This is a genomic window from Massilicoli timonensis (genome assembly GCF_900199515.1).
GTDB lineage: Bacteria > Bacillota_I > Bacilli_A > Erysipelotrichales > Erysipelotrichaceae > Massilicoli > Massilicoli timonensis.
The window spans coordinates 773,783-831,453 of record NZ_LT963434.1 but is presented as its reverse complement, the minus strand read 5'-3'; the positions used below and the strand labels follow the sequence as shown (position 1 = coordinate 831,453).

Below are 57,671 nucleotides of genomic sequence, written 5' to 3'. Positions count from 1 at the left end.
CACACCGCGGCAGAAAGAATTATATGAGCTGGTCTTGGAAATACAGGAAAAGATCATCCATACAGCGAAAGCGGGAATGGAACTGCGCGATCTGCAAAATATGGTCATCCGCCATTATGAAGAGAATCTGCATCGCTTGGGATTAGATCGAAACGGCAAGCAAGTAGCAGACTATTATTGGCATGGCGTTTCTCATCATTTGGGATTAGATACGCATGATATCAGCCTGCGAAATGAGCAGGTGTTAGAACCGGGCATGGTCATTACCGTAGAGCCGGGCATCTATGTGGAAGAAGAAGGCATCGGTATCCGCATCGAAGATGATATTCTGATCACGGAAACCGGGGCGATCGATCTGTCGGAAGGTATCTTGAAAAGCGTGGAAGAGATCGAATCGTTTATGGCAAAGGCGAAGAAAGAAGCATAAGACGTTATGAAGCCATATCGTATTTTACTGTTTGATGCCGACGATACTCTGTTTGATTTTCAGAAGGCGGAAGAGCAGGCATTAGACAAAGCATTGCAGATGCACGGTTTTCCACATGATGAAGCAATCAAACAAGATTATAAAAAGATCAATTCAGAATTGTGGCAAGCGTTTGAAAAGGGACTGATCGACAAAGAGGCGATCAAATCCCAGCGTTTTACCCGCCTGTTTCAACAGTATCAGATCGCCTATGACGGCACTTTATTTAATGAGGAATATTTGCGCTATTTGGGAGAAGGCAGTGATCTTTTGCCGGATGCGCTAGCGGTATGTGCAAGACTGGCTGAAGATTTTGATCTCTATTTGGTTACCAACGGCATTGCCCAGACCCAGCGAAGCCGCTTAGATCGATCTGCCTTGAAGCCTTATATCAAGAAGATGTTTGTATCGGAAGAAAGCGGTTATCAAAAACCGCAGAAGGAGTATTTTACGTATGTGGAAGCGCGTATTCCTGATTTTGCACATGATCAGGTGCTGTTGATCGGCGATTCGCTCGCTTCGGATATGACGGGCGGGATCCATGCCGGCTATGATGTATGCTGGTTTAATCCTCATCATAAGCAAAATAAGGGGCATTTGCCACTCACTTACGAAATTGATGATCTGCGCGCATTATTTGATATTTTATATGGAAGTGAAAAGAGGTAAAAGCATTTATGAAAAGAAAGCACATTCGTATGCTGCTTATGACGGCATTGTTGCTTAGCTGTACGGCGTGCGGTTTTTTCGGCAAGGAAGAAACACCGACAGCGCCTGAAAAAGAAGCAGTGAAGCAGGAAGAAAAAAAGAAACAGGAAACACCTGTAACCGATGCGGCGACGCTGCGCAAGCAACAAATCGAAAAACAGGCGGAAAGAATGATGCGGGAGATGACGACTTATGAGAAGCTGTGTCAGCTGTTGATCGTCAGTCCGGAGAGCTTGACCGGTGTGGGACCGGTAACGGCTGCATCGGATGTCAGCGCACAGGCGTTAGCGAAAATGCCGGTCGGCGGTATTTTATACAGTCGTCAAAATTTCATCAGTCAGGAGCAGGTAAGGACGATGCTGACCAATTTGCAGAGCTATGCGAAGATCCCGCTGATCTTGACTTGTGATGAGGAAGGCGGTCGGGTCAATCGACTGATGGACAGCGTATCGACGACCTATATCGGACCGATGTTAAACTATAAGGATCAAGGCAGCGATGTCGCTTATCAAAATGCGTTTACGATCGCTTCCGATATGAAAGCGCTCGGTTTTAATTTTGATTTGGCACCGGTGGCAGATGTGTGGTCGAATCCGGCCAATACGGTCATCGGTGATCGGGCGTACAGCGATGATTTTCATGAGGCAGGGGTCTTGGTGAAAGCGGCGGTACAAGGGTTTCACGATGGCGGTGTCGGTACGGCATTGAAGCATTTTCCGGGACATGGTGATACTTCGGCTGATACGCATCTGGGTGCGGTTTATGTGTATAAGTCGCTGGATGAACTGCGTGGGAATGAATTATTGCCGTTTCAATCCGGCATAGAAGCCGGCAGTGATATGGTAATGATCGCACATTTGATCTTGCCGGATATTGATGATCAGCCGGCTCCGTTTTCAAGCAAGATCGTTACGGATCTATTGCGTAAGGAACTGCATTTTGAAGGGGTCGTCATTACCGACGGCTTGCAGATGGGGGCAATGAGCGATTATTACAGCAGTGGAGAAATCGCAGTGCGGGCGATATCGGCAGGGGTAGATCTGCTGTTATGTCCGGATAATCCGCAGGAGGCTGTGTCCGCGCTGCAAAATGCGCTGGAACAGGGAGAACTGTCGCAGGCTCGTATTGATGAAAGTGTCAAACGCATCTTGGCAATGAAGATCAATCGCGGAATCATTCCTTTGGAACAATCGTAAAACAGCAGTTCTGTTTTCTGCCTTGCATAAAAAGTGTAAGCAGCAAAATTGATAAGGAAACGGCATCGGTTGCGGTGTCGTTTTTGTCCTTATATACGGGCAGGCACACATCATATTTGATTTAGGGAGAAAAAGATCGTTGATTTGACTGAGGCAAACGTAATTAAAATCAGATAATAAGGAATAAAAAAATCTTGCTTTATGATGAAATGGCATATCTTGATGATAGGCTCCCCTGCATGTATTAGGGAACATTTTAACTTAAATAAACAATGAAAAGTTCCCTAAAAGAGGTTGAAAATTAGGGAATTTTTTGTTATAGTTTATATGAGATTTGTTCCCTAAAAGGAGGTGCTGTTATGGCAGCCGCATATCATGAAATTCAGGAATTACTTAGAACTCGTGCAGATCTTCAAACAAGACTGCGTCTATTGCCTTATGATGGAACACCGGAAATCAAAAAGCAGGGTAGCGGAACCTATCTTTATGTTAGAAAGCGAACCGCGGGAAAATTGACTTCCATCTATGTAGGAACATATACGGAAGAACTTTATAATCTGCTTCTTCGCAATGCCAGAGAAGCCAGAGAGATTAAGAAAGAAATTCGCAACATTGAAAAACAGCTTGCTGCTGTCGGATATGTGGAAGACGGGCTGACTGCCGATATAATCAATAACATTGCCTTTGCCCGCGCCCATATGAAAATAAATATCTATGATCAAGCGGTTTTGGAAGGAATTGCAACTTCTTTCCCACAGACAGAAGAAATCATAGAAAACGGAAAGGTCTTCGGCATGAATGCAACCGATGTCCAAAAGATCTTGAATTTGAAACACGCATGGGAGTTTATTCTCGATCGTGATGTCGTCGCAAGCCATTCTGATTACTATATGCTTAGTTATATTGCAAGGCTTGTCAATGAAGGCTTTTTTGCAGAAGGTGGACGGATCCGCGGGGTTCCGGTCACCATTGGCGGTTCATCCTATATTCCGCCATTGCCTAATGAGATAGATGTTAAAAATAAAATTCGCGAGATTACGGAAGCAAACGATGAAATTATCAATATTGCAATCAACCTGTGTCTATATTGTATGAAAACACAGATCTTTCTAGATGGCAATAAACGCGCATCGGTTATTTTCGCAAATCATTATCTGATTGCGCATGGAGGCGGCTTTTTGGTGATTCCTGAAAAGGAAGTTCCGGAATTTAAGAAACTGCTTGTGAAATACTATGAGGGCGAGGATCGTTCTGCTATTGTCGCTTTTATGAAAGAACGATGCTGGAAAACAATGTAAGACCAACTATAAATAGAATTGGGGAGCATTTGCTGCAAAAGCAGCATCCGCTCCCCAATTTGTGATTGATTCGGTCGAAATCATGATAATGAAACGGCAATCCTGTCGATCAAGATCTGCCGCTTATCGCTATCATGATTCCACTGCTTCTTTATAAATCGTCCGCATTTCTTTTTCAGTGATGATCTCTTGTTCCACCATCGCTTCCAGTACCTGTTTCTGCCGCTTTTTTGCTAGTTCATAACCATCGCTCAACTGATAATTGGCAGGTGCCTGTGGTAATCCCGCAAGCATGGTCGCCTGTGCCTTTGTCAGTTGATCCGGTGTCGTATGGAAATAACCTTCGCAGGCTTCTTTGATTCCATAATAGCCATCACCGAAATAAATGACATTCAGGTACAGCTCCAGTATTTCATCTTTTTCTAACATGCTTTCGATATCATGTACGAAATATAATTCACTGACTTTGCGAAGCAGCTGCTTCTTCTGATTAAAATATAAGTTTTTACATAACTGCTGCGAGATGGTACTGCCACCCATCGCATACTCATGTTCTATTACATTGGTAAAAAAGGCTTCAATGATATTGCTTAAACGAATCCCGCCGTGTTCATAAAAGGCAGGATCTTCGATCGCTAAGATCGCCTCTATGAAAAAGGGATCGATTTCTTCGATTTCTACATAGGAAGGATTTTCTTTTGCTTGTGAGATCACTGCTGCCAAAGGGCGTTCATTGATCAGTTCTTTATATTTTAGATAGCCGCTGATCAGCAAGCCGGCTAAGACGAGAAGCAAGACTGCTGCGACTGAGAGGATCGCTTTTTGGTAGCGTTTCACAAGGATACCTCCTTTTTTTCAGTGAGTGTATTATAACATGAAAAAAGAAAGATGAGAATATGCTCGTTTTCATACTTGCCGATTGCAAAATAAAAAGAGAAAATGAAATCATTGATCCCCGTCAATTCTATCATTTTCTCATCTTGTTTTTATGGCCTGACGATCAGATAAATTGCTTTGCTTTATGATCGTAGTGTTATTCACTGCCATTTATCTTGATCAGGTCATAGGATGAGAAGATCAGTTTCATTCATGATTTAAGTAAACATATTTTACGCTTTGAAAATATGTTGAATCTCCCCCAAAACTGTTTCTCAATGACGCTTTAGCATTGAACTAGAAAATACCTTGTTCAAGTATCCCATTGCTTCCTGCGCATAATTCCGGCGCATCTTGCGATTCGTTATTTGCGTTGAGGAGCAACGGTGAAACAAGAACAGCAGTCAAAAAGAAAGCTGATAACCATTTCCGCATTAGATTCACCTCCCGCTCATAAGTATATGCAATTACACTCGGAGTAGATGAAAAGTGGAAATTCATGTTATTTTCATAAGATATTTTACAATTATTAGGTAAAATTGCATAAAATAGCGGGAGTATGTTCAGCTGTTCATGACTTTTTCGTAAAGTTTATAAAAATATTTTTGTTTATTGCAGCGTATGCAGATCTGAGATAGATGGTCGAAAACGATACTGAAATAAAAGGCATTACATCTGATTTCATTTTGAAAAAAGTAAAATTTTGGTAATAAAACAGATGTAATGTAAGAGTATTCATTATTTATTATTGCTTCATAGAATAAGTAGACTAATTGTAAACATGGGGTTACTTGATCAAGATAGGTTTTAGCACATGTAAGAATATCAAATAGCGCTTGTTTGTTTAATAGTGTTTTGTTATGTTCAAGACATCTGAATAAATAGGGAAGATCATAAATAGATTTGCGTGGATTATACAAGATAGCTTGCTTAAAAGCCGATAGTGCCTCTGCATAATAGCCTAGCTCAACATAGGTAACTGCCATATTGTGATAAGAAGATCCGAGCAAATGATACTGCTTCTGCTTTTCCAACAGTATGATTGATTTATGCAGATACTCTATGGAAGATGTCTTATTAAAATAATGATAAGAGATGCTTAACATGTTATACACTTTTGCCAGATAATACTCAGCGTTCTGTCTTTTCAAAACAGGGAGCAGCGCTTCTAATTTGGCGATTGCTTTCAGATGCTCATTCTTGCGAATCAGAGCCGTACATTTCAGAAGATCCAATACGATGCTGTTCATCTCTAATTGCTGTGCGTCATGCAATAGATTCATATAATGTGTTTGACTGTATGCCACCATACTGAAATAATAACAGCCGATTTCCAACAAGATCGGTTTCAACAGCGGGTCTATATACGCTTTGATGTCGTAGAAAAGATGGATATCGGCAGGATCGACGGATAGATTTTCATGATAATGGGCAATTAACAAATACATCTTCTCCATTTCACGATAGTAGACAGAAGTGCGATACGGCTTCAATGACCGTACTGCCTGATTGGCCAGATCAACAAGCTTTGCTTTCTTTTGTTGTTCCGCTGCCAAAAACATACAGGAATGGAGTTCATTTAACAAAGCAATGAGGGAAGGCAGATAGTAATAGCAGGTATTTAAGTTCTTCAACAGTAAATGATAGATCTCATAGTTGTCGCTCAGTTTCCCATTACATAGATCATGATACTTTTTACCGGTGCAGATCCGCATGCTATGCGCATCTAATAGAAACCGGGATTTGGTATAACGGGGACTTTTCGTCATTTCGAGCAACTGTTGGCGGTGGTATTCAATCAGAAACATAATCATAGGCAGGTGTGCTTCCGCAATCCTGACCGGTGTATTTTGTTTCATATCATAACTTGCCTTCTTAGAAATTACAGTATTGCTGGATGGCTCTTTCTAACCGGAAACGGGATTGATTGGAATTGCGAAGCTGGCATAATTCTTCCATTTCGCTTTGAAACACATCGACGATCAATGCACGATGATAACTGCCCTTTAAGTAGAACGGACAAAGTTTCAATAAATCGTGCTTTAAGCGGGTTGGGTTTTGTTGGGTGAGCTTTGCTTCCATATAATGCAGATAAGGCAACCGCTGCTGTTCATCCGGATGGGAAGCGATGATTTCTTTTGTAATCTGTAATAACTGCGCGTTAGGCAAATGGATCAGTTTCGCAAAATACGCATAATAAGGAAAAACGTAAATCAACTGATCGGGATAATGATGATAGATCCGATCTAATGCGGCGAAAGCCTGTTCATACTGCTGTTCTAAATAATAAGTATAGGCATATAACTGATACACCATGACCTTTTGGCTGGGACGCAGTAAGCGAAGATCGGCACTGATGCTTTGCATGCGGGCAAAAAACGCCGTGTGATCTAATTCCATATCCACCATTGCCTGCAATAAAAGCGTTTCATCATATAGATGGGCATAGCCGTTTTCCGATGCGAAGACCTGTACTTTTCGGCACAGCTGATAAGCAGTCAGCGTATCATAGCGATTAACGAGATAACGCGCATAGATAAGCTGATGGATCGGCTCAACGACCTGTTTGTCAAAGCCTAATACTTGTATGCAAAAATCGGCTTGCTTGAAGTCATAGCGAATATGAAATAAATATTCAAAGAGAACATAATGAAAAAGCAGCATTGCATCGCCTTGGAAAAGAAAGGAGATGTCACACAGCGTATTTATTTCTTTGGTGTAGAAAACATGCGGATCACTGATCTGATAAAGCGTTTCAAACAAAAGCAGATGACCGTGAAAATAAAGATCATCCTCTTTTGAAGCAAGCAAACGCCGGCAGTCCTCCAATTTCTTTCTGAATGCGGTTAAATCCTGATAAAACAAGAGCAGCAGTTTGGAATAGAAGGCTTTGATCTGTTCATCGAGCTGCGCATCATAAACAAGAGAAAATCCGAGTTTATCGGCGAGCCGTACATAATATTCCGATTTGACCGGAACATGGTGCGTCATACGAGAATAAACGCTGCGGGTACAGATCATGTCAGGTTGTCCATCTTGAATGAAATCGGTGATGTTTTGGTGAGGATAGCGTTTTTGGTGATAATAAGCGATCAGCTGTCCGATGGTTGGTTTTATAGATTTTGATAACTTGCTCATAGCAATACCTCTCTTAAATATAGAATCGTTATGTCATAAACGTATGAAAAGTAATCATATTGTATCACAAGAAAACAAAAAAGAAATCCTACAGATAAGAGAAAATAGCGGTTCAGGCGAATAAGTGGGGCAAAGGCAGAAAAAAGAAAGCGGATCGATCACTGAAAAAGATAAATCAGTGTTATAATGATACAGTTGAATAGGAAAGAGAGGCATCGGGTAATGACGGCAGTTACGATTATTTCGGGATTTTTAGGTGCGGGAAAGACGACGCTTATTCGTGAGTTTATGAAAAAGCTGTATGCGAAAGAGCAGATCGTATTGATTGAAAATGAGTTTGGCGAGATCGGAATTGACGCAGCTTTTTTGGAAAATACCGGCATTGCGATCAAGGAGATCAACAGCGGTTGTATTTGTTGTTCGCTGGTCGGTGATTTCAAAACGGCGCTGTTACAGGTATTGGAGCAGTTTCATCCTGATCGTATCATCATTGAGCCAAGCGGTGTGGGAAAGCTTTCCGATGTATTAAAGGCGGTCAAAGAAGCGGATGCGCGCTTAATGATCGATAAAGCACTTTGTGTGGTGGATGTAAAGAAAGGGAAACTGTATGCCAGAAACTTCGGGGAATTTTTTCGCGATCAGATCGAATATGCGGACGGTGTATTATTAAGCAGGACGCAGTACGCATCCGCAGAAGAGATCAGCGAGGCAGTCATGGTCGTGCGTGGAATTTGTGAAGAAACGGCGATCTGTACGACCCCTTGGGAGGAACTGGATCAAAGGGCATGGCAAAATCTGTTTGCCCATTTTAAGCGGAAGCAATATCATCATTTCTCACAGGAAGAAGCACATGCGCATCATCACCATGCACATGATGAAAAGCACCACCATCATCATGCGGATGAGGTGTTTGCTTCTTTTGCCCGGGAAACGATCAAACTTTATACGAAGGAAGAAGTAAAGCATATTGCGCAGGAACTGGCCGAGCAGGAAAGCTATGGAACGCTGCTGCGGGCAAAGGGAATCTTACTTGGTGAGCAAGAAGCCTATCAGTTTGATGTAACGCCGCATGAATATGAAGTGCGATGCGCGACGGCGCAAAAGCAGGGGCGTTATTGTGTGATCGGTGCTAAGCTGAATGAGGATGCTTTGCGCAAGCTGTTTGAGGAAGGATCATGAAAGAGTGTTTGCTGTATGTGTTCAGCGGTTTTTTGGAAAGCGGGAAAACGACGCTGATTCAAGAAACCTTGCTGGATCCGCAGTTTCAAAGTGATGAAAGAAATCTGATCTTGGTATGCGAGGAAGGAACAAAGGGCTATGACGACGCTTTTTTGAAGCAGGTCAATGCGCAGATCGTGATGGTTGATGACGTTTCTCAACTGAATGAGGATTTTTTGGAAGCGTGTGAACAGCATTGTCATCCTGATCGGGTGCTGGTAGAACTGAACGGCATGTGGAGCGTCGATCGCTTTTTGGATCTGGTATTTCCGCTGCGTTGGATCTTGGTACAGATCTTATCAACGGTCGATGCGTCTACCTTCGATCTGTATTTGACCAATATGCGCAAGATCGTATATGAACAGCTGCGGCACAGTGAAACGATCATTTTCAATCGCTGTAACAGGACGACGAATCAGCTTTATTTACGCAATAATATAAAGGCGATGAATCGCGGTGCGCAGATCATCTATGAAAATGAAAACGGTACGATCGAGCCGCTGCATGAAGCGAGTCTGCCTTTTGCCATGGATTCATCTATTACGCTTTCTGATCATGATTATGGCATCTGGTATATGGACGCGCTGGAACATCCGCGCAAATATGAGGGCAAGCAGATCACTTATCAGGCCAAGGTGTATCCATCGCCGAAAGCGCAGGCGAGTGCCTATGTGCTGGGCAGAGAAGCGATGGTGTGCTGCAGTGAAGATACTTCACTGATCGCTTTATGGGTCTTTACAGAGCAAGAACTGCCGGAAGTGGGAACATGGCTACAGATCAGCGGCACGATCAGCGTCGCATATGATGCGGATTACGGGGGAGAAGTATGTATGATCAAAGAAACGGAAAGAAAGGTCATCACCCACTTGGAGGATTATGTTTATTTTACATAAAAGACCGCTTTCAAAGGCATAAAAAAACATAAATTCAGGGAAACAAGCCATTGAATTTGTGTTACAATAATTACGTTATTTTTGAATAACAAGAAAAAAGTAAAAAACGGACAGGGTACATGCGGTTTGCTTTTTCATCGATCGATTTCGATGGACGAAAAAACTTCATGCTGTGCTTTGCCAAAGTGAAGGTCGTAAAAGAATGGTACGCTTTTAGGATCTTCAGGAAGAGAATGAGGATGGAGGACAAGCAGACAAATGAGTGGATTTTTTGGTGTTGCATCAAAGAAAGATTGTGTACTGGATTTGTTTTTCGGGGTCGATTATCATTCGCATCTGGGTACGCGGCGTGCCGGTATGACGGTGCATGGCGAAGAAGGATTTAACCGCGCCATTCACAATATTCAAAATTCGCCGTTCAGAACGAAGTTCGAGAAAGACATTGAGGAGTTTAACGGTAATTTGGGGATCGGCTGTATTTCCGATAATGAAGCGCAGCCGCTATTGGTAAAATCGCATCTTGGTTCTTTTGCGATCACGACGGTCGGCAGGATCAATAACTTAGAGGAACTGCGTGATCTTTGTTTCTCCAAAGGCGCGACGCATTTTCTGGAGACCAGCAGCGGGGTCATCAATCCGACGGAGCTGGTGGCGGCATTAGTCAATCACAAGGACAGCATTGTAGAAGGTCTTACTTATGTGCAGGAAATCGTTAAGGGATCTATGAGCATTCTGCTGATGACGGCAGAAGGCATTTATGCGATGCGTGATCGCTATGGACGTACACCGGTCATCATCGGACAAAAGGACAGCGGTTACTGTATGACATTTGAAAGCAGCGCCTTTTTGAATCTCGGCTATCATCATTATCGTGATCTGGGTCCGGGAGAGATCGTGTATATCACGCCGCAGAAGGTGGAACAGAAAAAAGCGCCGCAGGAGGAAATGAAGATCTGTTCATTTTTATGGGTCTATTATGGCTATCCGACTTCTACCTATGAGGGCATCAATGTCGAATGTATGCGCAATGAATGCGGAAAGCTATTGGCTCGACGCGATATGGAAGCAGGCGTGCATGTCGACAGTGTTGCCGGCGTACCGGATTCCGGGACGGCGCATGCGGTCGGCTATTCTAATGAATCGCATCTGCCTTTTGCCAGGCCCTTTATCAAATATACGCCGACATGGCCGCGTTCTTTCATGCCGGCAAGTCAGAAACAGCGTAATATGATCGCTAAAATGAAGCTGATCCCGGTCAAGGAAATGATCCATGATAAGAAATTATTGCTGATCGATGATTCGATCGTGCGCGGAACACAGTTAGGAGAAACGACCGAGTTTTTATATGACAGCGGGGCAAAGGAAGTGCACGTACGTCCAGCCTGTCCGCCGATCATGTTCGGCTGTAAATACTTAAACTTTTCCCGTTCCAGTTCGGAAATGGATCTCATTACCAGAAGGGTGATCCATCGTTTGGAGCATGATCATGTAACCGATGAGATCTTGAAGGAATATGCCGATCCAAACAGCGAACGCTATGCGAAGATGTGTGAAGAAATCAGAAAGATCTCTAACTTCACGACGCTGCGCTTTCATCGTTTAGATGATATGGTGGAATCGATCGGTTTACCGAAGTGTAAGCTCTGTACGTATTGCTTTGATGGCAAAGAGTAGATAGAATATGGAAAAGGGATGATGTGTCGAACATTTGTTTGCCATCATCTTTTTTATGGAATACGATCATTTGCGAAAGAGAACGGTTTTCTTTTGGAAGCGCTGTGCTATAATGAAATAGACCATAAAAAATAGAAAATGAGATGAGGTAGGGAAAAGATGGAAAAACTGCGGGTAGAGTGGAAAGAACTGTTATCGGTCGTCATCGGTTCGATCTTGTTTGCGGCCGGTATGAATCTGTTTATCGTGCCGATGGGGTATTACAGCGGCGGCCTTTTGGGGGTATCGCAGATCGTGCGTACCATTTTGATGGATATTTTGCATATCCCGATTCCCGCCAATGTGGAAATTGCCGGCATCTTGAATTTTGTTTTGAATATTCCGCTGTTTATGATCGCATATAAGGATATATCAAAACGCTTTTTCTTTAGAACGCTGTTGAGCGTTGTTGTACAAAGCATCACCCTGACGGCGATCTTGATTCCGGCAGTGCCGTTTTTAGAAGATGCGTGGATGACATGTTTAGTAGGCGGCGCGCTTTGCGGGGTCGGCATCGGATTGGTATTGCGCGGCGGGGGATCCGGCGGCGGAGCGGATATACTCGGCGTATTATTGACGCAGAAAATTCCCGGTTTCAGTGTCGGCAAGATGTTTACCGGATTCAATCTGATCGTCTATGCGCTTTGTGCGGTCTTGTTTAATCCGATGGTGGCGCTTTATTCCATTATTTATTCCGTTATCATGTCAACGGCGATGGATAAGATCCATTATCAAAATATCAATATGACGGTCATGATCTTTACGAAAGTAGATGGCATTGATACACTGATCAATCAAACGATGGTGCGCGGTGTTACGAAATGGGATGGTTTTGGTTCTTATACCAATGAGAAAACCCATGTGCTGGTAACGGTCATTTCCAAATATGAGGTCAGCCGCTTAAAGAAGCTGATCCATTCCCTTGATCCGAAGGCATTTGTGATCTTTAATGAAGGAATGAGTGTCAGCGGCAATTTTGAAAAGCGTTTATAAAACAGCTGCATATAGAAAAAAACGATTCGATCAGACATGCGAATCGTTTTTTAGTTTCGTTATTCACTGCTTTGATACAGGCAGATAGATGGAAAAGGCACAAGTGCATGATTTGCGTAAGATCTTGTTACTTTGGCAAATAGGAAAGTGGGATCATCTGCTTGTCTGCATAAAGGAAAAACGGCATTTGCTTTTCATAATGAAAAGCAGAATCGGTAAACAGCTGATAGTAATCATACAGCGTAAAGATCGATAGATCGGTGGATATGCTTTGATATAAAACATAGCAGTCTTTTAAGGAAAGCGTGTGTGCTTCGTCATTGAAGTAGGTGATGATCTGTTCAAACTGATCCTGCTTGGCATTCTTTTTCAGATCGAGCTGATCGGCCATTTCTTCGGTATCGAGCAGCACATGGTGATCGATGGATAAGGAGAAAGCATCGCCGATCGCCTCTTTGATACAGGAAACAGCAGTCTCATTTTCGGCGAAATCTGCCGTATCGGTAATTTGATCGTGGAGGCAGGGAATCGGCATGGCGCTGTTTTTGGGAATGGCTAAAATCTGAAAATCGCTGCCTTGATTGGCAATGACATAATAAGTATCATCGCTGTTTGGAATCAATAAAACAGCGCTGTTATGGTTAGCGGCAACGGGCTGAATGAACGGCAAAAGCAAAATCAACAGTAAGATCATTTTTTTCATAACGACAACCTCTTTTCCTATCAGATAGTGCTAGTATGGTAAAGAGATCGTATGCTTATACCATTTCGATCGAAAAAAAGAAAGGAAAAACAGAACGATAGGATTTCATCTTTGAATCACAGCAGTCAATGCACTGTCGTTATCCATAAGCTGTACTGAAAAAAAGAATAATTGTATAAAAATGAACACAAAAGCAGTAAAATTTAAGTAAAAATTAAATTTTATTAAGGAATATGGGGTTGCAATGTTCAAAATAAGGTCTATAATAGTTAATATTGAACAAAGGAGTTTGCTTATGAAAAAATTATGGGTCGCATTGCTTGGCGTAGCGATCGTACTTTGCGTTTACAGTGTGAAAGCGCAGGGCGGTACGATCATCGTCTATTCTTGTATGGAACAGTTTCGCAATGATCGTATGCAGGCGGAATTAGAAAAACAATTTCCGGATAAAGAAGTGATCGTCATGTATGTGCCGACGGCGAAAGCGGCTGCGAAGATCAGTGTTGAAAAAGAACAGACCGATGCGGATATCATCATTGATATGGAAACGGCATATATGGAGAAGATCAAAGAGCAGTTGGCGCCCTCTGCACAATATTCTAAGTTAGACTATGTAGATGACGCAAAAACAAAGGATGATCGCTATGTGATCTGGAATCGTCAGGCCGGCAGCATCATTGTGAATCACAGCGTGTTAGACAAGTATGATCTGCCAACGCCGCATACTTATGAAGATCTGTTAGATCCCGCTTATCAGGGACTCATCGCAATGCCTGATCCTAAATCCAGCGGCACCGGCTATTTCTTTTTGAAAAATCTGGTCAATGTGTTAGGCGAGGAAGAGGCGTTTGCTTATATCGATCGGCTGGCCGACAATATCAAGCAGTTCAGTGAATCCGGCTCGGGTCCGGTAAAGCTGCTGGTACAGGGAGAGATCGCCATCGGACTGGGACTGACGTTTCAAGGTGTCAGTGAATACAATGAGGGCAATGATCTGGAAATGCTGACGCCGGAATACGGCTCTCCTTATTCCATGACCGGAGCCGCCTTGATCAAAGGCAATGAAAATGATGAAGAAGTACTGGAAGTGTATCAGTATCTGATCAATGAATATCTGGTCATTGACAAGGAATATGACTCTCCGGAACAGATCTTGAAAAAACAAAACAACTATATCGAAAACTATCCGAAAAACATTCGTTATGCCGATATGCAGGGGATAGAGGACTTACAGGAGAAAGAGAGGCTGCTTGCGAAATGGAAGTATTAAAGCAACAAAATGTGAAATTACAGGTGCGTGATCTGAAAAAACAGATGAACGGAAAAGAAATCTTAAAAGGCATTTCCTTTGATGTGTACGACGGAGAGTTTTTGTCGGTGCTGGGGCCGAGCGGATGCGGGAAGACGACACTGTTAAGGATCCTGATCGGCTTGGAAACAAAGGATGCAGGTTCTATCATCAAAGAAGGACGTGAGATCTCGGCGCTTAAACCAAGCGATCGCGGCATGGGCATCGTCTTTCAGAATTATGCGCTGTTTCCCAACATGGATGTTTTAGAAAATGTATCGTATGCGTTAAATGTGCGCTATAAAGACAATAAGAAGGCAAAGCAGATCGCCGCGGAAACACTGGAGGCGATCGGCTTAAAGGATCAGCTGCATAAAAAACCCTCACAGTTGTCCGGCGGTCAGCAGCAGCGTGTGGCGATCGCGCGTACTTTGGCGTTAAATCCGGATATTATCTTGCTGGATGAGCCGATTTCCGCATTGGATGTGTCGATGCGGGAGGTAATGAAGCGGGAACTAAAGGAAATTCAAAAGAAATTCAGATCGACGATGATCTTCATCACGCATGATCAGGAGGAAGCGTTTTTCTTGTCGGACCGCATCATGATCATGAGCGAGGGTAAAATCGAACAGATCGATACGCCGCGGGAAATTTATGATCACCCGGCAAATGACTATGTTCAAGATTTTGTGGTAAATCATTTGGATCAAAAATATGAGTCGTTATTAAAATGTACCGGTAAGAAGAGCGGAGATGAACAGCATGCGCAATAGAAGCTATCACAGTATCCGGGTTTTGATCATCGTATTTCTTTTGATCAGCGTCGTTGCGCCGCTCATTACCCTGTTGTGCAATATTCATGTAGACGATATTCCCAAGATCATAGACGCGCCGCAGTTTTGGCCGATGATCTTCAATTCTTTGTTGGCGAGCGCTTTGGCGACGGCGATTTCAGTTACGCTGGCTTTGGCGCTGGCATGGTGCGTCAATCGCAGTTCGATCAAGATGAAAGGACTTTTTTCCGTCTTGTTTACGCTGCCGATGCTGATTCCCAGTATTTCACATGGGATGGGGCTGGTGCTGTTATTTGGCGACAATGGACTGCTGACGAATTTATTCGGTGTGAATTTGCCGCTGTATGGTTTATTGGGCGTTGTGATCGGTGAAGTGCTGTATAGCTTTCCGGTCGCTTTCCTGTTATTCACCGATACATTCCAGTATGAGGATTATACGATCTATGAGGCGGCGGAGGTGCTTGGTCTCAGCAAGTTCAATCAGTTTGACTGCATTACGCTCGCCAATATGAAACGGCCGCTGCTTTCGGCGATCTTTGCGGTATTTACGCTGGTGTTTACGGATTATGGGGTGCCTTTGGTATTAGGCGGTAAGATGATGACGATTCCGGTCTATATGTATCGTGAGGTCATCGGTCTGCTTGATTTTTCAAAGGGTGCGATCATCGGGATCTTGCTGCTGATTCCGGCTGTCATCGCATTTATTGCCGATCTGCGCAATAAAGACGGCCAGCGCAGCAGTACGATCGTACGCGCTTATGAGATTCATCCAAACAAAGTGCGGGATGGGTTATCCTACCTGCTTTGCATCGTTACGGTGGTGCTGATCTCCCTGCCGATCCTTACTTTTGTTTATCTCAGCGTGGTAAAGCAGTATCCGATCGATCTGTCGTTTTCACTGGTAAATGTGGCAAAGGCATTTGATCTGGGGCTAGGCATGTATTTGATCAATTCCCTTACCATCGCCCTGTTTTCCGCTTTGATCGGTGTGCTGCTCACTTATTTTGCGGCTTATATCACCGCTCGTTCAAAGCGAACCTTTACGACGATGGCGCTGCATTTGATTTCGATCTTATCGTTGGCGATACCGGGAATCGTGCTTGGTCTTTCCTATGTGCTGTTTTTCAAGGGCAGTGTGATCTATGGCACGCTGGCGATCTTGGTGCAGGTCAATCTGGTGCATTTCTTTGCCTCGCCGTATCTGCTTGCCTATAATTCTTTCAGCAATTTCAATGAAAATTTAGAAGATGTGTCGATGACGCTGGGCATTTCCCGCATGAGGATGTTGAGCGATGTCTACATGCCGTGTATGAAAGAAACGCTTTGTGAGATGTTCAGTTATATTTTTGTCAATGCGATGGTAACGATCTCGGCGGTTTCTTTTCTGGCAAACTTTAAGACGATGCCGCTTTCCCTTTTGATCCCGCAGTTTGATTCCCAGTCGCTGATCGAGGCAACCGCCTTTATTTCGGTGGTGATCTTAGCGGTCAATGTATTGATGAAGATCGCGGTGTTCTTTGTCAAGCATAGGATCAAACGCTATGAATAGCGGGACTGCTTTCAAAAATCAATAAATGACTTGTCTATGTGCATAAGTCTGGTAAAATAGGAAATAGCTGATAGTAGAGGATGGAGGTAAACCGGATGGATCAAGATGCACTGGAATTATTGAAAATACGGTTGGCGACACTTTCTGCGATCAAAGGAATGAAAGTAGATGAAGTGCTGAAAAAGGCGGTGGTCGCTGCGCTTGACGATACATTAACACTAGTGGAAATCGCGCGGATCGCACAGGTGCTGGAAGTAGAAGCGGCGTCGCTTTTTGAGAAATAAATGCTGACATGGGAAACAGACTTTTTGAAAAGAGATGTGAAAAGTCTGTTTTTTTCGTGAAATGTATGGATTTTATGACAAGAAGCAGTGCCTTTTTCTATAAAATCAGGTATAATCTCTAATGTGAGGTGGCAAGTATGAAAAAACACAGATTATCGATTAAAGCCAAAAAACGATTGATTGCGGTATTAGGCACGGTCGTGGTGCTGGTGCTCGCAGTCGTGATCGGCGGCAATTTATATATTGATTCGATCTTGAACAAGATGAATCAAAAAGATGCGATTTCTAAAGAGCAGGGCGGCGTATCGGAAGAATCGCTGTCGCTTGAAGAACGCTACAATGTGATCAATATTGCGCTGTTGGGTGCGGATGGTACCGAGAATGACACATCACATCGCACCGATGTCATGAAGATCATATCGCTCGATTTCAACAACGATAAAATTACGATCAGTTCGATCCAGCGCGACAATCTGGTCTATATTCCGGGAATCGACGACTACAATAACTTCAATGAGGCGTATTCCAGCGGCGGTGTAGAATCGGCGCTGCAGACGCTGAATTATAATCTGGATCTGGATATTACGCGCTATGTGCTGTTTGATTTTAATTCCGTACCGAAGATCGTCGATCTTTTGGGCGGCGTTTCTTTGTCGCTCAGTGCGGCGGAAGCGGGACAGATCGGTCTTTCCGGAGGCGGTGTTTATACGCTAAACGGCAAACAGGCGCTGGAATATTCGCGTATTCGTAATCTGGACAGCGATTACGGCAGAATGAACAGACAAAATCAGGTCATCTTGGCGATCGTCGATCAATTCAAAAGCAGAAGTCCTTTTGAACTGCTGGATATCGTCAATCAGGTCATGCCGTACATTGAAACAAATGTCAGCAATTCGGAGATCAAGCGTTTTGCCATGAATCTGCTTTCTTTTGATCTGGGCAATATCACACAGCTGCAGTTTCCGGAAAACGGCTATGAAGACATTGAAGCGACCGTGCCGATCGGCAATACTTCGATTCATTATATCTTAAAAGATTTCCAGGGAAATGTGGCGATGCTGCATGAACATATTTACGGAGTGAAAAACTATCAGGTCAGTGATCGTCTGGACGCATCGATCAAACGGATGCGGGAATTGTATCTGCCTTATTGATGAGCAGTTAAGGAAATGAGGAAGCAAGACGTGAAAGCGGAAATCGGATTTGTCATTTTGCATTATCAGGTACTGCAGGAAACACTGGCTTGTATTGCTTCGATCGAAGCACATATCGATACGGCAAACTATGCGATCATCGTCGTGGACAATGCATCGCCTAATGGAAGCGGCAAGATACTAGCGAAACGCTTTGTAAATAGTGAGCGTGTGCAGGTGATCGTGAATGAAGAAAACTTAGGCTTTTCACAAGGAAACAATGTCGGTTATCGCTGTGCGAAAGCGCTTGGCTGTACGTTTATCTGTTTATGCAACAATGATACCGAATTGATGCAGGATGATTTCTTACAGGTGGTAAAGCAGGAATATGAAGCATCACACTGTGCCGTGATCGGTCCGCAGATTCATTTGCCGGATGGCAGTATTTGTGCTTATCCGAAAAAACTGCTGCGATACAGTGAATTGGATGCGGATCGTCTGCGGGTCAAAAAACTGATCAAACGCAACAAGTGGTTGATAGAATCACTGCATTTATTTCTTTACAAGTATATCGGCAAACTGATTCGCTGGCAGAAGATTCGTCATCGCTATCGTGAAGAACTGCCGATCGAGGGAAGAATGGAAATGGTGCGCTTACATGGGTGCTGGCTGATCTTTACGCCTGTGTATGTGGCGCAGTTTGATGGATTAGAGGTCAGAACGAAGTTTTACGGAGAAGAAGACGTGCTGTTTGTACGGTTGATCCGCCATCATTTATTGAGCGTCTACCAGCCGCGCTTAAAGATCCTGCATAAAGAAGAGGCGGCGACCGGTGCGGCTATGGGAAATAAGGATCGAAAAAAACGGCTGTTTCGCTATGAAACGCACTTACAGACGCTTGCTATGCTGCAGGCGCTGTATGAAGAAGATTTAGAAAGTCTGGACGGCTATATTTAGAAAAGCGTAAAAGGAGGAAGTACAATGCCTGCAATCAGTGTAATTATACCGGTCTATAACGCACATGTTTATTTTGCCGAGGCACTTCCTGCCTTATTGCACCAAACCTTTCAAGATTATGAACTGATCTTTATAAATGACGGTTCAACTGATGACAGTGAAGCGATCTTACAAAAACTGGCGCAGGAGGATGTGCGGGTGCAAGTCCTGTCACAGGAAAACAAAGGACAGGGAGCAGCCCGCAACAAAGGAATCGATAGGGCTAAGGGCGACTTTATCTGCTTTGTGGATATTGATGATGCGGTGTCTGAGAAGATGCTGGAAAGGCTGTATCAGAAAGCGCAACAAGAAGATGCGGACATTGTCTGGTGCAGTGCCAATCTCATCAAAAACGGCGAGAAGGTCGGCTGCTTGGACGATACGACCATTTGGAGCGATGATGATGAAAAAAACTATGTGCTGCATCATGCAAGTCCTTGGCGCAAGCTGATCAAAAGACAGCTGCTTATAGATCATGCGTTATATTTTCCGAAATTGCGCGCCTATGAGGATCTGGCAGTCGTGCCGCATTATGGGCAATATGCGAAGCGGATCGCTTATGTGGAAGAAGCGCTGTATGATTATGTCCTGCATGAAGGATCGACGATGCATCAAAGTACGTATAATGACAAGCTGGAATGTATTTTCCCCTGCATGGAACATTTATATAATGGCTTTGATGAAGCGCATCGCGTGCGTTATCACGATGAGCTGGAATATTTATTTACGGATCATCTGCTTCATGCGGCGTCACTTCGCTTTTTCGCCTTTGCGCAGGGGAAACAAGCACTGGATCGAATCGTAAAGGTGATGCAGACAAGATTTCCCGATTGGCGAAAAAACGTATATGTGAAGCAGAAAAATTGGAAATATCGGCTGATCTGTACGCTGTTTTATCAAAAACGGTATCGGCTGTTAAAATGGCTTTTGCGATAGCGAGGAAACTGAAATGAAAAAAAAGGTGTTGTTTGTCGTAGATGAAAGGCAGATGGGCGGGGTATCGGCAGTATTAGAGGATCTGCTTCATCTGCTGGATCATGAAAAATTTGATGTGGATGTGCTGGTGCTCCACGATCGCGGCGATCGCTTACAAAACCTGCCGGCAAATGTGCGGGTCTTTTTCGGGACGCCTTTTTTTCGGGCGATCGACTGTTCGCTGAAAGGCGCACTGCATAATGGCGATCTAGGTTTGCTTGTTCATAAGCTGCGCTTGATCTTTTTGATGAAAACCGGACGGATCGCGAAAAAGATCATGAAAGAGCGCCGGAAATTATTGAACAGCAGCTATGATGTGGAAGTGGCGTTTAAGGATGGCTTCTGTGCATTGTTCAGCGGTTATGGCGATACGCCGATCAAACTGCACTGGCTGCACAGTTCCTATCGCTATGATGATCCGACTGCGCACTATACATCGCTGTTTGAAACAGTGCTGCCGCGCTTTACTAAGATCGTTGCGGTCTCTCATCAGGTCGAACGGCAGTTTCAGGAAATTTATCATTTAGAAAATAAGACGGTTGTCATCGCACCGCCGATCGATGTAACGAAGATCAAACAGGAAATGGCAGAAGAGCCGTCCTGTGAGCTGACAAATACTTGTTTGCAGATGGCGGCAGTGGGACGGCTTCATCCCTTGAAGGGCTTTGATCGCTTATTAGATGTCATTGCCCTAATGAAAAGGGAAGGGTTGATGGAACAGGTACAGGTACATATTTTCGGTGATGGGGAAGAACGGGAGCAGTTGCGGCAGCAGTGCAAGGCCTTGGGACTGGAACAGGAAGTCATATGGGAAGGGGCTTGCGTGAATGTAGCGGCGAATTTGAAATGTTTTGATCTGCTGCTTATGCCTTCTTATGCGGAATCGTTTGGATTGGTCATGCTGGAAGCATTTTTATGCGGCGTGCCGGTATTGGCAACGCGTACTGCGGGCAGTGAGATGTTAATGACAGATGATCGATACGGCTGTCTTTGTGAGAATAGCAGGGAAGGATTTGCGAATGGGCTTCGCAGGATCTTGCGGCAACCTGCACTTTTAACAAAATGGAAAGCCGGCTTAAAAAACTATCAATATGATTATGCGGCGATCATGAAGCAGATCGAGAGCCTGTTGAATGGAGAATGTGTATGATAAAAGTCAGTGTAATCGTACCGGTTTACAATGTGGAAGCCTATTTGGAGACATGCCTGGAAGCTTTGGTAAAACAGAGCTTGAAGGAGATGGAGATCATTGTGGTAAATGACGGCACGCAGGATGATTCACAAAAGATCATTGATCGTTATGCAAAGCAGTATCCGGATCGGATCAAAGCCTATCAAAAGGAAAACGGCGGGCTGAGTTCTGCCAGGAATTATGGGATCGAACGGGCACAGGGTGCATATCTGGCGTTTGCGGACAGTGATGATACGGTTTCTGAAACGATGTATGCGTCAATGTATCAGAAAGCGGTGGAAGGAAATTTTGACTTGGTCGTCTGTGATTTTTATGAGATCCGTAGTGGCAAAGCGATCGCTTGTTCCTGCCACGTCGAGCAGGATCTGTATGGAAAAAAAGCGATTCAAGCGCATATGATCTCGTTTTATCCTTCCGCATGGAATAAGCTTTATAGGCGTGCGTTGTTTGAAAACCTGCGTTTCAAAGAAGGCATTTGGTTTGAGGATGTGGAGCTTGGCTATCGCATGCTGCCGTATGTAAACAGCATCGGTGTGGTGCATCAGCCATTTTATCGGTATTTGATCCGGACAAACTCCATTAGCAATAGCGTCGATCCGCGCATTTATCACTGCATTGATAATTGGAACGGCATCTTGGCATTTTATAAAGAAAAGCATTTGTATGAAAGTTATCGGGAAGAACTGGAATACTGTTATGTGCGATATTTGTTTGCGACATTTATCAAGGCGGCTGCGAAATATGACCGAAGTGAATATCGAAAAGCGGTCGTGCGGGCAATCGATGAGGTGAACCGTCATTTTCCGGATTATCGAAGCAACCGCTATTTGCAAGAACATTCGGCGAAAAACTGGTATTTGAAGCGGTTTAACCGCGCGGTGGCGTGGCTGGCGTATGGTTTTTTGGCGAAGGAAGCGAGGTGAGCGAAGTGAGAGTATCGGTTGCGATGTGTACCTATAATGGGGAACGATTTATCGAGAAGCAGATAAAAAGCATTTTAGAGCAGAGCAAAGCGGTAGATGAGATCATCATTTGTGATGACGGCTCAAAGGATCAAACGCTGGCGATTGCGGAAAAATTGCTGGCGGAAAGCACGGTTGCTTATCGGATCGAAAGAAATGAAGAAGCATTAGGGGTCGTGCGGAATTTTCAAAAGGCCTATCAGCTGTGCGGCGGTGATTTGATTTTCAGCTGTGATCAGGATGATATATGGAGAAGTGATAAGGTAGCGGTGATGGTCGATTATTTCGAGAAATATCCCCGTGTTAGTTTAATTGCGAGCAATGCAGTATTGATTGATGAGCATGATCAAGCGATGAATTTGACTTTGAGGGAAGGCTTGCTGTTTGATGCCGAGAAAGAGGAGTTTCATTTGTTTCCGCAGCTATTGAAGCGTTATTGCATTACCGGCGCGACGATGGCAATGAGAAAACGATTTTTTGAGGAGTGCTTTCATGTCAGTGATCTTTGGTTACACGATGGTTTATTGGCGATGATGGCCGGTGCAGCGGATTCTTTATTATATTTAGATGAAAAATTAACGTACTATCGTTTACATGGCAATAATGTGTGCGGAATTGGAGATACTACATTGCTGCGTGATGGTACGCCTGCGCAATTAAAGCAAGCGTTTAGCCGCAATACAAAAAAGACGATCCTGCATTCGCCGTTTTATTATCAGGATCATGCGTATGAGCATTATCAAAGATATTATGAAGTCTATGAATTTTTGAAAAAGCATGAGAGCAAGGATGAAAATCTGAAACGATTAACCGAGTGTTTGGATTTTTGGCGCTATCGCAATCAGCTGCCATCGCTTTCCTGGCGAGAATTTCTAAAGAAAAGAAAACAGATGAAGCAAAACAGAGCCTATGAAAACTATATGGATGATCCGTGTTTTTACCGTGGAGATCTCTATTTTTGGTTCATTTATCATATCTTTTCTCGTTATAATCATCATCATGATATAAAATCATGCTGAAAATTATGACAAAATAAATGGATTTTGTTATAATCAATATATTGTAGAGATAGGTGATAACATGCAGACGAAAGAAAATGCGATCGAAGTCAGACACTTATACAAGAAGTTTAAGGTCGTGTATGACAAGCCACAGACATTAAAAGAACAAATCATATCTTTCCATAGAAAGAAGGCGGAATACCGCAGCGTTTTGGAAGATATTTGCATTAATATAAAAAAAGGTGAAACCGTTGCTTTGATCGGTACGAATGGAAGCGGAAAATCAACGCTTTTGAAACTGATGACAAAGATTCTTTATCCCAATGCGGGAGAATTGAAAACTTATGGAAAACTGACTTCCCTGCTGGAATTGGGAGCAGGCTTTCATCCGGATTTTTCGGGAAGAGAGAATATTTATTTTAATGCTTCGATCTTCGGTTTGACCCGGAAGGAAATCGATGCGCGGATACAAGACATCATTGATTTTTCCGAGTTAGGCGATTTTATTGATAATCCGGTACGTACGTATTCTTCGGGCATGTATATGCGCTTAGCTTTTTCGGTTGCCATCAATGTCGATGCGGAAATTTTATTGATTGATGAAATATTAGGCGTCGGCGATCAGTATTTTCAAGATAAATGTTTCAGAAAATTAGAAGAACTGCGCGATGGCGATAAAACCGTGGTGATCGTTTCTCACAGCTTAGATACATTGAGAGAGCTGTGTAATCGGGCAATTTGGATCTATAAGGGAAAAGTCCAAATGGATGGAGAACCCAATGAAGTAATTGACGCTTATTTGCAGCAGGTCATCTTAGACCATAAAGCGGACAGTAAAAATCAAGTGATCGAGAAAAAAGACAAATATGTGGGGCATATGGTAATCGATTTCCCGCAAAACGGAGCAGTGCTTTCACATAATGAAAAACTGAAATTACAGGGTTGGGAATTAAGCGATTGTCTGCATGCAAGGCTGGAAGTCATGATAGACCGTCAGGAAATCACTGCAATCGATCGCATAGAGCGAGCGGATCTGCTTATCATTTATGAAAATCAATTTGGGGGTTACGCGACCAATCCGACCCCCGGGTTCCATGCTGAAATAGACGTTGCCGATCTTGTGAACGGCACGCATCATATTAGTGTAAAGGTATATGATGAAAACGAACAGTTGCTGTGTATGGAAGAAAGAAAATTTGAACTGATATAAGAGGTGGTTTTATGAGCTTGATAAAAGAACTCTATGCTTATCGGGAGTTGTTGAAATCAAATATCAAAAAGGAAATCAGAGGGAAATACAAAGGCTCCTTTTTAGGCGTACTGTGGTCTTTTATCAATCCTTTGCTTTCCGTATTGGTATATGCGATCGTCTTTCCCTATTTAATGCGCAGCACGGTGGATAACTATTTGGTATATTTGATTACCGGAGTAATTCCGTGGACCTTCTTCACTACGGTAATGAGCCAGGGCATGGCTTCGATCAAAGTGAATGCCGGTATTATCAAGAAGGTGTATTTTCCAAGAGAAATCCTGCCTTTGTCAGTGGTTTCTGCCGGTATCATCAACTTTTTCATCTCTTGTGTCATCATTTTGGTTTTCTGCGCTATTTTCGCAGTTGGCTTTTCTTGGCATTTGCTGCTGCTGCCGATTGCAGCACTGCTGCAGTTTCTGATTTGTTTAGGATTGACATTAGCGTTTAGCGCCATCAATATTTACATAAAGGATATGGAGTATATCATCAATTTTGTGATCAATATGCTGTTTTACGGTACCCCGATCTTGTATGAGCTGAGCGGTTTTTCAACACAGGTGCCGGCTTTTCTGCTTTGGTTGGTAAAAATCAATCCGTTTACGCATCTGATGCAGATTTATCGTGATATTTTTATGTACCACCAATTGACCGATATCTGGAGCTGGGCTTATGTCGCATTGATTGCGCTTGTTTGTCTGGTATTGGGACTGTTCATCTTCAAGAAATTAGAAAAGGGATTTGCTGAGGAGGTTTAGTATGGGCAAGAAAACTAACACTGTTTCAGTAAAGAAAAAATACATTTCGGGCGTGCAAAATCCGAAATTGGGAATCATCTACGAATCTGGGGACGCCTCTCCAGATTTTCGAGTATATGCCGATGGAAAACCCCATTCTTATCACATTAAGAAATTGGTAAAAGAATTGCAGTATTTACTGGAGATCGATTTTGATAAGCAGATCAAATCGGTGGAAGTAAAGATCGTGGAAGAAGAACGGGAAATCTCGCTTTTGCGCTATCGCAATTATTTCCTGAAAAGGATCGTTTTCAAAATAATCGGCATCATTCGACAAAAACTGGAAAGTGTGATGATCTTCTTTTCGGTGAGCGGACGATTTTTGAAATTATTCTGGAAAGAGCATCATCTGTTAGTGCCGCCGCGTTTATGGAAGAAATATCGCTATGATTTTATGATGAGTTATCGAAACGGCGCCAATCAATTGTTTTATGATCCGTTTGTGCCGAATGAATATCGAAAATGGCTGTTAAAAAACGAACAGGCAGAAGTGCTGAAAGAGTGGTCTTATCAGCCTTTGATCTCTGTGCTGATACCGGTCTATAATGTTTCAGGGGAGTTGCTTTCCGCATGTATTGACTCAATCCTTGCGCAAAGTTATCCGCATTTTGAAATCTGTATTGCAGATGATCATTCCACCAATCAGGAAACGCTTGCCACCTTAAAGGCTTATGAGCGGAAAGATGATCGTATTAAGGTCGTATATCGAGAAGAAAATGGGCATATTTCAAGAGCGACGAACAGCGCTTTGGCAATCGCGCAGGGGGAATTTGTCGCGCTGGTGGATAATGACGACATGTTGAGTGAAAATGCTTTATATGAGAATGTAAAAGCGCTGAATCGAAATCGAAATCTTGATTTCATTTACAGTGATGAAGATAAATTGGATATGCAGGGAAAACGGCAGGATCCCCATTTCAAAGCGGATTATTCGCCGGACACACTGTTGAGCATGAATTATATATGTCATTTGGCGGTCATCAGAAAAACGCTTATTGAAAAAATAGGCGGTTTCAGCGTCGGTTTAGAGGGGGCGCAGGATTATGATCTGTTTTTGCGCATAAGCGAGGTCACGGATCAAATCTATCATATTCCTAAGATCTTATATCATTGGCGAATGATCGAAAGTTCCACGTCGATGTCTTTGGACAACAAGGATTATGCGGCAGATAAAGGAAAAACGGCAATCGAGCGGGCATTGCAGCGAAGAGGCATTGACGCAAAGGTGGAGATCGATCCGATCAGTCATTATTACCGTGTTGCCTATGAAAGTGAAAAACCGCTTGTCAGTATCATTATTCCGACACGGGACTATGCCGATATTACGGAAAGATGTTTGTGGTCGATCTTTCATAAGACGACTTATCCGAATTATGAAGTACTGCTGGTAAACAACAACAGTGAAAAAGAAGAAACTTTTGCCATGTTTGAGAAATATCGGACGACGTATCGAAATTTCAAAGTGATCGACGCCAATATGGAATTTAATTATTCGAAGATCAACAATTTGGCGGTCAAAGAGGCAAAAGGCGAAGTCATCGTACTGCTGAATAATGATACGGAAGTCTTAACGGATCATTGGTTAGAGACCATGGTCGGCTATGCCATGCAAAAGCATATCGGCGCAGTCGGAGCGAAACTGCTTTATCCGGATATGACGGTACAGCATGCCGGCGTGATCATCGGACTGGGCGGCGTTGCATCACATGCGTATATCGGTGCAAAGCAAGAGGATCCAGGCATTTATGGAAGACTGCGTGTTCCGTACAATTATTCGGCTGTCACTGCCGCATGTCTGGCGGTTCGTAAAGAGTTGTTTGAACAGGTAAACGGTTTGGAAGAAACATTGACGGTTGCCTATAACGATATTGATTTTAATTTGAAACTGCTGGAAGCGGGCTATTTTAACGTATTGGTGCCGCAGGTAGAACTGATTCATCATGAATCGAAATCTAGAGGTATGGATACTAACAGCGAAAAATACAAGCGGTTTGTGAAAGAGCAGAATTATATGTATGAGAAGTGGGAGAGCGTCATTAAAAACGATCGTTTTTACAATCCGAATTATAGTTATAAACTTTGGTTCGTATTAGATAAGTAAAGGAAAACGCATCTGTCTTTGGTAAGGAGTGATTGAAATGAATTGGGGAATGTCTTTGATTTATCTGCCGATGATGTTTTTCATTTATTACAATGCAGGTAAAATCATCTTAAAATCGGCAAAATATAAAAACATCACGGTGATCAAGTCAATAATCAGCGGGTTTATTGCCGTCTATTTTATCAATTTTATAGTTGCTCTTCCCATTCAATTATTGCGTTTGAGTTGGAATATCTACTTTTACGGTATTTCTTCGGCGTATTTGCTGTTGATAGTCCTTATTGTAAAAATAAACGGTATAAAACCGAGTTTTGATTTCGACAGGGACAATTTGCTTTCTTTTGTTAAGCGCCATTTAAGAAAATACTGGTTATTGTATGCGCTGGTAATTGTTTTTTCAATATTATCAATGGCAAATCAGCAGCCGTATTATTCTATGAACTATGATGACCCTTACTATATCGGAAAGATCGTTCATTTGATACAATCACCGGCGGTGTTGAATGAAAACTACTTCAACGGCGCGCTTACGACCGAAACGGTAGGTTTGGAAAGATTATTGAATACATATGAATTAGGATATGGATATTTTGCGACTTTATTTCATATCTCTGTTCCCTTTTTTTGCAGAGCTACTATGGTGATACATAATTACATTTTAGTATTGCTTGTGTATTATGCTTTAGCAGAGGTATTTGCGGGGAAGGAAACGGCTTTGTCTCAATATGTGTTATTGCCGTTTGTTGTCTTTATTATTCCGTTTGGTTATCTGAATGTAGAATCATTTATACATATGTATGATGGCTGGCAGTTTCAGACAGCAATATTTTATGGTGGTTCTGTTGTGAGAGTGACAGCAATTCCTACGATTTTATTATTTGCCAAAGACTTATTGGAAAAAATAGATTTCAGAAAAATTATATTCATGGGAATGATTTATCTGGTTATGTTATCATTTTCATCTATTTTTATACAAATAGGAATACTTATGTTTCTTATTTTGATATTTATAAAAATCTGGATCGTATATCGGGAAACATCTATAAGAAGCAGAAAAATATCGGCTGCTTTATCGGGGGGGCTATTGCTGGGACTTGTTTTATCTGTGAGCCTTATAGACAAAAATGCGTTGCCTAGCATTGCCGAAGGAGAATCGTTTTTCATTGCATATATCAATGACGGAGCTTTTTTCGCATATGGCTTTATCATTCTGTTAGCTACATTTCCTTTATGTAAAGACAGTATAGGAAGATATCTGATACTTGCGGTTACGCTATTTTATCTGTTTTTGCGACTGAATATTTTTGAACAATTACTTGCGATTACTTCCTTTGATCTGTTTTTTGTAACGCTCAGAACGATTGCTTCGGTTGAGCACATGTTGCTGTTTTTTATAGGGGTTATTTTGGTTAAAACAGTTGAGAGGATCAGCCTTACTAAATGGATTGCATATTTTGCGGCAGTTTGTTTGACAATGACGGTCGTTTATTGGCTTAAAAATATCGAACGCTTTAAGTTGTATGAATATCTGGGTTCCGGCGTCAATAAAGACGGATATTCGATTTCAAGACTGTTACACAATGATCAGATGATTCCAAACCTTATTTCAGAAACTGGCAAATATTTTGAAACATTGGATTATGGAAATTATAAATTGCTTCTTGCAGAATCCTACTCGTATGATAATACCGAACTAGATTCAATGGGGTTTGTCATGGCTTCTAATAGAATTGAAACGTCATTGAGAGGCGGATGTGGCTTAACACAAACTGAGTATGACACGGCTCTTGATTATTTCAGAGGTGAGAAAACATATTCAGAATTAAGTATAATCGTGAAAAAAAGAGAAATTGACTACATTTTGATTGGCGATGAAAAACAATATGAAGAATTATTAGGGTATAATAAAGAGTGTGTTATGACTTTTGAAAATGGAACACAGAGAATGTTTTGGTTGATGAAATTAAGGTAGGGATAAATATGAGGACTTTATTAGTGATACCTTCATACAATGAAGCATTGAATATCGAAAATGTGATAAAAGATATTCAGGAAAACGCAAAAGGGATCGATTATGTGATTGTAGATGACGGATCAAAAGACAATACAAGAGAGATCATAGAAAAAAATCACTTTAATTGTATTTATGGATTTATGAATCAGGGGTTATTCGGTGCGGTGCAGACCGGTTTCAAGTATGCGCTTGAATATGATTACGATATTGCGATTCAGTTTGACGGCGATGGGCAGCATCCCGCTTCAGCCGTTGCAAAGCTGGTGGAAGCGATCGAAGCGGGCAATGATATTGCGATTGGTTCACGCTTTGTAAGTGAGAAGAAGCCCTTTACCGCAAGAATGCTGGGAAGCAGACTGATTGCCTTTTCAATCAAGCTTGTAACCGGTAAAACGATAAAAGATCCTACCAGCGGTTTGCGGGCATATGGGAAAAGATGTATTGCCGATTATGCAAATGATATGAACAATCCCCCGGAACCGGATACACTGGTTTACATGCTGCGAAAAAAGCGGAAAATAACAGAAGTACAGGTTACGATGCGGGATAGAGAGTTCGGTGAATCCTATCTGAATTTATCCAATACGATTAAATATATGTCAAGAATGGCGATTTCAATTTTTATGATACAGCCATTTAGAAAGGTGAGGTAAATGCCATGAAAACATCTTTACAGTTATTTTTCTTGATTGCGAGTTTCTTTATCTTTCTTTTTGTAGTCAGTAAGATTCGCAAGCATAAACTGAATATTGATGATGCGCTTGTGTGGATCTTATGGGCGCTGCTGTTACTGGTATTCAGTATTTTTCCGAAAATTGCGTCATGGATCTCAAAATTTTTGGGATTTCAATCACCGAGCAACTTTATCTTGTGCTTGTTTATCTTCTTTTTATATTTATTGCTGTTCTATCAGTCTATTACCATATCTTTATTAAAGGAGCGAAACAAGGAACTGATACAGAAACTAAGTTTGCATGAATATAAAAACAGGAATAAGTAAAGGAAGACGCGAATATGAAGATTGCGATTTTTTCCGCTCAGTTTTTGCCTCATATGGGCGGTGTTGAAAATTATACTTATCACTTAGCAAAAAAAATGATAGCTGAGGGGCATCAGGTATCTGTTATTACCTGTAATCTCGGTGGTTGGGATAGAACAGCTGATTTTGATGGTATTCTTGTATATAGATTTGATGCATTTGATTTTATTCAGGGAAGATATCCGATCGCTAAAAAGAACCGGGCAAATGCGAAGCTGAAAAAAGAGATCAATCGCTTAGAATTCGATTATGTCATCGTCAATACTCGTTTCTATCTGCATTCTTTGTATGGAGTGAATTTTGCGAGAAAAAAACATATTCCCTGCATGGTGATTGAACATGGTACTGCGCATCTAAGCGTAAATGTAAAACTGTTAGATGTGATCGGCGCTGCATATGAACACGCTTTAACTTATTTAGTAAAGAAAAAATGTGATACTTTTTATGCCGTATCAAAAAACAGTGGAAAGTGGCTGGAGCATTTTCATATTCATGCGCAAGGGGTGTTATACAACGCTGTTGCCGATGATGAGATTGAAGCGATCATACAGGAAAAAAAGGAAGCAGTTAAAACAAAACTGCATATTCCAAAACAAGATCGGGTCATTACTTTTACCGGTCGTCTAGTTCAAGAAAAAGGAATTTTGCAGCTATTGGCGGCGTTTCAAGCGGTTTTACCAAAGCATCTGCATCTTTGTATTGCGGGAGAGGGAATCTTGGAAAATACCGCGCAGGCATATGCCGGTGCACAAATACATCTACTGGGCAGATTATCTTTCAAAGAGGTAATTGCATTGTTAAGCGAATCAGATTATTTCATATTACCATCAGATTCGGAGGGCTTTTCCACTTCTGTTTTAGAAGCGGGAATCTGTGAGTGTTACATCATTTCATCAGATGTCGGCGGTATTCGGGAAGTAATATTAGACGATACATACGGAATGATTTTACCAAACAATCGAAAAGAAGATATTGCAAGGGCGCTTTCCGCTCTGCCAAATCTTAAAGAGGAGGACTATCGCAAGGCAATTCAGCTTACGAAAGAAAGAATCAAAACTCATTTTACTTGGGAAATCACATATCGTAAGATCATGGAAATCATACAAAATCAAACAAGCTAGAGAGGAGAAGCACAATGGGAATTTCAAAGGGTTATGACGATGAAACACTGAAAAGAGTGCAAGAAGTACAGTTGGGCATTCTGAAATCGTTTATTTCTTTCTGTGACAAACATGATTTACATTATTTTATGACTTATGGTTCAGCGCTAGGAACAGTGCGTCATCACGGTTTTATTCCATGGGATGACGACATTGATGTAGGCATGCTGAGACCGGAATATGAAAGATTTTTAGAATTGTTTGCGAAAGAGGGAATAGAAAATCTAGAGATTTTAACGCCGCTTCATAACGAAGCGTTTGCGAGCAGAGTAACTCATTTACAGCGCAAGGACACGACTTTTATCAGTGAATATTCAAAGGATCTGAAGTGTCATACAGGCATCAACATGGATATTTTTATCTACGATAAGGTAAGCAATGATCCAAAGATCAGAAAAAAACAGTTTCACTATACCTATCTTTTAGGTAAGTTGTTGTTTTTGAAGGGAACCGCAAATCCGAATATTCCGGCAAAAGGGCTGAAAGGAAAGCTTTATCATGCTGCTTGTATCGTGATTCATCATTTTTTGAATCTGTTTCGAATCAAAGCATCCAGCATCTATAAAAAAATGATGCGATATGCGATGTCGGCAAGTCATGAAGACAGCGCTTATGTTGCCCATTTCGGCGGATATCGGACAGAAATCGGCGTTTTCTCAGTGGCGGATGATATTTTTCCGTTAAGAAAAATGAAGTATGAAGAGATCGAGGTAAATGTGATTTATCAGGTAGAGAAGTTTTTGACTATATTTTACGGCGAAAAATACATGGAAATGCCGCCGGTGGAATTGCAAGTGAATCATTATCCGTATAAAATAGAGTTTGGTGATTACGATGAATGATTTTTATGATCGGCTGCTCAATAAAAAAGTCAGTTTGAAAGATAACACGATTTGGTATACGGCAGGCTGTTTATGCAGTTCCGCATCGTCGTTTTTATTGCTTTTGCTGGTTACGCGGACTTTGGGAGCGTTTGAAGGCGGCGTATTTGCGATCGGCTGGACGATTTGTCAGTTATTGCTGACGGTGGGGCGGTTTGGAACACGCAATTATCAGGTTTCCGATATAAAAAAAGAGTTTTCATTCAGCGATTACTTTTCATCTAAAGTGCTGTATATCGTGTTTATGCTAATCGGCTGCGCAATCTATGCTTATCTGTTGCGGTTGAATGCTTATAAGACGCAAATTGCTTTTTTGCTTACGTTCTTTGTGATCCCGGAAGTGCTTGCAGACGCCTTTGCCGGTAACTTTCAATTTCATAATAAATTGCATATATCCGGAAAATCTACGGTTGTGAGAACATCGGTTTCCGATCTTCTTTTTCTTGGATTGCTCCTTGTCGGCGGAAAGTTGAACATATCGATTTTAGCGGCGACTGTATATGGTTTGTTGTGGCTTTATTTCTTCGATTATAAATTGACGATACGATCAGGAGAAAAGATCTGGCGTTTCGATATCAAAAAAATTATGAGATTGACATATGTGTGTTTTCCAATCTGTGCAAGTGCGTTTTTTACGAACTTGATCATATCGATCCCGAAAAATGCGATAGAACTTGTGTTAAATGAAGAAATACAGGCGATCTACGGTGTGATCTTCATGCCCTCTTCGGTAATCAATATGTTGGGAATGTTTGTGTTTTTGCCGCTGTATGGAAGAATTGCGTTGTTTTGGAATGAGCATAATCTTCATCAGTTTAAGCGCATCGTTTTTCAAAATATTACATATATCATCTTTTTGACAGTAATTGTCATGGCTGGTGGATATTTATTGGGGATTGAGGTTCTAAGCTTTATCTACAATATCGATCTGACCAATTATAAATTGTCATTAATGATATTGTTGCTTGCTGGGGGAATGAACTGCTTTGTGGTCTTGGTAAATTATCTGATAACAGTGATGCGAAAACAGAAATTTATGTTGTTCATATATATCTTTGTGAGCATTGTCATGCAGTTGCTGGCAGTTCCTGTAACAAAACAGTTCAATGTAGAGGGGGCAGCGACTTTATATCTGGTATCGATTTCTTTCATCGCATTTTTGTTGTTGCTTGTATTCATCGGTTCATATAAAAAAGAAAGGTAGGAGTGATCGAAATGAAAGTAACTATTATCGGCGGAGGCAATATCGGCACGTTAATGGCCGCGGAATATGCGGACAAAGGGCATCATGTAACTTTATATACGTCGAAGCCGGAACGCTGGAGTCAAAAAATCAAAGTATATAATGCCGAAGAAGAATTATTGAAAACAGCAGTGCTTCATAAAATAACCAATAATATGGAAGAAGCGCTTGCTGATGCGGAATATGTTTGGGTGGTAACACCGGCACAGACATTTGAAAACATGGCGGAGAAAATGCTGCCATATGTGACAAGTAAGCATAAGATCGGTATTGTTCCCGGTACCGGCGATGCTGAGTTTGCTTTTTATCAGTTTATTCAAAAAGGCTGTACCTTCATCGGCTTTCAAAGAGTGCACAGTGTTGCCCGCTTAAAGGAATATGGACATTCTGTATATGAATTGGGAAGAAAAGCAGAACTGCGCATCGGTGTGATTCCCGCTTCTATGACGCAAATGATCTGCAATGAGGTAGCCGCGGTCCTTGAAATGCCATGTGTTCCTTTGGATAATTATCTTTCGGTTACTTTAACGCCTTCTAATCCGATTTTGCATACCACAAGATTGTATACAATGTTCAAAAACTATCGGGAAGGTATGAAGTATCCACGAAATTTCTTGTTTTACGAAGAGTGGGATGACGCCTCTTCACAAATGCTCATTGACTGTGATCAAGAACTACAAACATTATGCGATACCATTCCTTTAGATTTAACAAGTGTTGCGTCGCTGCAAGATTATTATGAAAGTCACAGTGTAAGGGCGATGACAGAAAAAATCACATCGATCAAAGCGTTCAAAGGATTGACTTCCCCGATGAAAAAGGCAGTAGACGGAGATGGCTGGATCCCGGATTGGGAGTCTCGCTATTTTACTGCCGATTTTCCATATGGACTAAAAATCATTAAAGATTTGGCCGTGCTGTTTCATGTTGCAACACCGCATATAGATGAAGTTTATAATTGGTATGAACAAGTAGCCAAACAGCCGCATCATAAAGTATTTTCATTGACCATTACCAAAGAACAATTATTGCGCTTATATCGATAAATGCGTATAGGGAGGATGAATGATGGAACTGAATCGCTGCCAATTTGAATTGCTTTCTTATATAGAAGAGCATGGAAAAAAACACTATTCTTGGAGAGAATTAGCAGACGCCTTAGCTATATCGGGAACAGCTGTCATAAAAGAACAAACTTTCCTATTAGAAAATCACTTGCTTGCACAAGCAGAAGACAATGCTTTGGAAATCACGGAAAGCGGTTTGGCTAGTCTGGAGCCGTATCGTGTGGAAAGAGCTGTAATTTTTGCTGCTGGTTTTGGTTCTCGGATGGTGCCGGCCACACTGGATACACCAAAGCCTTTGGTCATGGTAAATGGAGTCAGGATCATTGATCGTCTGCTTGACGCGCTGGTAAGCAAGGGAATTTATGACATTACGATCGTAAGAGGCTATTTGAAGGATAAATTTGATGAATTGCTGGTTAAGTATCCGTTCTTAACATTCATTGACAACGACAGATATGAGACAGAAAACAATATCTCTTCGGCGCTGTTGGCAAAGGAGAAAATTCGCAACTGTTATATCTGTGCAGGCGATCTTTTGCTATCTAATCCTGCGATTATTAAAAAATACCATTATCAAAGCAATTATCTTGCTTCCTATGCTTTGGAAACAGATGATTGGTGCTTTGATTTTGTAAACGGCTATGCCTCGCATTATCGCAAAGGTGGCACGAACTGCTTTAATCAGTATGAAATTACATATTGGAATGAAGCAGATTGCAGAAAGTTGGTCAAGGATTGGGAAGCGGCTTATGCTTTAGAAAAAGGCTATGATCTGTTTTGGGAGTTCATTCCATTGGTTTTATATAAAGAACATTATCAAGTAGAAATCAGACAATGCAGAAAAACAGATATTATGGAAATTGATAATTTTTATGAACTGGCTGAAATAGATCCGCATTATCGAAACATGCAGACAGAGAAATAAGGGAGGACATTGTATGAAGTGCTATTGCGGAACGATTATTACAGTCAATGCGAATGATGATGTGGTAAGATACTTGGTGGAAGATAAGGGAAAAATCATCTATGTTGGAAATGAATTGCCAAAGCAGTATCAGAACGCGGAAATAATAGATTTGAAAGAGAAAGCACTGATTCCTGCTTTTGTGGACACGCACCAGCATTTTGCTTCTTTTTCTACCTTCCATAGCGGCTTGAATGTCATGGGGGCGACCTCTAATCGAGAGATTGCGGAAATGATCAAAGCGTTCGCAAAGTCGAAAAAGGCGAAGACCCTGATCGTATTTGGTGCTTCTCCTTATTCAGTTGAGGAGAAAAGACTGATTTCGCGCAGTGAATTAGATGCCGTTTGCGCGCAACAGGAAGTAATGGTTGTAAAATACGATGGACATGCCTGTGTTGTTAACTCCAAGCTGCTCGGTAAAATGAAGGATAAGGTACAGCATCTGCGCGGCTATCATGAGGAAAGCGGCGAAATGAATCAAGAAGCGTTTTTCGCATTTTCCAATTATATCACTAATTCACTGTCGTTAGTCGATCTGATTCGTAATATGCAGGAATCGTTAGATTTTCAGGCGAAGCGAGGAATCGGCTGTATCCATACGGTAAGCGGTGTCGGATTCAAAAGAGATTTAGATATCACTTTAGAAAAGCTGTTTGCGCAGTCTTTGCAAAACGGTTTTCAAATCAGAGTATTTCCCCAGTCACTCGATACAAAAGCTGCGCATAGCAGAAAACTGCCGCGGATCGGCGGTTGCTTTGCCTGTGCGTTGGATGGTTGCTTCGGTTCTCATGATGCGGCGATGAATGAAGCGTATACAGATGAGGAGGGTGGCAACGGCGTTTTATATTACAGTGATAAGAAAATCATTGCATTTTGTAAAAAGGCAAATCGAGAAGGATTACAAATCGAACTGCACGCAATCGGTGATCAAGCGTTTGATCAGGCGTGTCGTGCCTTGAAAGCAGCGTTGGATGACTATCCTAGAAAAGATCATCGCCATGGAATCATTCACGCATGTCTGCCGACAGAAACCGGCATGACGATTTGTAAAGAATATCAGATTCAACTACTGGTGCAAAGCGCCTTTATTGACTGGAAGCAAGAGCCGGATTCATATTTAGAAAGCATTATGGGAAAGAAACGGGTAAAGCGGTTAAATCCGCTGCGTACCTTTATGGAAAATGGCATTGTATTAGCAGCCGGCTCTGATGCACCATGCACAGATCCAAATCCGATTGACTGGATGGCAAAAGCAGTGAATCATAAAGAAGAGGCGATCACTATACATCAGGCACTTAGAATGTGTACTTACAACGGTTATTATGCCTGCTTTGATGAAACCGAAAGAGGCAGTCTGGAATGTGGGAAAATAGCAGATATGACGGTTTTATCGCACAATCCATATGCGATGAAAAAAGAAGAATTGCATCATCTACAGGTAGAAGGACTGATCCTGAATGGAGAACCGTATAAAAGCTGTAAGATGAATGTAGTAAAAACAGTTTTATCAGGATTACTCAAAAAAGGAAAGGTATAGAATATTTTAGCAGATTAGGAGATTCTATCATGACAAAAGCAGAGTTTACGATCTTGAATCATTTATATGAGAGAGGGACCGAAAGAAAAAATGAATTGCCGGAAGTGGCTTTGACACAAATACTTTCAGATTCGCTTTCCTATGAACGTTTGGTTGGGAAAGGATATATTGATCGTCACAGCGGAAAGATCACAGCTGCGGGAATACAGGCGCTGGAGCCTTATCGGGTAGACAATGCCATTATTATGGCGGCCGGTGCTTCTACAAGATTTGTCCCTTTATCGCTGGAAAAGCCGAAGGGTTTATATGAAGTAAAAGGAAAACGCTTGATCGATCGGCAGATCGAACAATTACAGGAAGCCGGAATCAAAGATATTACCGTTGTATTAGGCTATAAGAAGGAAATGTTTTTTTACTTAAAGGAGAAGTATCAAGTGAAATTCATTTTTAATGCGGCCTATAATATAAAAAACAATATCGAAAGTCTGTATCTGGCACGGAATGAAATGAAGAATACCTATATTTGTTCCTGTGATAATTATTTCATGGATAACCCTTTCCATCAGTATGAATATCAGTCATTTTATGCGGGAGTGACGGTACGGGATAGAACAAATGAAATGTACGTGGAAACTGATGAACAAATGCGTATTGTGGAAATGAAGAAAGGGAAAGCCGAAGGCTTGATTTTAATGGGACATGCCTTTTGGCAAAAGCCATTTGCGTCTAAGTTTCTTGAACTTGCTGAAGCGGATCGAAGCATCGGCATGTATGATTCTTTGTTTTGGGAATGGCTGGTAAAGGATCATTTACCGGAACTGCCGCCGTTTTATTTGAAAGAGTATGCAGCGAATGTTATCTTTGAGTTTGATTATTTTGATGAACTGCGTAAATTTGATGAACAGTATATCCATCATACCCAAAGTAAGATCATCAGTAACATTCAGTCGGTGTTTCATTGTGAAGAAGCTAAGATCTGTCATTTTAGAAAGGTTGAAGAAGGAATGACCAACACTTCCTTCATCTTTCAAATAGATGGCGTAGATTATATTTATCGGCATCCCGGTGATGGCACAGAAAATATTATCAATCGAAGTCATGAAAAACGCTCGCTGGAAATCGCAAAAGAATGGGGCTTTGATCCGACTTATGTGTATATGGATATAAACGAGGGCTGGAAGATCTCGATTTATATTCCTTCTTTTCGCGAACCGGACTATCAAAACTTTGATGATACTGAGAAAATTTTGGCAGTGCTGCGACGGCTGCACGCAATTCCGGTTTCAGTTGATTATGGTATGCGTCCTTGGGAAGACGCGTTGACAATGGAAGAACTGCTGGTAAAAAAAGATCCTTCTTGCTTTCACACTTTTTATCCATTGAAAGAAAAGATTGGGAAGCTGTATCAAATGACAAAAGCGGACGGAGTGAAAAAGTGTTTTTGTCATGGGGATACGTATCGGCCTAACTGGATGATCAAAGCAGATGAAGATGTGATCTTAATTGACTGGGAATATTCCGGATATTCTGATCCCGGTATTGATATTGGTTATTATATCGTCGATGCTATGTACGAGTTTGATCAGGCAGAGCAATTTATTCGTGCCTATCTGAAAGAAGACTACAATGAACAGCGATGTTTCCATTATATGGCATATACGGCAATCATTGCATATTATTGGTTTGTATGGGCAATGTATCGGGAATCTTGCGGTGCAATCATGGGAGAATCACTGTACCAGTGGTATGAAATGGCGAAAAAATATGCAGATCATTTGTTGTAAACATAGTATGACTTTATGATAAAGTAAATAACCCTGTGTCTAGGCATATACATTGTGATATGTTTCGATATAGGGTTATTTTCGTATGTGGCTTAGGAAACAAGGCATTTGATAAACACGTGTGTTCGAAAACAGTGCAGCTGGAAAAAATAAATGGTAGGAAGCAATCCTTTTTTCTTAATGAAGTAAAGTGACAGATTTATTGCTATTATATCTCTATAGAGATATAATATAGATGCAAATGAAGCAATTAATATATACGGAGGAGAGACAATGAATAAAGTAATTTTTTATCATGGGTCTGCGGAAATCGCGCAGAAACCAGTTTTGGAAAAAGGGAAAAGTTATAATGATTATGGCAAGGGATTTTATTGCACAAGATACATGGAGTTGGCAAAAGAATGGGCATGTACTGAAGGAACAGATGGTTATGTGAATGAATATGAGATTGATACAGATGACTTAAATATTTGTGATTTATCCGGTTCAGAATATACCGTTTTACACTGGCTTGCATTGCTGATGGAACATCGCAAAGTTGATTTAAGAACACCGATCATGGAAAAAGGTGCTGCATGGTTGAGAAAAAACTATTTAATCGATATTTCGGAATATGATATGATCATCGGGTATCGCGCAGACGATTCTTATTTTAGTTTTGTACGTTCTTTTTTAAGTAATGAGATTTCATTAAAACAACTAAACTATGCAATGGCACTAGGGGAGTTAGGCAAACAATATGTTTTGAAATCACAAAAAGCATTTCAACATCTTTGCTTCGTATCCTTTTATCCAGTAGATGAATCGATCTATTATGCAAAGCGAATGAAGCGCGATCAAGAAGCGCGGCTTGCATTTAGAAAAGTGATTTTGCAAGATGATATAGATGGTCTGTATATGAGAGATATGATCAAAGAGGAGGTACTGCCAAATGATCCACGCTTACGATGAAAGTTATGTGCACGATGCGATGTGTATTTTAGGAGAAGCTTTTGAATATGCACAAAATACATGTGATATTGCATTATCTGATTTTTATGCCATGCTTTTTGTTTCACATGTCGGCAAACAGTTTGAAAAGGGCAATCCTAAATATGTAGCAGGACGAACAGGAGCGGAATTGGTCTTAGAACTGCTTTCCGAATGCGGATTAGTGCATCATGAAAAAAAGCGGGAAGTGTTTTATGATTATGCAGAAGCATATTGGTGCGGCTGGATTTTAGCATATTATCAGTGGTATTCCGGTATGACTTTCAAGCAGTTGTCTTATTATATTACAGTAACAGATCTGATCAATTTATACAGTTCTCTGCATGAAGCGTCGGTTCATAAATTTACGGACGTCATGGAAAAACGCATCAGCCGCCAACCGCATCGATCAAAGTTACAGAAATATCGGTTGTTGCAGGGATACACGCAAAAAGAATTGGCAGAGCAGACAGGTGTTGCCCTTAGAATGATCCAGCAGTATGAGCAAGGGGCAAAGGATATAAAAAAAGCTTCAGCGATCACGGTTTACGCACTTGCCAATCGGCTGCATTGCTCTATGGAGGATTTATTAGAGTAACATTCTTATAAAAAAGAAGTGATTTGGAAGCAAACTGATCTTTTCTTTATTTATCACTTGACCATGACGTAACGTCATGGTTTATTCTTTATCCGTATACAGGAGGTACTGATATGAAAGGAATCATATTAGCAGGCGGCAGTGGAACCCGCTTATATCCACTAACCAAAGTAACAAGCAAACAGCTGCTGCCGATTTACGACAAACCGATGATTTATTATCCAATGAGCATTTTAATGAGCGCCGGCATCCGTGAGATCTTGATCATCTCTACTCCGGATGATACGCCGCGCTTTCGGGAATTACTAGGCGATGGACACCAGTTCGGCGTAGAACTGCAATATGTCGTTCAGCCTTCACCGGATGGCTTGGCACAGGCTTTCATCCTCGGCGCCGATTTTATCGGAAGCGACAGCTGCGCGATGATCTTAGGTGATAACATTTTCCATGGGCACGGACTTACCAAACGTCTGCGCGCAGCCGCATCTAAACAAAGCGGCGCAACGGTTTTCGGCTACTATGTAGAAGATCCGGAACGCTTCGGCGTCGTGGAATTCGATGAAAACGGCAAAGCGGTTTCCTTAGAGGAAAAACCGGTGAACCCGAAATCAAACTATGCGGTAACGGGCTTATATTTCTATGATAACAAAGTAGTGGAATATGCGAAAAACTTAAAGCCGAGCGCACGCGGTGAATTGGAGATCACCGATCTAAACCGCATCTATTTAGAAACCGGCGCTTTAGATGTAACACTGCTAGGTGATGGCTTTACTTGGTTAGACACCGGTACACATGAATCATTGGTAGATGCCACCAATTTTGTAAAGACGATCGAAGAGCATCAGCACCGCAAGATCGCCTGCTTAGAAGAAATTGCCTTTGACAACGGCTGGATCGATTTGAAGCAATTAGAAGAAACCTATGAGATCTATAAGAAAAACCAGTACGGCGCTTATCTGAAAAAGATCATGGATCGCAAATATGTCGATAAGGGAGTGAAAGCATGAAAGTAATCGAAACCAAGATTCCCGGTGTTTTGATCATTGAAACCGATGTGTTCGGGGATCACCGCGGTTATTTCTGCGAAACCTATTCAAAACCGAAATATGAAGCGCTGGGCATCTGTGTCGATTTCGTACAGGACAATATGTCTTTTTCAGCGCAGCAGGGAACCCTGCGCGGCTTACACTGGCAAAATCCGCCCTATGCACAATCCAAACTGGTATCTTGCAGTAAAGGCAAAGTCATCGATGTGGCAGTAGATATTCGCAAGAACAGTCCTACTTACGGCGAGTGGGTCAGCGTGGAGCTCAGTGCGGAAAATCATCGCCAGTTTTTCATACCGCAGGGCTTTGCACATGGCTTTTTGACTTTGACGCCGGATGTGGAATTCCGCTATAAAGTAGACAATGTCTATAACAAAGAATCAGAGGGCGGCATGCGCTACGATGATCCGAGTGTACAGGTGGACTGGGGTTCTTTGTTAAATGGAATAGAACCGGTCTTAAGTGAGAAAGATAAAAACGGACCTACTTTAGAAGAAGCAAACAATCAGTTTGTATGGGAAGGAGAATAGTGATATGAAATATTTAGTAACCGGAGGCGCCGGCTTTATCGGCGGCAACTTTGTACATTACATGGTAGAAAACTATCCCGATGATATGATCGTCAATCTGGATAAATTAACGTATGCGGGCAATTTAGAAACCTGCAAGCCGGTGGAAGGAAAGCCTAACTACCGTTTTGTGAAAGGTGATATTGCCGATCGCGCGTTTATCTTTGATCTGTTTGAAAAAGAACACTTTGACGTAGTCGTCAATTTTGCGGCGGAATCACATGTGGATCGCAGCATCGAAGACCCGGAAATTTTTGTCAAGACCAATGTGTTAGGAACAACGACACTGTTAGATGCCTGTGTAAAGTATGGCATCAAGCGCTATCATCAGGTATCGACAGATGAAGTATATGGCGATCTGCCTTTAGATCGTCCTGATCTGTTCTTTACCGAAACGACACCGCTTCATACTTCCAGCCCTTACAGTTCGGCAAAGGCAAGCGCTGATTTATTCGTATTGGCCTATCATCGCACATATGGGCTGCCGGTCACGATCTCTCGCTGCTCCAATAACTATGGACCTTATCATTTCCCGGAAAAGCTGATCCCGCTCATGATCTCAAGAGCGCTTGCTGATGAAAGCCTGCCGGTTTACGGTACCGGAGAAAATGTCCGCGACTGGCTGCATGTCTATGATCACTGTGTTGCCATTGATCTGATCATTCGCAAAGGCAAAGAAGGTGAGATCTACAATGTCGGCGGTCATAATGAAAGAACCAATCTGGAAGTCGTAAAGACGATCCTGCATGCGTTAAACAAACCGGAATCCCTGATCAAATATGTGGCGGACCGCAAAGGACATGATATGCGCTATGCCATTGATCCGACCAAATTAGAAACCGAACTGGGATGGAAACCGAAATATAACTTTGACACCGGTATTCAGCAGACGATCCAGTGGTATTTGGATAATCGGGAATGGTGGGAAAACATTTTAAGCGGGGAATATCAAAATTATTTTGATAAAATGTATAAAGAAAAAGGACGCGTTTAATATGAAGATCTTAGTAACCGGAGTAAAAGGACAGCTGGGATATGATGTCGTCAATGAGGCAGAGCAACGCGGTATCGAGGCAGTCGGTGTTGATATTGAAGAAATGGATATTACCGATGCGTCGCAAGTCGATCAAGTGATCAAAAGCGGTCATTATGATGCGGTGGTACACTGCGCTGCGTGGACGGCGGTAGACAAAGCTGAGGAAATGGTCGATGTCTGCCGTAAAGTCAATGCGGAAGGAACTGCCAATATCGCCAAAGTGTGTGCAGAGCTGGATATCCCGATGATGTATTTTTCAACAGATTATGTATTTGATGGAGAGGGAGTACGCCCTTGGGAAGAATACGATGAAAGACATCCGTTGAATGTATATGGACAGACCAAATATGAAGGGGAATTGGCAGTGGAAAAGCTGAAAAAATTCTTCATTGTCCGCATTGCTTGGGTATTTGGGAAAAACGGCAATAACTTTATCAAGACGATGCTGCGTCTGGGAAAAGAAAAAGGTGCCGTCAGTGTTGTCAATGATCAGATCGGTTCACCGACCTATACGTATGACTTAGCGCGGCTGGTCGTCGATATGATCCAAACCGATGCTTATGGAATCTATCATGCGACCAATGAAGGACTTTGCAGCTGGTATGAGTTCGCCTGTGAGATCTTCAAACAGGCTAAAATGGATGTTGCCGTAACACCGGTCGACAGCGACGCTTTCCCGGCAAAAGCAAAACGTCCGAAAAACAGCCGGATGAATCGCAGTGAACTGGATAAACATGGTTTTACCCGTTTGCCGAGCTGGCAGGACGCTTTATCCCGCTATCTGAAAGAAATTGCCGAATAGAATCGAATCAATATTAGGTGAAGGCATGAGAAAGGTGTGCTTCGCCTTTTTTGGTGAAGAAAGAGTAATCTAAACTTTCGAGTGGTTTTGAGAAAATGAACTCTAAACTTTCGAGTGGTTTAAGATGAGATAAAAGGTGGTATATTTAGTACAAGTAAGTACTAATGAACCACCTTTTTATGTGTCGAGAAGTACGATTCATTTATTTATTTGTTTTTATTATATTTGCCTCTTCTTTTGCCTTGAACTTTATTAGATTTTAATTGATTTGTAATTGAATAGAAAACCTTTGGATTTAAAGCAAAAATACATCTTTTTCTAAAACGGATAAAATTAGATACTCCTTTTGATACAGATAAATATGTTCTAATTTGCCCATTGATATTTTCACAGAGTGCATTGCTTAGTTTGTGCTCATCAAAAGGTCTTTTGAATGAATTAAGAATTTCTGGTTTCCAGTTTTCAAGTGTTTGAATAAAATCATGGAACTCTGATATTCCTGATTTTTTAAAAGCTTCTAAAATAGAATTGAACCATTCCTCACAATTTTCTTCCGTTGCATTTTTATTAAAGGTTAAATACATCTCTTTTAGGTGATATCCTAAAGCCAATGTTTCACTAATCTCAAGAATTAAATCAAGTAGCTGTCTTTTGTTTAGTTTCATTTTGAAGCGATTATTGTAGACTGGTTCATTATCGAGAAAAACATTCTTTTCAATTAAGTCTTTCCATGTTTTGAGTAAATAGTAACTATCACTGCCATATTCTACCTGATACATGATATTAAGACGTATACGGCGGAAACTAGTCATTAAATGTTCGACAACATGAAATGGATCAACAGCTACAATGCAGTTAGGGAAATACTTATTCGCTACTTCTTTATAAGGAAACCACATATCAATGGTTACATATTTTACGTTGTTCCGTTCTATTTGAGGAATCTTTTCAAAATAACGTTTTAATTCTGCTTTAGAACGAGATGGAAGTATTTCAAAAAGAGAACGTTTCTTATTATCCACCATCACACATAAATAAGCAGAATCTTTTCGTTTTGCCATTTTTGAATGAATCTCATCAATCCCTATAGATTCAGGTAGAGTGATTCTAGGAATGTTTACGAAGCTATCAAAATATCTTTGTACTTGGGTAGGAGAGATATGGTTCAGCTCAGCTACCATTTTATATGAATAATTCAAATTAGAAAGCTGCTTCATAATGTTTTCAAAAGAAAGATAAGAATTTCTAAAGTTAGAAAAAGTGAAAGGATTTTTCCCAGAGAAAGTACGCAAGCATTCGTTGCATTGATAACGATGGTTATAAAAGATAATTACCGCTTTTCTATCTGTTAGTTTAGGGTGATTGATTATTTTAGGTTTCGAATAGCCATTGGCATGAACGACACCATAACAAAAAGGACAAAATAAATCACCATCGTGGTTTAAGACGATATGAAACTCAGTTTTATCCTTACTAGTAACAACATTCATTTTTTTAATCTTTTTTCTATCAATATTAAATAAATCTGTGATAAAATCATTCATAGGTTAAATACCTCCTTCGTGTAATTTCTTCTCGACAAAGAAATCATATCACGAAGGTTTTTTATTCACCCACACAAAATGTTAGAGGTATCTGAAAAATACCACACATAAGTTTAGGGCGTACCCACACCCACACGGAAGTTTAGAGCGCCGAAGAAAGAAATGTTGTGATCGCTTCGAAAACAGGTGAAATGGATTTGAAAAAAAACATATTTTTCGGTAGTCAAAATGAACGATCATCGCTATAATAGCAGTATGAAACGATACTATTTCAGCGGTGAATTTGCGAAGCTGGCAAATGTTACCCAGCGTACCCTTCGCTATTATGACAAGATCGGCTTATTGAAGCCGTCTTTGATCATGGAAAACGGCTATCGCAAATACAGTGATGATGATTTGATCCAACTGCAAAAAATCGTTTTTTACAAGCAGCTGGGATTCTCTTTGGAAGAGATCTTTCCGATGATCTTGAATGAGGATCGTCATACGCTGAAAGAATCCTTTGAAACACAGATCGCTTTCATTGATCAGCGTCTGGCGCACTTAAAAGGGTTAAAGGATTCTTTGCGTACCGGGATTTCCTTATTGGAGAAGCAGGAACTGAATGCAGAACGAATCGCGGCGCTGATTCGACAGACGACGCAAGAAGAAAAAATCATCTCGCATTATAAAGATGCGACCAACCTCAATGTGCGCATTCACCTGCATGAGCGTTATTCGATCAGCCCGATCCACTGGTTTGACTGGCTTTATCAGCAGATCGATTTTTCCAAGGTAAATAAACTGCTGGAGCTGGGATGCGGGAATGGCAAACTGTGGGAGTATCATAAGATCAATGTGCGCAACCGGGAGTTTTTTCTGTCTGACATTTCCGAAGGCATGTTGGCACAGGCCAAGCAGATCGCCGGCGATGATTTCAGTTATCTTGTCATTGATGCCAAACAGATCCCTTTTAAGAATGCTTACTTTGATACGGTGATCGCCAATCATATGCTGTTTTATGTGAAGGATGTGCAGAGCTGCCTGCATGAAATCACGCGGGTCTTGGGAAAACAGGGCATTTTATATTGCAGTACGTATGGCAAAGCACATATGGCTGAATTAAGTGAACTGGCAAAGGCATTTGATGAGCGGATCTCATTATCTGATGAATGTTTATATGAACGCTTTGGCTTAGAAAACGGCCATGCGCTGTTAAAGGAGCATTTTGCACAGGTACAGTTCGTGCGTTATGAAGATAAGCTGGTCGTAGATCAGGCACAGCCGCTGGTCGATTATATTTTGAGTTGTCATGGCAACCAAAACGAGATCATCGGCAATCATGTGCCGCAGTTCAAACAGTTTATCGAAACACAGATACAAGAACAGGGTGCGCTTACCATCACCAAGGATGCCGGACTTTTTATCTGTTCCCATCCCCTTATAAAAGCATGAAGCAATGTTTCTTTTACAATCTGTCTTGGAAGCTATTGGGATAATGGCATGACTTATGATATAATCTAACTGGTGATTGGATGAAGAAAATACTGGAAAAAGTATATCAGGATCGGAAACAGGCTTTTTTTCAGGAATTGAGCGAAAGTTTGATTCATGGAGAGAAGCGTTTTATTGTAACTGCCAATCCGGAGATCATCATGGCTTCCTTGGATTCAGTGAGAATTGCCGCGATGTTATTAGATGAGCGAACAGAGATCATTGCCGACGGCATCGGCGTGGTAAAGGCCTGTCATCGCATCGGGAAACGATCGGTGGAAAAAATTGCGGGCGTAGATGTAGTTGCGCATTTATTGGAAGAGGCAAACCGCTGTCATAAAAAGCTCATGGTGCTTGGCTGTACGCAGGAGGTACTGGATCGCTTTGCAAGGCAGATCGAAAAGCACTATCCGCAGATCATCGTCACAAAACTGATTAACGGCTATGTTGCGGATAAGGAAGCGGCCCTGCTTGAGAACTGTAAGGAGCAGGCGGATATCGTATTGGCGGCATTAGGTGTTCCTGCGCAGGAACTTTTGCTTTATCAGTATTTGGATCAGTTTTCATCAGGCATCTTTATCGGGGTCGGCGGCAGTATTGACGTCTTGAGCGGTACAAAGCGGCGGGCGCCGGATTTCTTTGTCGATCATGGCATGGAATGGCTGTATCGCATCGGCAAGGAGCCGAAGCGCATGAAGCGTTTTTTGAAAAATAATATCCGTTTTGTAAGAGAAATAAAACGATTGAAGTAAGGAGGCGGCGCATGCGAAAGATCAAAGTAATGTGTGTGTTTGGGACAAGACCGGAAGCCATCAAGATGGCGCCGCTGGTAAAGGAATTAAAACGGCGTGAAGAGATCGACTGTACGCTTTGTGTAACGGCGCAGCATCGGGAAATGCTGGACCAGGTGCTGCACGCATTTGATCTCATTCCGGATCATGATCTGAACATTATGAAGCAGGGACAAAGTTTGGCAGATGTAACGACAAGGGCGCTTTTGGGATTACAGGAAGTGATGCGGCAAGAGCGTGTGGATATCGTGTTGGTGCATGGCGATACGACGACGACCTTTGCCGGTGCGCTTGCGGCTTTTTATGAACAGATCGCGGTTGGACATGTGGAAGCGGGACTGCGTACTTGGCATAAATATTCTCCTTATCCGGAAGAAATGAATCGGCAGATGGTCGGCGTGCTGGCAGATCTGCATTTTGCCCCAACCAAACAAAGCGCGCAAAATTTGTTAAGGGAAGGGAAACGTCCGGAAACGGTCGTGATTACCGGCAATACGGCAATTGACGCGATGGCGACAACGATAAAGAAAGATTATACCCATCCGCAGCTGGAATGGGCAAAAGGCAGCAGGATGATCCTTTTGACTGCGCATCGAAGAGAAAATCTGGGTGAACCGATGCGGCAGATCTTTCAGGGAATCAAACGGATCATCGAAGAATTTGACGATGTGAAGGTACTTTACCCGATTCATAAAAATCCTTTGGTCAGAGAGATTGCCAATGAGGTATTCGCGGGAATGGAGCGTGTACGGCTGATCGAACCGCTGGAGGTGCTGGATTTTCATAACTTCCAAAATCAAGCGACTTTGATCTTGACGGATAGCGGCGGCATTCAGGAGGAAGCGCCCTCATTAGGCAAGCCGGTGCTGGTACTGCGTGATACGACGGAACGCCCTGAAGGCATTGCGGCCGGTACGTTGAAACTGGTGGGCACAGAAGAAGAAACGATTTATCAGGAAACCAAAAAACTGCTGTGTGATGCACAGGCATATGCGGCCATGCACCATGCTTCTAATCCATATGGTGATGGGCATGCGAGCGAGCGAATCGCCGATGCGATCATTTCATGGTTTGATGATCGGCTGAAAACGGAAGAACCGTGCGAAACGTTGAAGCAGGAAAAGAAATAGCGATGGGAGGCTCTATGGTATTATTACTGTTTATCGTAAAAGAAGAAGATCGCGACAGTGTCAGCAGTGCATTAAGCGAGCATGGCTATCAGGCAACGATGATCGCTACGACCGGGGAGTTCTTGCAATATGGCAATACGACTTTTTTGCTTGGATGTGAGCCATCGCAGATCGATCAAATCGCGCAATGTATCCAAGCGCATACGACAGTGCGTTTTGTTGAACACGTGGAAGAAGCGAAAAAGGCGCTGTTGCATCGGGCGGCGATCTTTGTTTTGCCGATCGATCGTCATGTGGCACTGCCGCAGTGGAAGGAATCATGAAGAAGCGTGATCGCATTTTGATCGGCTGCCTACTTGTCTTGCTTTTGCTTGTCATTAGCATCATGTGGATGAGCCGGGAAAAACCGTTGGCTGAAAAAACAGATCGCATTGCGATACTCGGTTATCATCATTTGGCAGAAGACGGTGATAAATATCGTGAATATTTGTTTGATCCATGGACAGCAACGCTATCCTCATTTGAAAGACAGATGCGTTATCTGAAGGAGAACGGTTATCATACGATCTCCCTTGATGAACTTTATGAGTGGTATGAGGGGAAGCGGGAATTAGACAGCAAGGCAGTGGTCATCACTTTTGATGATAGTTATTATTCCACCTATGAACTGGCGAAACCGATCTTGGAAAAGTATGGCTTTGAAGCGAGCACCTTTGTGATCGGATACAGCATTCCATATGACTATGAAAAATGGGATCCGCCTTCTAAAGCACATATTCCATATGATTTACTGCAAGATGATCGCACGATGCGCTACTATTCGCACTTTTACCATCTGCACCGTAAGATCGAAGGCACGTATGCGGTCAATGTTTATAGTGAAAAAGAACTGATCGAAGATATCAAAGCAGCCAAAGAAGCGGTTTCTACTGATTATATGGCATATCCATACGGTAAATATAACGATGCGGTAAAAGCCGCACTGCGCAGGGAAAAGGTAAAACTGGCATTCAGTTATCATCAATACCATAAGATGAAACGCAGTGATGATGCTTATGAACTGCCGCGTTTCAGTATCAACGCCTATACGCCGATGTTTCTGTTTCGCTGGTATTTGAATCAATAAAGAAGCAAGGCAAAGAAAACGGTAAATATCATATGCAAATGAAGAAAGAAGCGTTTTTTGAAAAAGGAAAGACGCTTTTTTGTATCATTAGGCGATAAAACAGTTTCCATAGAAAAAGCCTACCTGTAAAGATGTTCCTCACATAAGATACAGTGGACAACAGATAAGTCCAAGGAGGAAAATCATATGACTTGTAGAAGTAATCGTTTTATCGCAGATGTCAGAGTGCGTGAAGTAGGCAACAATGGCAATACCAATCGCTGTGGCTGTGGTTGTGCGCGCCATACCTGCGGCTGCCGCAATCAGTGTGGATGCCGTCAGTGCGGATGTCGCCGTTCTAACTGTGGCTGTGCAAACCGCTGCTCTCATTGGCGGGTAAACGCAGTCGTTGAAAATCGCGGCGGCTTCGGTCCGTTTGGCGAAGAACAGGGATTTGACAATGTCTTTGCGGAAGAAGCAGCAGAAGATGGCCACTGCTGTGGAGAGGGCAGACTGTAATTTTGAAGCAGAGCTGCTAAAGCAAATTCAGATTGTTGAACAGCATCGCAAAACGGTGTATCGTTATTTGGAACAAAATCCGGATGACTGCTGTGCAAGACGCGCTTATCGCTATTATGAGCGTCTTGTCTGCTGTTTGATGAAGCAGTATGAGGAACGCTTTGATAAATTGGACGATTCCTTATGAAAGGAACGGATGCGATCGTCAAGCATGGCAAATGAAAAAGCAAAGGGCAGGAGAAGTCCTTTGCTTTTGTGCATCGTGCTGTTTTTTTGTTGATAAGCAGTGCTTGCATCTTGATAAGGACTTGGTTACAAAGAAGAACAAGAAGAAATAGAGGCGAAAGAGGAAAGGGAGCATGAAGGAAAAAAGTGATAGTGGAGAAAGGAAAGAGATGATGAAGATGATAAAGTAATAAGCAGGCAGTAAGCGTTATTGGGAAAACAGCAGCAATCAACAGAAATCATTTCAGTGAGCAGGAAAACTTGTAAAAATTGTTTTCCCTTCTTCTCCTGCTTATGGTAGAATACGATCATTGGAGAGTGAAGAAGATGAAACGATATGTCGTATGGGATTGGAACGGAACGCTGTTGAATGATGTGGAGCTGGGATTTCAGACAATCAATGTGCTGCTGCGGGAAGAAGGATTAGCACCTCTGGCAACACTAGCACAGTATCGCGCGGTATTTCAGTTTCCGGTCATCGCTTATTATGAAAAAGTCGGCTTTGACTTTGAGAAAAAGCCGTTTCCGATACTGGCACAACGCTATATGGAGGTATATCAGCCGGCTTCTCTGCATTGTTCTTTATATGCACAGGCAGAAACGGCATTGGCAAGTTTACATCATAAAGGGAAAGAACAAATCTTATTGTCAGCTTCACAGTTATCTTTTCTAAAGGAGCAGCTGGCACAGTATGATATCAGCGATTATTTTTCAGATATTTGGGGTTTATCGGATTATTATGCGCACAGCAAGGCAGAATTGGCAAAACGGATGATAGAAGAAAAAGGGCTGCGAAAAGAGGAAGTCGTGTTTATCGGCGACAGCGTACATGATTATGAAGTAGCTTGCAGCGTTGGGTGTACGTGTATCTTGGTGGCAGCCGGACATCAAAGCAGGGAAGCATTGTTAAAGTGTGATGCGGAAGTGGTGGAGGATCTGCTTGGTGCGATGGCTTTGATCGAACAGATGTAAAATGAAAGCGACCAGCAAGACAGAAAAGGGCAAAAAAACAGAGTGCAGCAGAATCCATGCAGATAGTAAGGAAATGATGAAATGAAACGGGGCGCTCGCATTAGGCAGAACGCCTTTTTTTCATGGCTGCCATAAAGAAGCTGCGCATAAATGCGGCGAATGAGCGGAAAAGAGCAGGAATTGCTTTCTCTGATGAAAAACGGTTTCCAGCAAGAGCGAAATAGTTTATAATAATCACGTTGAAAGAAAGGGATATGAGGCACATCGCTTCATACTAGGAAAGGCGTATGACACTAGATGCCAATCGATTATTGAAAGCTGCCAGCGTTGCCGGACGTATGCTTTTGGAAAGCGGTGCGGAGACGTATCGGGTCGAAGAGACGATCATTCGGATCTGCAATGCTTACGGGGTACAGCATGCCAGCAGTTTTGTCATGCCGACCGGGATCATGACTTCTTTCTTTTATGAGGATCGCAATTATGCAAGGGTAGAACGAGTCTATGAACGGGGAACGGACTTAAACAAGATCCACTTGATCAATGATTTATCACGGCGTATCGGTGATGAAAAGATTTCGGTTCGTGATCTGGAAGCGGAACTGACCTTGATAAAAAACGGGCAGCGATATTCGGAACTGCTGATTTGGCTGTTTTCCGGGCTGAGTGCATTTGGTTTTGCGTTTTTTTTCGGCGGTGGATTGGGTGAGGCGTTTTCCAGTTTCTTAGTGGGAATGGCGATCAAAACAGTCAGCTTGAAAATGGAGACGCTGCAGATCAACACTTTTTTTAATATTGTTGTTTCTTCGGTGGTAGCCGGATTTTTATCGGTGTTTACGGTGTGGATCGAAATCGGAAGCAACTTGGATATCATCATTATTTCCAGTATCATGCTGCTGGTGCCGGGCATTGCCATTACCAATGCGATCAGGGATACGGTTGCCGGTGATCTGGTGTCGGGACTTACACGGGCTTGTGAAGCATTTTTGGTTGCAGTGGCGATTGCGCTCGGTGTCGGGTTTGCGCTTAGTATGTGTATGAGCTGGATCGGAGGTGCTTTATGAGCGATCATCTTATCGTTGCGGCAATTTCTGCTTATTTGGCAACGTTGGGCTTTGCGATCTTATTCAATATCCGCGGGGCGAAACTGTGGGCAGCGGCGGCCGGCGGCAGCATTGGCGGTTTTGCATATGTGTTTTTGGTAAAACAGGGAATGGGGGCAGTGATGGCGCTGTTTCTTGCGGCGGTGCTGTTTTCGCTGTATTCGGAAATCTGTGCGCGCTATTATCGCACACCGGTTACGACATTTGTGATCTGTGCGCTGCTTCCGCTGGTGCCGGGCGGCGGTATGTATGAAACAATGGTGGAAGTATTGCAGGGAGATATCGATCAGGCGCTGAAGATCGGACTGGATACCTTATCGAAAGCCGGAGCCTTGGCACTTGGCATCGTGGTGGTATCTACTTTGACAAGATTGTATTTTGGGTTAAAGGAGAAACATCAAAGACGAATAAAAGCACATGAAAAGTGTTAAAAATAAATGAATAACGGAAATAAGGCAGATGGGTAAATGAGAAATGTGCCGGTGCATCAGTGGAAAGGAGCGATCGTATGTTGTTGAGCGCAGAACGATTAAAGAAATATCACAATGAGAAAAGGATTTTGGAAAACGCTTCTTTTGCGATCGAAGCACAGGATAAGATCGGTGTGATCGGTGTCAACGGCACAGGGAAATCGACACTGCTCAAGATCCTTGCCGATAAGGAGCATTATGACAGCGGCAGGATCATCATGAAAAATGGGATTCGCATTCATTATCTGCCGCAGACGCCGGTATTCGAAAAAGAAACGATCATGGAGGAAATGTATCATCGCAATCATATGCAGGAAAGCCCTGTTGAGTAATATGAAATTCGTTCAATTTTGACAAAGCTGGGCATCTTTGACTTTGAACAGCCGATCGCCGCTTTATCCGGCGGGCAGAAGAAACGGGTCGCTTTGGCATGTGCCCTGATCACAAGATGTGATTTACTGCTGTTAGATGAGCCGACGAATCATTTGGATCGTGATATGGTGGAATGGCTGGAGGGATATTTGCTAAAGAGCCATTGTGCGATCTTTATGGTAACGCATGACCGCTATTTTTTGGATCGTATCTGTACGCGGCTGATCGAACTGCATCAAGGGGAGCTGTACGTGCATGAAGGCAATTACAGCGACTATTTAGAAGCAAAGGAAAAACGGCTGGAGCTGTTAAAAGAGCAGGAGCATAAACGCCGTCAGTTATATCGCAAAGAATTGGAATGGGTAAGAGCAGGCGTGCAGGCGCGTACGACGAAAAGCAAAAGCCGGTTGCAGCGTTTTGAGGAGCTGCGCAAGAAGCGTTATGAGGAAATCGAAGAGCATATTCAGATCGATACGGTCGTGTCGCGTTTAGGAAAGAAAACGATCGAATTGGAGCAGGTGGGCTTTGGCTATGGCGAAAAAGAATTATTTCATGATGTAACATATCATTTGCTTAGACGTGATCGGGTTGGGATCATCGGGGCGAATGGATGCGGGAAATCGACGTTGTTGGATCTGATCGCAAAGGAAAAAACGGTGAAAAGCGGAATGATCATTTATGGGGAAACGGTACGAATCGGTTACTTTAAGCAACATGATGTGGAAATGGATGGGGAGATGCGGGTCATCGATTATATCAAGGAGAGCGGGGAGGTGGAAATGCATGATGGAAGCAGGCTGAATGCTTCACAGATCTTAGAGCAGTTTTTATTTGACCGCAATTTGCAATATGCAAAGATCGGCAGACTGTCCGGCGGTGAGCGCAGACGTCTTTATCTGTTGAAGATCTTGATACAGGCACCGAATATCTTATTGTTGGATGAACCGACGAATGATTTGGATATTCAGACTTTAAGTGTATTGGAGGATTATTTGGATGCATTTGAGGGGGCGGTGATCGCTGTCAGTCATGATCGTTATTTTTTAGATCGGGTTTGTGATAAAGTGTTTGTTTTTCAGGAAGATGGAACATTGAAGCAATATGCGGGCGGATACAGCGATTATCTGGCAAAGATGCAGGAAGGTGAGGAGGTTCAAAAGTGCACACGATCCGTTGCAAAAAGCTGGAAAGATGCGCAGGCGCCAAGATTCACCTCGGCGGAGAAAAAGGAATTTGCGGAAATTGATGATCGATTGGCAGAAGTGGAAGGGAAGATCGCGGCAGTGGATCAGCAGATGGAAACGGCGGGAGATGCGTTTGCCTTGCTTCATGAATTATCTGTCAAGCGTGAACAGCTGGAGCAGGAATTAGAGGCGTTGACGCAGCGCTGGATGTATTTACAGGAGAAAGCGCAGGAAATACAGGAATATCGAAACGGCAGACAGGAAAGCAATCGTGATGATTCGTAATAAAACTATGGAAATCGACAGGGAACTGTGGTAAACTTTTTTACGATAAAAGGAGAATAGAAAATGGCAGATAAAATTATTGTTTTGGATTTTGGAAGTCAGTATAATCAGTTGATTGCGCGACGGATCCGTGAGTTTGGCGTTTACAGTGAACTTCATCCTCACACTTTGACGATTGCGCAGATCGAAGCGTTAGGCGATGTGAAGGGAATCATATTCAGCGGGGGGCCGAACAGTGTGTATGATGAGGATTCTTTTCAGTGTGATCCGGCTATTTTTGAGAGCGGTATTCCGATCTTGGGTATTTGTTATGGCATGCAGATGACGCATTATATGAACGGGGGCAGCGTGAAGGCATGTGAGACGAAGGAATATGGCAGAACACAGATCGAGGTGAAGGGGGATTCTGCGCTGTTTAAGGGACTTCCTAAAATGCAGACGGTTTGGATGTCGCATGGGGATCAGGTGGATGTGCTGGCGGATGGATTTACGGTGGAAGCGTCGAGCGATACTTGCCCTTACGCGGCAACGGCTCATGCCGAGAAGCAGATTTATACGCTGCAATTCCATCCGGAAGTCAGAAATTCGGAATTCGGTCTGGATATTTTGCGCAATTTCGTATTTGAAATCTGCCATGCGAAAAATGACTGGTCGATGCATTCTTTTGTAGATATGCAGATTGAAAAGATCAGAGCAAAGGTTGGAAAGGATAAGGTGCTGTTGGGGTTATCCGGCGGGGTGGATTCGTCGGTAGTGGCGGCGCTTTTGCATAAGGCGATCGGGGATCAGCTGATCTGTATGTTTATTGATCATGGCTTGCTGAGAAAAGGGGAAGCAGAGGGCGTCATGGAGACGTTTGGCCGGGAGATGAATGTGCATTTGGTAAAGATCGATGCGAAAGAGCGGTTTTTGGCGAAGTTGAAGGGGGTCAGCGATCCTGAGCAGAAGCGTAAGATCATCGGGAATGAGTTTGTTTATACATTTGATGAGGAAGTGAAGAAGCTGACGCAGGGTGAGGATATTAAATGGCTTGCGCAGGGGACGCTTTATACGGATGTGATCGAGTCGGGGACGAAGACGGCGCAGACGATCAAGTCGCATCATAATGTGGGGGGATTGCCTGCGGATATGCAGTTTCAGTTGATCGAGCCGTTGAATACGCTGTTTAAGGATGAGGTGCGTGCGCTGGGTACGGAGTTGGGGTTGCCTGATGAGATGGTATGGCGGCAGCCGTTCCCGGGGCCGGGGCTTGGAATTCGTATTCTGGGGGAAATTACGGAGGAAAAGTTGGAGATCGTTCGGGAGTCGGATTTTATCTTGCGGGAGGAAATTGCGAAGGCGGGGCTGGATCGTGAGATTTGGCAGTATTTTACGGCTTTGACGAATATGCAGAGTGTTGGGGTAATGGGGGATCAGCGGACGTATGATTATGCGGTGGCGATCAGAGCGGTGACTTCGATTGATGGGATGACCGGGGATTGGGCGAAGATTCCGTATGAGGTGCTGGATGTGATTTCGGTGCGGATCGTGAATGAGGTGAAGCATGTGAATCGGGTGCTGTATGATGTGACGAGCAAACCGCCGGCGACGATTGAGTGGGAATAAATTGAAAAAGTCTGAAAACCCAGTAATAATGCGGGTTTGCAGGATTTCAAAACCCTCGTTGATAAGATTTTGATAAGATTGCACTTGAACCCCTTTATCGGATGTATCAAGTGGTTTGTGGGTAAAGAGTAATTTCTGAAGGCTCACAAAAACTCCATATTAACATTAAACCCCGTACTGACGGAATAAAGTCAGTACGGGGTTTTTGTCGTTTGCAGGGTTATTTCAGTTTATCCTTAAAGGCTTCTACAAAGGCATCGCTGAGTTCCTGTGACGGAACTTTCGCCCAATGCTGCGTGGTATCTTTTTCGGGATAAGTATAGCGCCACTCATCGTATTGCTCTTTGGAAATCTCGCCGTTTCTGTATTTTTCAGCCTGTTCTGCCCAAGCAATAAGCATTTGGAAAACAGAGCGGTCAACATTCGGCTTGTTTCCGTCAAAGACGATATGTACTTCGTTTTCATTCTTCTCCACTCTTACGCCGTGCAAATCCTCCACGGTAAAAAGAGTATGTATAAAGCCGAGATCACTGTCAATATCGGGAATTCTGAGTGCCAAAGGCGAAACCTCAAGTACGCCTGCAAGAGCCTTTACCAAATCCTCTTTCGGCGTTCTTGATCCTGATTCATACTGTGCCATACGAATGTCAGCAGTTTTTTGCGG

56 protein-coding genes and 1 pseudogene (2 of these 57 running past the window's edge) are annotated in these 57,671 nt (G+C 42.5%); 50 read left to right on the top strand and 7 right to left on the bottom strand.

Annotated elements, in window-relative coordinates:
* From C1712_RS06115 to C1712_RS06100, 4 genes are all read left to right on the top strand, one after another.
* A protein-coding gene (locus tag C1712_RS06115; RefSeq protein ID WP_219718843.1) for an aminopeptidase P family protein crosses the window boundary here: on the top strand, positions 1-427 show its 3' portion. 854 nt of this gene lie to the left of the window's left edge; only the last 427 of its 1,281 coding nucleotides appear in the window; its start codon lies off the left edge, out of view; it ends in the stop codon at positions 425-427.
* Between the two features lie 6 nt (positions 428-433).
* Positions 434-1,135, top strand: coding sequence for a YjjG family noncanonical pyrimidine nucleotidase (locus C1712_RS06110; protein WP_102267728.1), 702 nt, complete (start codon positions 434-436; stop codon positions 1,133-1,135).
* 8 nt (positions 1,136-1,143) lie between these two features.
* Complete coding sequence (locus C1712_RS06105) at positions 1,144-2,370, top strand: glycoside hydrolase family 3 N-terminal domain-containing protein (protein WP_102267726.1); 1,227 nt, start codon at positions 1,144-1,146, stop codon at positions 2,368-2,370.
* A 359-nt stretch (positions 2,371-2,729) separates the two neighbouring features.
* Positions 2,730-3,668, top strand: a complete 939-nt coding sequence (locus C1712_RS06100) for a Fic family protein (RefSeq protein ID WP_102267724.1) — start codon at positions 2,730-2,732, stop codon at positions 3,666-3,668.
* Positions 3,669-3,800: 132 nt separating this feature from the next.
* On the opposite strand, the gene C1712_RS06095 is transcribed toward C1712_RS06100, so the two are convergent.
* The 4 genes from C1712_RS06095 to C1712_RS06085 all read right to left on the bottom strand — a co-directional run bounded on the left by C1712_RS06095 (position 3,801) and on the right by C1712_RS06085 (position 7,682).
* Positions 3,801-4,505, bottom strand: coding sequence for a biosynthetic peptidoglycan transglycosylase (locus C1712_RS06095; protein ID WP_178200068.1), 705 nt, complete (start codon positions 4,503-4,505; stop codon positions 3,801-3,803).
* A gap of 336 nt (positions 4,506-4,841) precedes the next feature.
* Positions 4,842-4,979 carry a hypothetical protein gene (locus C1712_RS12665; protein ID WP_178200069.1) on the bottom strand — a complete coding sequence of 46 codons (138 nt, stop codon included), beginning with the start codon at positions 4,977-4,979 and terminating at the stop codon, positions 4,842-4,844.
* Between the two features lie 128 nt (positions 4,980-5,107).
* Positions 5,108-6,403 carry a tetratricopeptide repeat protein gene (locus C1712_RS06090; protein WP_102267720.1) on the bottom strand — a complete coding sequence of 432 codons (1,296 nt, stop codon included), beginning with the start codon at positions 6,401-6,403 and terminating at the stop codon, positions 5,108-5,110.
* Positions 6,404-6,419: 16 nt separating this feature from the next.
* A complete protein-coding gene (locus tag C1712_RS06085) occupies positions 6,420-7,682 on the bottom strand; it encodes a hypothetical protein (RefSeq protein ID WP_102267718.1) in 1,263 nt (420 codons plus the stop codon).
* 186 nt (positions 7,683-7,868) lie between these two features.
* Between C1712_RS06085 and C1712_RS06080 the strand changes: the two genes are divergently transcribed.
* The 4 genes from C1712_RS06080 to C1712_RS06065 all read left to right on the top strand — a co-directional run bounded on the left by C1712_RS06080 (position 7,869) and on the right by C1712_RS06065 (position 12,499).
* Positions 7,869-8,861: a CobW family GTP-binding protein gene (locus C1712_RS06080; protein WP_245858076.1), complete on the top strand. Its 993-nt coding sequence runs from the start codon at positions 7,869-7,871 to the stop codon at positions 8,859-8,861.
* Complete coding sequence (locus C1712_RS06075; RefSeq protein ID WP_102267714.1) at positions 8,858-9,793, top strand: TIGR03943 family putative permease subunit; 936 nt, start codon at positions 8,858-8,860, stop codon at positions 9,791-9,793. The genes C1712_RS06080 and C1712_RS06075 overlap by 4 nt, the downstream gene beginning before the upstream one ends.
* 258 nt (positions 9,794-10,051) lie before the next feature.
* Positions 10,052-11,467, top strand: coding sequence for an amidophosphoribosyltransferase (locus tag C1712_RS06070; protein WP_102267712.1), 1,416 nt, complete (start codon positions 10,052-10,054; stop codon positions 11,465-11,467).
* 159 nt (positions 11,468-11,626) lie between these two features.
* Positions 11,627-12,499: a YitT family protein gene (locus tag C1712_RS06065; RefSeq protein ID WP_102267710.1), complete on the top strand. Its 873-nt coding sequence runs from the start codon at positions 11,627-11,629 to the stop codon at positions 12,497-12,499.
* A 127-nt stretch (positions 12,500-12,626) separates the two neighbouring features.
* On the opposite strand, the gene C1712_RS06060 is transcribed toward C1712_RS06065, so the two are convergent.
* Positions 12,627-13,202, bottom strand: coding sequence for a hypothetical protein (locus tag C1712_RS06060; RefSeq protein WP_102267708.1), 576 nt, complete (start codon positions 13,200-13,202; stop codon positions 12,627-12,629).
* A 295-nt stretch (positions 13,203-13,497) separates the two neighbouring features.
* On the opposite strand from C1712_RS06060, the gene C1712_RS06055 reads away from it, so the two are divergent.
* From C1712_RS06055 to rfbD, 29 genes are all read left to right on the top strand, one after another.
* A complete protein-coding gene (locus C1712_RS06055; RefSeq protein WP_102267706.1) occupies positions 13,498-14,472 on the top strand; it encodes an extracellular solute-binding protein in 975 nt (324 codons plus the stop codon).
* A complete protein-coding gene (locus tag C1712_RS06050) occupies positions 14,460-15,263 on the top strand; it encodes an ABC transporter ATP-binding protein (RefSeq protein WP_102267704.1) in 804 nt (267 codons plus the stop codon). The genes C1712_RS06055 and C1712_RS06050 overlap by 13 nt, the downstream gene beginning before the upstream one ends.
* Positions 15,253-16,833 (top strand): ABC transporter permease subunit, encoded by a 1,581-nt coding sequence (locus C1712_RS06045; protein WP_102269783.1) that lies wholly within the window; start codon positions 15,253-15,255, stop codon positions 16,831-16,833. The genes C1712_RS06050 and C1712_RS06045 overlap by 11 nt, the downstream gene beginning before the upstream one ends.
* A gap of 95 nt (positions 16,834-16,928) precedes the next feature.
* The gene (locus C1712_RS06040; protein WP_102267702.1) at positions 16,929-17,117 is read left to right on the top strand and encodes a hypothetical protein; all 189 of its coding nucleotides are present in this window, start codon (positions 16,929-16,931) and stop codon (positions 17,115-17,117) included.
* Between the two features lie 137 nt (positions 17,118-17,254).
* On the top strand, positions 17,255-18,271 hold the full coding sequence (locus tag C1712_RS06035; RefSeq protein ID WP_102267699.1) for an LCP family protein: 1,017 nt from the start codon (positions 17,255-17,257) through the stop codon (positions 18,269-18,271).
* A 15-nt stretch (positions 18,272-18,286) separates the two neighbouring features.
* Positions 18,287-19,207, top strand: a complete 921-nt coding sequence (locus tag C1712_RS06030; RefSeq protein ID WP_102267697.1) for a glycosyltransferase — start codon at positions 18,287-18,289, stop codon at positions 19,205-19,207.
* A gap of 24 nt (positions 19,208-19,231) precedes the next feature.
* A complete protein-coding gene (locus tag C1712_RS06025) occupies positions 19,232-20,182 on the top strand; it encodes a glycosyltransferase family 2 protein (RefSeq protein WP_102267695.1) in 951 nt (316 codons plus the stop codon).
* A 13-nt stretch (positions 20,183-20,195) separates the two neighbouring features.
* Positions 20,196-21,371 (top strand): glycosyltransferase, encoded by a 1,176-nt coding sequence (locus C1712_RS06020; RefSeq protein WP_102267693.1) that lies wholly within the window; start codon positions 20,196-20,198, stop codon positions 21,369-21,371.
* Positions 21,368-22,336 carry a glycosyltransferase family 2 protein gene (locus C1712_RS06015; RefSeq protein ID WP_180963086.1) on the top strand — a complete coding sequence of 323 codons (969 nt, stop codon included), beginning with the start codon at positions 21,368-21,370 and terminating at the stop codon, positions 22,334-22,336. The genes C1712_RS06020 and C1712_RS06015 overlap by 4 nt, the downstream gene beginning before the upstream one ends.
* The gene (locus tag C1712_RS06010; RefSeq protein ID WP_102267689.1) at positions 22,333-23,394 is read left to right on the top strand and encodes a glycosyltransferase; all 1,062 of its coding nucleotides are present in this window, start codon (positions 22,333-22,335) and stop codon (positions 23,392-23,394) included. Before C1712_RS06015 ends, C1712_RS06010 begins: the two co-directional genes overlap by 4 nt.
* A gap of 61 nt (positions 23,395-23,455) precedes the next feature.
* Positions 23,456-24,586 (top strand): ABC transporter ATP-binding protein, encoded by a 1,131-nt coding sequence (locus C1712_RS06005; protein WP_102267687.1) that lies wholly within the window; start codon positions 23,456-23,458, stop codon positions 24,584-24,586.
* An 11-nt stretch (positions 24,587-24,597) separates the two neighbouring features.
* Positions 24,598-25,383, top strand: coding sequence for an ABC transporter permease (locus C1712_RS06000; RefSeq protein WP_102267685.1), 786 nt, complete (start codon positions 24,598-24,600; stop codon positions 25,381-25,383).
* 1 nt (position 25,384) lies between these two features.
* A complete protein-coding gene (locus C1712_RS05995) occupies positions 25,385-27,523 on the top strand; it encodes a glycosyltransferase family 2 protein (RefSeq protein ID WP_102267683.1) in 2,139 nt (712 codons plus the stop codon).
* Positions 27,524-27,560: 37 nt separating this feature from the next.
* Positions 27,561-29,495, top strand: a complete 1,935-nt coding sequence (locus C1712_RS05990; RefSeq protein WP_102267681.1) for a DUF6077 domain-containing protein — start codon at positions 27,561-27,563, stop codon at positions 29,493-29,495.
* An 8-nt stretch (positions 29,496-29,503) separates the two neighbouring features.
* Positions 29,504-30,190 carry a glycosyltransferase family 2 protein gene (locus C1712_RS05985; RefSeq protein ID WP_102267678.1) on the top strand — a complete coding sequence of 229 codons (687 nt, stop codon included), beginning with the start codon at positions 29,504-29,506 and terminating at the stop codon, positions 30,188-30,190.
* A 5-nt stretch (positions 30,191-30,195) separates the two neighbouring features.
* Complete coding sequence (locus C1712_RS05980; protein ID WP_102267676.1) at positions 30,196-30,537, top strand: DUF2304 domain-containing protein; 342 nt, start codon at positions 30,196-30,198, stop codon at positions 30,535-30,537.
* A 14-nt stretch (positions 30,538-30,551) separates the two neighbouring features.
* Positions 30,552-31,697 (top strand): glycosyltransferase family 4 protein, encoded by a 1,146-nt coding sequence (locus C1712_RS05975; protein WP_102267673.1) that lies wholly within the window; start codon positions 30,552-30,554, stop codon positions 31,695-31,697.
* 14 nt (positions 31,698-31,711) lie between these two features.
* The gene (locus tag C1712_RS05970) at positions 31,712-32,578 is read left to right on the top strand and encodes a LicD family protein (protein WP_102267671.1); all 867 of its coding nucleotides are present in this window, start codon (positions 31,712-31,714) and stop codon (positions 32,576-32,578) included.
* Positions 32,571-33,821: a lipopolysaccharide biosynthesis protein gene (locus C1712_RS05965; RefSeq protein ID WP_102267669.1), complete on the top strand. Its 1,251-nt coding sequence runs from the start codon at positions 32,571-32,573 to the stop codon at positions 33,819-33,821. Before C1712_RS05970 ends, C1712_RS05965 begins: the two co-directional genes overlap by 8 nt.
* Before the next feature lie 11 nt (positions 33,822-33,832).
* Positions 33,833-34,906 carry an NAD/NADP-dependent octopine/nopaline dehydrogenase family protein gene (locus C1712_RS12875; protein WP_219718842.1) on the top strand — a complete coding sequence of 358 codons (1,074 nt, stop codon included), beginning with the start codon at positions 33,833-33,835 and terminating at the stop codon, positions 34,904-34,906.
* 22 nt (positions 34,907-34,928) lie between these two features.
* The gene (locus C1712_RS05950) at positions 34,929-35,852 is read left to right on the top strand and encodes a phosphocholine cytidylyltransferase family protein (RefSeq protein WP_178200081.1); all 924 of its coding nucleotides are present in this window, start codon (positions 34,929-34,931) and stop codon (positions 35,850-35,852) included.
* Positions 35,853-35,865: 13 nt separating this feature from the next.
* Positions 35,866-37,428: an amidohydrolase gene (locus C1712_RS05945; protein WP_102267665.1), complete on the top strand. Its 1,563-nt coding sequence runs from the start codon at positions 35,866-35,868 to the stop codon at positions 37,426-37,428.
* Positions 37,429-37,457: 29 nt separating this feature from the next.
* Positions 37,458-39,212, top strand: coding sequence for a phosphotransferase (locus C1712_RS05940; protein WP_102267663.1), 1,755 nt, complete (start codon positions 37,458-37,460; stop codon positions 39,210-39,212).
* Between the two features lie 273 nt (positions 39,213-39,485).
* Complete coding sequence (locus tag C1712_RS05935) at positions 39,486-40,163, top strand: DUF3990 domain-containing protein (RefSeq protein WP_102267661.1); 678 nt, start codon at positions 39,486-39,488, stop codon at positions 40,161-40,163.
* On the top strand, positions 40,144-40,779 hold the full coding sequence (locus C1712_RS05930) for a helix-turn-helix domain-containing protein (RefSeq protein ID WP_102267660.1): 636 nt from the start codon (positions 40,144-40,146) through the stop codon (positions 40,777-40,779). The genes C1712_RS05935 and C1712_RS05930 overlap by 20 nt, the downstream gene beginning before the upstream one ends.
* Before the next feature lie 113 nt (positions 40,780-40,892).
* Positions 40,893-41,786 carry a glucose-1-phosphate thymidylyltransferase RfbA gene (gene rfbA, locus C1712_RS05925; protein ID WP_102267658.1) on the top strand — a complete coding sequence of 298 codons (894 nt, stop codon included), beginning with the start codon at positions 40,893-40,895 and terminating at the stop codon, positions 41,784-41,786.
* Positions 41,783-42,355, top strand: a complete 573-nt coding sequence (gene rfbC, locus C1712_RS05920; RefSeq protein WP_102267656.1) for a dTDP-4-dehydrorhamnose 3,5-epimerase — start codon at positions 41,783-41,785, stop codon at positions 42,353-42,355. The genes rfbA and rfbC overlap by 4 nt, the downstream gene beginning before the upstream one ends.
* Before the next feature lie 4 nt (positions 42,356-42,359).
* Positions 42,360-43,388, top strand: a complete 1,029-nt coding sequence (gene rfbB, locus C1712_RS05915) for a dTDP-glucose 4,6-dehydratase (protein WP_102267655.1) — start codon at positions 42,360-42,362, stop codon at positions 43,386-43,388.
* 1 nt (position 43,389) lies between these two features.
* The gene (rfbD, locus tag C1712_RS05910; RefSeq protein ID WP_102267653.1) at positions 43,390-44,232 is read left to right on the top strand and encodes a dTDP-4-dehydrorhamnose reductase; all 843 of its coding nucleotides are present in this window, start codon (positions 43,390-43,392) and stop codon (positions 44,230-44,232) included.
* Positions 44,233-44,438: 206 nt separating this feature from the next.
* On the opposite strand, the gene C1712_RS05905 is transcribed toward rfbD, so the two are convergent.
* A complete protein-coding gene (locus C1712_RS05905) occupies positions 44,439-45,776 on the bottom strand; it encodes an ISL3 family transposase (protein ID WP_102265770.1) in 1,338 nt (445 codons plus the stop codon).
* A gap of 255 nt (positions 45,777-46,031) precedes the next feature.
* Here C1712_RS05905 and C1712_RS05900 point away from each other — a divergent pair, with 255 nt between their 5' ends.
* From C1712_RS05900 to guaA, 13 genes and pseudogenes are all read left to right on the top strand, one after another.
* Positions 46,032-47,210, top strand: coding sequence for a MerR family transcriptional regulator (locus tag C1712_RS05900; RefSeq protein ID WP_102269779.1), 1,179 nt, complete (start codon positions 46,032-46,034; stop codon positions 47,208-47,210).
* An 80-nt stretch (positions 47,211-47,290) separates the two neighbouring features.
* The gene (locus C1712_RS05895) at positions 47,291-48,001 is read left to right on the top strand and encodes a WecB/TagA/CpsF family glycosyltransferase (RefSeq protein ID WP_102267651.1); all 711 of its coding nucleotides are present in this window, start codon (positions 47,291-47,293) and stop codon (positions 47,999-48,001) included.
* A gap of 11 nt (positions 48,002-48,012) precedes the next feature.
* A complete protein-coding gene (gene wecB, locus C1712_RS05890; RefSeq protein ID WP_102267649.1) occupies positions 48,013-49,170 on the top strand; it encodes a non-hydrolyzing UDP-N-acetylglucosamine 2-epimerase in 1,158 nt (385 codons plus the stop codon).
* A gap of 14 nt (positions 49,171-49,184) precedes the next feature.
* Positions 49,185-49,493: a cyclic-di-AMP receptor gene (locus C1712_RS05885; protein WP_178200085.1), complete on the top strand. Its 309-nt coding sequence runs from the start codon at positions 49,185-49,187 to the stop codon at positions 49,491-49,493.
* The gene (locus tag C1712_RS05880) at positions 49,490-50,296 is read left to right on the top strand and encodes a polysaccharide deacetylase family protein (protein ID WP_102267645.1); all 807 of its coding nucleotides are present in this window, start codon (positions 49,490-49,492) and stop codon (positions 50,294-50,296) included. Before C1712_RS05885 ends, C1712_RS05880 begins: the two co-directional genes overlap by 4 nt.
* A 186-nt stretch (positions 50,297-50,482) precedes the next feature.
* The gene (locus C1712_RS05875; protein ID WP_102267643.1) at positions 50,483-50,794 is read left to right on the top strand and encodes a hypothetical protein; all 312 of its coding nucleotides are present in this window, start codon (positions 50,483-50,485) and stop codon (positions 50,792-50,794) included.
* Positions 50,775-50,981, top strand: coding sequence for a hypothetical protein (locus C1712_RS05870; RefSeq protein ID WP_102267641.1), 207 nt, complete (start codon positions 50,775-50,777; stop codon positions 50,979-50,981). The genes C1712_RS05875 and C1712_RS05870 overlap by 20 nt, the downstream gene beginning before the upstream one ends.
* Positions 50,982-51,346: 365 nt before the next feature.
* Positions 51,347-51,991: an HAD family hydrolase gene (locus C1712_RS05865; protein ID WP_245858074.1), complete on the top strand. Its 645-nt coding sequence runs from the start codon at positions 51,347-51,349 to the stop codon at positions 51,989-51,991.
* Between the two features lie 287 nt (positions 51,992-52,278).
* A complete protein-coding gene (locus C1712_RS05860; RefSeq protein WP_102267637.1) occupies positions 52,279-53,052 on the top strand; it encodes a threonine/serine exporter family protein in 774 nt (257 codons plus the stop codon).
* Complete coding sequence (locus C1712_RS05855) at positions 53,049-53,522, top strand: threonine/serine exporter family protein (protein ID WP_102267635.1); 474 nt, start codon at positions 53,049-53,051, stop codon at positions 53,520-53,522. The genes C1712_RS05860 and C1712_RS05855 overlap by 4 nt, the downstream gene beginning before the upstream one ends.
* A 77-nt stretch (positions 53,523-53,599) precedes the next feature.
* Positions 53,600-54,031: pseudogene (locus tag C1712_RS13150) on the top strand (ATP-binding cassette domain-containing protein); the annotation flags it as partial.
* Between the two features lie 27 nt (positions 54,032-54,058).
* Positions 54,059-55,402 carry an ABC-F family ATP-binding cassette domain-containing protein gene (locus tag C1712_RS05850; protein ID WP_342744964.1) on the top strand — a complete coding sequence of 448 codons (1,344 nt, stop codon included), beginning with the start codon at positions 54,059-54,061 and terminating at the stop codon, positions 55,400-55,402.
* A 63-nt stretch (positions 55,403-55,465) separates the two neighbouring features.
* The gene (gene guaA / locus C1712_RS05845; RefSeq protein WP_102267633.1) at positions 55,466-57,007 is read left to right on the top strand and encodes a glutamine-hydrolyzing GMP synthase; all 1,542 of its coding nucleotides are present in this window, start codon (positions 55,466-55,468) and stop codon (positions 57,005-57,007) included.
* A 220-nt stretch (positions 57,008-57,227) separates the two neighbouring features.
* On the opposite strand, the gene C1712_RS05840 is transcribed toward guaA, so the two are convergent.
* Positions 57,228-57,671, bottom strand: the 3' portion of a protein-coding gene (locus tag C1712_RS05840; RefSeq protein WP_102267631.1) for a helix-turn-helix domain-containing protein. The gene runs 81 nt beyond the window's last position; only the last 444 of its 525 coding nucleotides appear in the window; the start codon falls outside the window, past its right edge; its stop codon occupies positions 57,228-57,230.

Bases quoted from the DNA above. Each gene is read 5' to 3' on its own strand.
- C1712_RS06110 (WP_102267728.1), top strand. From the start codon at position 434: ATGAAGCCATATCGTATTTTACTGTTTGATGCCGACGATACTCTGTTT.
- C1712_RS06105 (WP_102267726.1), top strand. From the start codon at position 1,144: ATGAAAAGAAAGCACATTCGTATGCTGCTTATGACGGCATTGTTGCTT.
- C1712_RS06100 (WP_102267724.1), top strand. From the start codon at position 2,730: ATGGCAGCCGCATATCATGAAATTCAGGAATTACTTAGAACTCGTGCA.
- C1712_RS12665 (WP_178200069.1), bottom strand. From the start codon at position 4,979: ATGCGGAAATGGTTATCAGCTTTCTTTTTGACTGCTGTTCTTGTTTCA.
- C1712_RS06090 (WP_102267720.1), bottom strand. From the start codon at position 6,403: ATGAAACAAAATACACCGGTCAGGATTGCGGAAGCACACCTGCCTATG.
- C1712_RS06085 (WP_102267718.1), bottom strand. From the start codon at position 7,682: ATGAGCAAGTTATCAAAATCTATAAAACCAACCATCGGACAGCTGATC.
- C1712_RS06080 (WP_245858076.1), top strand. From the start codon at position 7,869: ATGATACAGTTGAATAGGAAAGAGAGGCATCGGGTAATGACGGCAGTT.
- C1712_RS06075 (WP_102267714.1), top strand. From the start codon at position 8,858: ATGAAAGAGTGTTTGCTGTATGTGTTCAGCGGTTTTTTGGAAAGCGGG.
- C1712_RS06070 (WP_102267712.1), top strand. From the start codon at position 10,052: ATGAGTGGATTTTTTGGTGTTGCATCAAAGAAAGATTGTGTACTGGAT.
- C1712_RS06065 (WP_102267710.1), top strand. From the start codon at position 11,627: ATGGAAAAACTGCGGGTAGAGTGGAAAGAACTGTTATCGGTCGTCATC.
- C1712_RS06060 (WP_102267708.1), bottom strand. From the start codon at position 13,202: ATGAAAAAAATGATCTTACTGTTGATTTTGCTTTTGCCGTTCATTCAG.
- C1712_RS06055 (WP_102267706.1), top strand. From the start codon at position 13,498: ATGAAAAAATTATGGGTCGCATTGCTTGGCGTAGCGATCGTACTTTGC.
- C1712_RS06050 (WP_102267704.1), top strand. From the start codon at position 14,460: ATGGAAGTATTAAAGCAACAAAATGTGAAATTACAGGTGCGTGATCTG.
- C1712_RS06045 (WP_102269783.1), top strand. From the start codon at position 15,253: ATGCGCAATAGAAGCTATCACAGTATCCGGGTTTTGATCATCGTATTT.
- C1712_RS06040 (WP_102267702.1), top strand. From the start codon at position 16,929: ATGGATCAAGATGCACTGGAATTATTGAAAATACGGTTGGCGACACTT.
- C1712_RS06035 (WP_102267699.1), top strand. From the start codon at position 17,255: ATGAAAAAACACAGATTATCGATTAAAGCCAAAAAACGATTGATTGCG.
- C1712_RS06030 (WP_102267697.1), top strand. From the start codon at position 18,287: ATGAGGAAGCAAGACGTGAAAGCGGAAATCGGATTTGTCATTTTGCAT.
- C1712_RS06025 (WP_102267695.1), top strand. From the start codon at position 19,232: ATGCCTGCAATCAGTGTAATTATACCGGTCTATAACGCACATGTTTAT.
- C1712_RS06020 (WP_102267693.1), top strand. From the start codon at position 20,196: ATGAAAAAAAAGGTGTTGTTTGTCGTAGATGAAAGGCAGATGGGCGGG.
- C1712_RS06015 (WP_180963086.1), top strand. From the start codon at position 21,368: ATGATAAAAGTCAGTGTAATCGTACCGGTTTACAATGTGGAAGCCTAT.
- C1712_RS06005 (WP_102267687.1), top strand. From the start codon at position 23,456: ATGCAGACGAAAGAAAATGCGATCGAAGTCAGACACTTATACAAGAAG.
- C1712_RS06000 (WP_102267685.1), top strand. From the start codon at position 24,598: ATGAGCTTGATAAAAGAACTCTATGCTTATCGGGAGTTGTTGAAATCA.
- C1712_RS05995 (WP_102267683.1), top strand. From the start codon at position 25,385: ATGGGCAAGAAAACTAACACTGTTTCAGTAAAGAAAAAATACATTTCG.
- C1712_RS05990 (WP_102267681.1), top strand. From the start codon at position 27,561: ATGAATTGGGGAATGTCTTTGATTTATCTGCCGATGATGTTTTTCATT.
- C1712_RS05985 (WP_102267678.1), top strand. From the start codon at position 29,504: ATGAGGACTTTATTAGTGATACCTTCATACAATGAAGCATTGAATATC.
- C1712_RS05980 (WP_102267676.1), top strand. From the start codon at position 30,196: ATGAAAACATCTTTACAGTTATTTTTCTTGATTGCGAGTTTCTTTATC.
- C1712_RS05975 (WP_102267673.1), top strand. From the start codon at position 30,552: ATGAAGATTGCGATTTTTTCCGCTCAGTTTTTGCCTCATATGGGCGGT.
- C1712_RS05970 (WP_102267671.1), top strand. From the start codon at position 31,712: ATGGGAATTTCAAAGGGTTATGACGATGAAACACTGAAAAGAGTGCAA.
- C1712_RS05965 (WP_102267669.1), top strand. From the start codon at position 32,571: ATGAATGATTTTTATGATCGGCTGCTCAATAAAAAAGTCAGTTTGAAA.
- C1712_RS12875 (WP_219718842.1), top strand. From the start codon at position 33,833: ATGAAAGTAACTATTATCGGCGGAGGCAATATCGGCACGTTAATGGCC.
- C1712_RS05950 (WP_178200081.1), top strand. From the start codon at position 34,929: ATGGAACTGAATCGCTGCCAATTTGAATTGCTTTCTTATATAGAAGAG.
- C1712_RS05945 (WP_102267665.1), top strand. From the start codon at position 35,866: ATGAAGTGCTATTGCGGAACGATTATTACAGTCAATGCGAATGATGAT.
- C1712_RS05940 (WP_102267663.1), top strand. From the start codon at position 37,458: ATGACAAAAGCAGAGTTTACGATCTTGAATCATTTATATGAGAGAGGG.
- C1712_RS05935 (WP_102267661.1), top strand. From the start codon at position 39,486: ATGAATAAAGTAATTTTTTATCATGGGTCTGCGGAAATCGCGCAGAAA.
- C1712_RS05930 (WP_102267660.1), top strand. From the start codon at position 40,144: ATGATCCACGCTTACGATGAAAGTTATGTGCACGATGCGATGTGTATT.
- rfbA (WP_102267658.1), top strand. From the start codon at position 40,893: ATGAAAGGAATCATATTAGCAGGCGGCAGTGGAACCCGCTTATATCCA.
- rfbC (WP_102267656.1), top strand. From the start codon at position 41,783: ATGAAAGTAATCGAAACCAAGATTCCCGGTGTTTTGATCATTGAAACC.
- rfbB (WP_102267655.1), top strand. From the start codon at position 42,360: ATGAAATATTTAGTAACCGGAGGCGCCGGCTTTATCGGCGGCAACTTT.
- rfbD (WP_102267653.1), top strand. From the start codon at position 43,390: ATGAAGATCTTAGTAACCGGAGTAAAAGGACAGCTGGGATATGATGTC.
- C1712_RS05905 (WP_102265770.1), bottom strand. From the start codon at position 45,776: ATGAATGATTTTATCACAGATTTATTTAATATTGATAGAAAAAAGATT.
- C1712_RS05900 (WP_102269779.1), top strand. From the start codon at position 46,032: ATGAAACGATACTATTTCAGCGGTGAATTTGCGAAGCTGGCAAATGTT.
- C1712_RS05895 (WP_102267651.1), top strand. From the start codon at position 47,291: ATGAAGAAAATACTGGAAAAAGTATATCAGGATCGGAAACAGGCTTTT.
- wecB (WP_102267649.1), top strand. From the start codon at position 48,013: ATGCGAAAGATCAAAGTAATGTGTGTGTTTGGGACAAGACCGGAAGCC.
- C1712_RS05885 (WP_178200085.1), top strand. From the start codon at position 49,185: ATGGTATTATTACTGTTTATCGTAAAAGAAGAAGATCGCGACAGTGTC.
- C1712_RS05880 (WP_102267645.1), top strand. From the start codon at position 49,490: ATGAAGAAGCGTGATCGCATTTTGATCGGCTGCCTACTTGTCTTGCTT.
- C1712_RS05875 (WP_102267643.1), top strand. From the start codon at position 50,483: ATGACTTGTAGAAGTAATCGTTTTATCGCAGATGTCAGAGTGCGTGAA.
- C1712_RS05865 (WP_245858074.1), top strand. From the start codon at position 51,347: ATGAAACGATATGTCGTATGGGATTGGAACGGAACGCTGTTGAATGAT.
- C1712_RS05860 (WP_102267637.1), top strand. From the start codon at position 52,279: ATGACACTAGATGCCAATCGATTATTGAAAGCTGCCAGCGTTGCCGGA.
- C1712_RS05855 (WP_102267635.1), top strand. From the start codon at position 53,049: ATGAGCGATCATCTTATCGTTGCGGCAATTTCTGCTTATTTGGCAACG.
- C1712_RS05850 (WP_342744964.1), top strand. From the start codon at position 54,059: ATGGTGGAATGGCTGGAGGGATATTTGCTAAAGAGCCATTGTGCGATC.
- guaA (WP_102267633.1), top strand. From the start codon at position 55,466: ATGGCAGATAAAATTATTGTTTTGGATTTTGGAAGTCAGTATAATCAG.